Raw genomic sequence first — 50,307 nt, 5'->3', positions numbered from 1 at the left:
CTAAAAGTAATTTCATAAACTTTCGAACCGCCGTATACCGAACGGTACGTACGGTGGTGTGAGAGGTCGGCGCGGTAACGCGCCTCCTACTCGATTGATATCTGGCAATGTTTCATGAATCTATGTCAATGCCACTTGTTTGAGATGACGTTTAAGTGGTGCCTTTCCCTCAATACGTAAAACGCTGTGGGAGGGCACTTCCTTATATTATCAGAATCTAGTATAATTCAAAGACTCAGTAAGCGTTTCTGAATCCAGCTATAGCGCCTAGCCCCGACGCACAGGACGTGCTAGTGCAGTCAATGCGACAGGACGTCGCGCTTTTGACTGCCTCGAGGTCATAATGCGATTCTAAATTGAAGGCAAAGAACGCCTTCTATTTAGAATCGCATTATGCTATGCCTAAGGCTGAACAAGGCGCTTGCGCTTTTTTAACATGTTGTTCACAACCCTAAATAGTGTTAGAATTAGGGTTAGCTTGGTTTAATGAATACATAAAAATTATAAATTACACTCTAACACAGAGGAGCGTTCAATGTGCTTGGAATTTTGAACAAGGTGTTTGATTTTAATAAAAAGGCTTTAAATCGTTATGAGAAGATGGCGAATGCGATAGATGCTTTGAGCTCGGATATGGAGAAACTTTCAGATGAATCTCTTAAGGCAAAGACAGAAGAGTTCAAAGGTCGTTTTGAAAAGGGTGAATCTCTTGATAAGCTTCTAAATGAGGCGTTCGCAGTTGTTCGTGAAGCAGCAAAACGTGTGCTCGGTCTTTATCCATACAAAGTACAATTAATGGGTGGTATTGCTCTTCATGAAGGGAATATTTCCGAGATGAAGACAGGGGAAGGTAAAACCTTAACTTCCACGATGCCTGTTTATTTAAACGCACTTTCTGGTAAAGGTGTTCACATCGTCACTGTCAACGAATACTTAGCAAGCCGTGATGCACATGAAATGGGAAAACTATTTGATTTCCTTGGCTTAACAGTTGGACTTAATTTGAATTCTTTAGAAAAAGACGAAAAACGGGAAGCATATGCTGCAGACGTTACGTATACAACGAATAATGAACTTGGATTCGATTATCTACGTGACAACATGGTTCTTTACAAAGAGCAAATGGTGCAACGTCCGTTAAATTATGCAGTCATAGATGAAGTTGACTCCATTTTAGTCGATGAGGCTCGTACTCCATTGATTATTTCTGGACAAGCTGCGAAATCAACGAAGCTTTACATTATGGCAAACGGTTTCGTACGTGGTCTTAAATTAGAAGAAGATTACACAAATGATGTAAAAACAAAGGCAGTGCAATTAACAGAGGAAGGAATCACAAAGGCGGAGCGTGCATTTGGGATTGAAAACCTTTTTGATATTACACATGTCTCATTAAATCATCACATCAATCAAGCGTTAAAAGCGCAAGTCATCATGCAACGTGACTTTGATTATGTTGTCGAGGAAGAACAAGTTGTTATTGTTGATTCTTTTACAGGTCGTTTAATGAAAGGCCGTCGCTACAGTGATGGATTGCATCAAGCGATCGAAGCAAAAGAAGGCTTGGAAATTCAAAACGAAAGCATGACACTTGCGACAATAACGTTCCAAAACTACTTCCGTATGTATAAAAAATTATCTGGAATGACGGGTACTGCTAAAACTGAGGAAGAGGAATTCCGTAACATTTACAACATGAACGTTGTTGCGATTCCAACGAATCAACCAATTGCCCGTGAAGATCGTGCGGATCTCGTTTACCGCTCAGTTGAAGGGAAATTTAAAGCTGTAGCAGAAGATGTTGCACAGCGACATGCGCTCGGTCAACCAGTTTTAGTCGGGACAGTTGCGGTAGAAACATCTGAATTAATTTCTCAAATGTTAAAGAAAAAAGGTGTTCCCCACCACGTACTAAACGCGAAAAACCATGCGAGAGAAGCTGAAATTATTGAAGCAGCGGGTCAGCGCGGAGCTGTTACCATTGCAACAAATATGGCTGGTCGTGGTACGGATATAAAATTAGGTGAAGGTGTTATCGAACGAGGCGGTTTAGCAGTTGTTGGTACAGAGCGTCATGAATCACGTCGTATTGATAACCAGCTTCGTGGTCGTGCTGGACGTCAAGGAGATCCTGGTGCTACTCAATTCTATCTTTCAATGGAAGATGAGTTAATGCGTCGTTTCGGTTCTGATAATATGATGAACATGATGGACCGTTTGGGAATGGATGACACACAACCAATTCAAAGTAAAATTGTTTCAAGAGCAGTTGAATCTGCCCAAAAGCGTGTTGAAGGTAACAACTTTGACGCACGTAAACAATTACTACAATATGATGATGTATTGCGTCAACAACGTGAAGTGATCTATAAACAACGTTTTGAAGTCCTAGACTCTGAAAATCTACGTAAAATAGTTGAATCAATGCTTCGCAGCTCAATTGAACGTCTTGTTTCTGCACATACTCCAAAAGAAGAGCTACAAGAAGAGTGGAGCTTAGACGGGGTAGTTGACTATGTGAATGCTAACATTTTAAACGAAGGCGAATTAACATTAAACGATCTTCGTGGTAAAGAGTCAGACGAAATGGTTGAATTCATTTATGATCGCAGTATTGCAGATTACGACGCGAAGGAAGAAGACTTCGGAAATGAGCAAATGCGCGAATTTGAAAAAGTTATCTTACTTCGTGCGGTTGATTCAAAATGGATGGACCACATTGACGCAATGGATCAGCTTCGCCAAGGTATCCATTTACGTGCCTACGGACAAATTGATCCGTTACGCGAGTATCAAATGGAAGGCTTTGCAATGTTTGAAACAATGATCGAATCAATTGAAGAAGATGTTGCAAAATACATCATGAAAGCACAAATTCGCAACAATCTTGAACGCCAAGAAGTCGCACAAGGACAAACGGCTGTTCATCCAAAAGAAGGCGACGAAAAGCCAAAGAAAAAGCCTGTCCGTAAACAACTCGAAGTCGGACGCAACGATACATGTATTTGCGGCAGTGGGAAAAAATATAAAAACTGCTGCGGAGCTCAAGGTTAAATTACAAGCAATCGGCACTCGCCGGTTGCTATCTTTAATTAACACATCAACGGCACCACCAATACTCAACGAGGTGACTTTAAATGGAATTAGCAGAAATTAGACATGAACTTGAAAATACAGCGAAACGTTTAGCTGACTTTAGGGGGTCTCTTTGACCTCGATATAAAGGAAGCGAAAATTCAACAGCTTGATGGTCAAATGACACACCCTAACTTTTGGGATAGTCAACAATCAGCTCAAGCTGTTATTAATGAAGCAAACGCACTGAAAGAAATGGTTCACCAGTTTTATGAGTTGTTTGAATCCTATGAAAATCTTCAACTAACGTATGATTTAGTCAAAGAAGAAGCAGATGAAGATCTTCAAAAGGAACTTGAGAAAGAACTAACAGAGTTAACAGGAAAGTTGAATGAGTTTGAGCTTCAGCTTCTTTTAAGTGAGGAACATGATAAAAATAATGCCATTCTCGAGTTGCATCCTGGCGCTGGTGGAACTGAATCTCAGGACTGGGGTTCAATGCTTCTACGTATGTACACGCGCTGGGCGGAGCGAAAAGGATTTAAGGTTTCAACCCTTGATTATTTGCCAGGGGATGAAGCGGGAATTAAGAGCGTGACGCTTTTAATTAAAGGACATAATGCTTACGGCTATTTAAAAGCTGAAAAGGGTGTCCATCGTTTAGTACGAATTTCTCCTTTTGATTCATCAGGCCGTCGCCATACATCGTTTGTATCTTGTGAAATCATGCCTGAACTTAATGAAGAAATCGACATTGAAATTCGTACAGAAGATCTAAAAATTGATACCTACCGTGCAAGCGGAGCGGGCGGACAGCATATCAATACAACCGATTCAGCTGTAAGGATCACACATGTACCTACAAACACTGTTGTTACCTGTCAATCTGAACGTTCACAAATTAAAAACCGTGAAAGCGCAATGAAAATGCTTAAAGCAAAGCTCTATCAAAAACGGATTGAAGAACAAGAAGCAGCACTCGCGGAGATCCGTGGCGAGCAAAAAGATATCGGCTGGGGAAGCCAAATCCGTTCGTATGTTTTCCACCCATACTCAATGGTAAAAGATCACAGAACCAATACCGAGATCGGAAACGTACACGCTGTTATGGACGGAGAACTAGATCCATTTATAAACGCTTTCTTACGTTCAAAATTATCATAAAAAAGTCGAACGGTTGCCATGTGGCAATCGTTTTTTTTAATACTAACAGAATTTATATCATTTTAACCGAAAAATCTTACCAGAGAGAAGGCGCACAATTAGACTGATAAAAAGGCCCTGGACTGATAAATGATCCCTTTTGACTGATAAAGTTGGAAAGTAGACTGATAAAATGTATATTTTGACTGATAAATCACCAGACTTGACTGATAAAACAACACCTTAGACTTAGTATGTGTTTTGCAAGCCAGCGCCAATCCCAGAGGCACAATACGTCATAGTGCATCATGGTGATTGACCTCGCGTTCCCTGCCTGCCTCGAAGTCATAAGGCAGGAACGCCTTCTACCCTAGAATCGTTTTTATGCTATGCCTGAGTCTGAACAAGACGGCCCTCGCTTTTTTAAGCACTCTTCTAAAAGATTGTTGCTATGTTCAAGTTCTTACTAGATCGTTTAATTCTGCATTCGATGAGTTCAAGTCCTACACCTGACAGTTGACATAAAGCAGTACTTTTGCACCTTCATATGAAGAACACCTATCGGCACCAACGATGGTTTGTATCCCCTAAAATTGCAAATACTACCCCTATCTTCATTCCTTTACCACGTTATCCCACTATCATTTACACCAAAACAACCGAATGCTATACTCACAAAGGCAAAACTGAAAGCATGTGGAGGTCTTTAGTAAATGAACCAAAAAAGAAGCAACACTACATACAACCCAACGTTTGAAAAAGTAAAAGAAATTACTTACATCTTACTTGGCTCGGCAATTGTTGCGTTAGCATTTAATTTATTCTTACTACCGAATCGAGTCGCTTCAGGTGGAGTAAGTGGGATTAGTACAATTTTAGATGCTACAATAGGTTGGGAGCCAGCCTATGTGCAATGGGCGTTTAACATTCCCTGTTTATTTCAGGTGTGATTTTTCTAGGTCGTCAGTTCGGAGTTAAAACGCTTATCGGAACGATTTTTTTACCGTTTATTGTTTTTCTAAGTAAAGACATGAACCCTGTAACAACTGATCCTCTATTGGGAGCACTTTTCGGCGGTATTGGAGTTGGTCTGGGGTTAGGACTTGTTTTTAGAGGGAAAGCGTCAACTGGTGGAACGGATTTAGCTGCTCAAATTATTCATAAGTATACTGGTTTTTCTCTGGGGACTTGTGTTGCGATTATTGATGGCTTTATTGTCTTATCGGCAGCGATCATTTTTGATATTGAAAGAGGGTTATATGCGCTGATTGCCCTTTATGTCACTACGAAAACAATCGATATCGTTCAAATTGGCCTTGGTCGTTCAAAAATGGCGATGATTATTACCTGCAAAGAGGAAGAACTTCGCCATGCAATTCTCAATAAAATTGATCGAGGTGTAACAAAACTGTCAGCATTCGGCGGTTTCACAAACAATGAGAGACCTGTGCTAATGTGTGTTGTCGATCAAACGGAATTCACAAAATTGAAACAACTGGTAAGAAGCATTGATCCTTCTGCATTTGTAACAGTTATGGATGCTTCAGAGGTGCTCGGTGAAGGTTTCAAACGTTCTTAGATAGGTTATAATATCCTTGTACTTATATTCCTGAATTAAAGGGAGGTTTCTATGGTGAAATCTAAATTAGCAGCACTAGTTTTTGGAACATCACTTGTACTTGCAGCATGTGGTGGCGGCGGAGATGATGCGCAAGAAAATGCAGGCGAATCCACGGGTGGAACGGAATCAGCAGAAGCAGAGCAAATTGTACAGCAAAACTGTATAAGCTGTCATGGCCAAAACCTTGAAGGTGGTGCAGGTCCGGACTTAACTGCTGTTGGCGGAAAATACGATCAAGACAAAATCAAGAACATTATTATCAACGGTCAGGGGAGCATGCCTAAGGGCTTACTCGATGACGCTGACGCAGAAGTTGTCGCAGCATGGTTAGCTGAGAAAAAATAAGCGAAGATGAAAGGGCATTTTATATTGAATGTCCTTTTGTATTTTTAGAGTTAAGTGTAGGTTTTCGACACCCATCTTTTACGTACAGGACGTGCTAGTGCAGAGAACTGTCGAAAAAGATCGTACTTTGACGAAACGTCGATAAAATGAAAATATCGTATATAAAACTACCATTTTCGTAGATAAATCACCTCAGCAGTAAAAAACTACAACCCCACAAACCACTTCCAGAAAAATCTCAACTAAAAAACCTAGCACAAACCAAATCAATTCCTAAAAACTTTCCCTTGTAAACGCATTCATAACATTATAATATTAAAACATGGTATGACAAATGAACTAGAACTTTGTTGGATGCTGTAACTTTATACCAAATGACTACGAATATAACAGATAGTTTAAGGATTTTTCAACAATTTACGCCATTGAAATAAAAATGTAATATAATTAAGTCTCATTTTAGCGAAATTTGATGGTATAATAACCTGTGTAGTTTTGACAACAAGGCCGTGTCATGTATTCTTAATCGACAAAATTAGACAAATACTGATTTTTTTGATTAAAATAAACATCTTAGGTGGTTTTCTATGATTGAAATGTCTGAAGTGTACAAAACATACCCCAATGGTGTTTTAGCCATAAATGGGATTAATATAAAAATTAATCAAGGTGAATTTACTTATGTAGTTGGACCAAGTGGTGCAGGTAAATCAACATTTATTAAAATGATGTACCGTGAGGAAAAACCAACAAGCGGGGAAATTGTGATTAACGGGGTAGATTTATCTAAGCTAAAGGAGTCAAAAGTACCATTCTTAAGACGAAGCATCGGAGTTGTGTTCCAAGATTTTAAACTACTTCCTAAACTAACAGTCTTTGAAAATGTTGCCTTTGCTTTAGAAGTTATTGGAGAAAATCCTCGTTCAATAAAAAAGAGAGTACTAGATGTACTAGACCTCGTTCAACTTAAACATAAAGCAAGAGCCTTCCCAAATGAATTATCCGGCGGTGAACAACAGCGTGTCTCACTAGCTCGTTCAATTGTAAATAATCCGGGCGTCATGATTGCGGATGAACCAACAGGTAACCTTGACCCAGATACATCTTGGGAAATTATGCACCTGTTTGAAGAAATTAACAACCGTGGCACAACGATTGTGATGGCCACTCATAATAAAGAAATAGTCAATACGTTAAAGAAACGTGTCATTGCAATTGAGGATGGAAAGATCGTACGTGACGAACCAAGAGGGGAGTATGGGATTTATGTTTAATACTCTTGGTCGTCATATTAGAGAGAGCCTTAAAAGCTTAGCTAGAAATGCTTGGATGACATTTGCATCAGTTAGTGCCGTAACTGTGACGCTAATTCTCGTCGGAACGTTTTTAGTTATCATGATGAACTTAAATAACTTTGCTGCAAACTTAGAAGATGATGTCGAAATTCGTGTACATGTCGATGTAACTGCTGATCAAGCAGGACAGAATACACTTAGACAGGAAATAGAAAAGATTCCCGAGGTAGATAGTATTGCTTTCTCCCCAAAGGAAAAAGAGCTTGAAAGCTTAATAGGAAGTCTTGGCGAAGAAGAAGGACAAGCATTCCAACTTTTTGAACAAAATAATCCTTTAAATGATGTTTTCGTTGTTAAAACGGATGATCCACGTGATACATCCATGGTAGCGAAGCAAATTGAAAAGATAGATGATGCCGCAAAAGTACGATATGGACAAGAAGATGTTGAAAAATTATTTAATGTTGTTCAAATCTCACGAAATATTGGACTTGCGTTGATTATCGGGTTAATTTTTACTGCGATGTTCTTAATCTCTAATACAATTAAAATTACAATCTTTGCTCGTAGAAGAGAAATTGAGATTATGAAATTAGTAGGTGCAACAAACGGTTTTATTCGCTGGCCATTCTTTATTGAAGGGTTACTCTTAGGTGTTCTAGGAGCAATTATTCCGATTGGTATTGTGATCTTTACGTATCGCTATGTGTATGCATGGGCATTGCCACAAATACAAGGATCATTTGTTGAATTGCTACCACTAAATCCATTTGTCTTTCAAGTATCAACGATATTGTTATTAATTGGTGCGTTAATTGGTGTATGGGGAAGTTTGATGTCAGTTCGTAAATTCTTAAAGGTGTAAACTAGCAATCATTTTGATTGCTAGTTTACTAGCCTTAAAACCTAACAAAAGGGAGGAAACAAGGTGAACAAGAAAATTGTTATACTTGGCTTGGCTGCAATTCTTGGGACAAGCAGTTTATACATACCTTATAGTAGTGATAATCTTGCATTTGCAAATGAACTAGAGGAAAGAAAACAAGAAATTGAAAGTAAGCAGTCTGATGTGAATTCGAATATTGAAGGTAAACAAGGTGAGATCTCGGAGCTAGAGGCGGAGAAAAAGCAACTAGATGATGATATCCAACGCTTAGATATGCAAATTTCAGAAACGAATGGAAAAATTCGTGATGAAGAAGCAAATGTAGAAGCAACAAAAATAGAAATTGAAAAATTAAAGAAGCAAATTGAAGAAGTTGAAGCTAGAATTCAAGAGCGAAATGAGTTGTTAGAAGACCGAGCGCGTTCATTGCAAGAAAGCGGCGGAGTCGTTAGTTATTTAGATGTGCTACTAGGTGCTCAAAGTTTCAGTGATTTTGTTAGCCGTGTAAGTGCCGTAACAACAATTGTTGAGGCAGACCGTGAAATTATCAAAGCACATGAGAACGATATGAAGGCGTTAGAGCAAGCAGAGGCAGATCTAAATAGTGAGCTTCAAAAGTTAGAAACAGCATTAACGGAATTAGAAAACTTGAAAAGTCAATTAAACAAGCAAGCTACTGAAAAAGCAAAGCTTGTCAAACAAGTTCAGCAAAAGCAAGATGACGCTATGCATGAATTACATGAAATGGAAAATGAATCTGCATTCTTAGCTGAACAAGCTAGAGCAATTGAGCTAGAAGAAGAAAGAGCCCGTAAAGCTGCAGAAGAAGAGAAAAAGCGTCAAGCTGCAGAAGCGGCAGCCGCCGCAGCAACTGCTAAATCAAATAGTGCATCATCATCGGCTAGCCAAACCTCTTCATCAGGAGGCGGTTCATCTTCAAGTAGTAGCAGCAGTTCTGCACCAGCTCCTGCTGTAACAAGTGGTAACTTCATGTGGCCTGCAAAGGGAACATTTACATCTCCATATGGATCTCGTTGGGGAAAACTTCATGCTGGTATTGACGTTGCTAACCGTGCAGCCAATGTACCTGTCGTAGCTTCTGCTAGTGGAACAGTTATTCGTTCACACTACTCAAGTAGTTATGGAAACGTTGTGTATATCTCACATAGAATTGATGGAAAAGTGTTTACTACACTATATGCTCACTTGGATGCTCGTCACGTAAGTGCGGGACAATCAGTAAGCAAAGGTCAACAGATCGGGATCATGGGTAACACAGGTCGTTCAACAGGAAAACACTTGCATTTCGAAATCCATAACGGAGCTTGGAATGGACAAGCAAATGCTGTTAATCCACTTAATTATTTACCTTAAATATACCCAAATGAAAAACTTCTAAAACTTTTGTTTTAGAGGTTTTTCTTCGTTTTAAGTAGAATATTAAAATAATCTACCACTCATCAAGTCCTTACAATTATTTCACCATTTTTTCTTATCTACATGATTTGTACGAGCTTTACATATACTATACAAAGACTACCATTTAAGGAAGTATCAATATAATCAAACGTTTGTTTACATTTATTAAGGAGGTAGAACATGAACCAAAGAATGACTGCACTCATGATGGCACTCTCGATGACGCTTGGAGCACTTGGTATGTTTTTTGGCTTAGAGCTCACTGATGAAAAGGAGCCGCAGAAACAGCAAGCTGAAGCAGTACCTGCCATGGCTGAATTGTTTACCAAAGGAGAGTCAACAGAAGATGTACCAGGGTTTGATAAATTTAAGCAAGCGTATGAATTAATTTCCTCAAGATATGTCGAAGAAGTGGATCAAGAAGAACTACTTGAAGGAGCCATTCAAGGGATGCTCACGACATTAGATGATCCATACTCTGTTTACATGAACAAGGAAACGGCAAAGCAGTTTTCAGACGCTCTGGACTCTTCCTTTGAAGGGATAGGAGCGGAAGTAGGGATGACTGAAGGCAAGGTCACGATTATCTCTCCTTTTAAGAACTCACCAGCAGAAAAAGCAGGCTTGCGTCCTAATGATCAAATTGTTGCCATTGATGGAGAATCAATTGAAGGACTAGACTTGCATCAGGCTGTATTAAAAATTCGTGGTGAAAAGGGCTCCAAAGTGGTTATTGAGGTTGTTCGTGCGAATGCTAGAGAAAAAATTTCATTTGAAGTGATTCGGGATGAAATTCCAATTGAAACGGTATTTAGCTCGATAAAAGAACATAAAGGAAAAAAAGTTGGCTACATTGAAATTACGTCTTTTTCAGAAAAGACAGCAGAAGATTTTAGTAAGCAGTTAGCTGACTTAGAAGAGAAAAAGATTGAAGGCCTAGTGCTCGACGTACGTGGAAATCCTGGTGGGTATCTGCAAAGTGTCGAAGAAATATTAAAGCAATTTGTAACAAAGGACATTCCTTACATACAGATTGAAGAACGTGATGGTAAGAAGAAGCGTTATTTTTCAACATTAAAAGATACAAAGGAATATCCAGTTACAGTTCTAATAGATAAGGGAAGTGCTTCTGCTTCTGAAATCTTAGCTGGCGCTCTTAAAGAAGCGAATGACTATGATATTGTTGGCGAAACCTCATTTGGAAAAGGTACAGTTCAACAGGCCGTTCCAATGGGTGATGGAAGCAACATTAAACTAACACTCTACAAATGGTTAACCCCTGAAGGAAATTGGATTCATAAAAAAGGTGTAAAACCGACGATCGAAGCCAAGCAACCAGCTTTCCTTCAAGCAGGCCCATTACAACTAGAAAAAAGCCTAGTAGCCGATATGAACAATGAACAAGTCAAAACTGCTCAACTGATCCTAAAAGGATTAGGGCTCACACCAGGAAGAGAAGATGGGTACTACAATCAAACAACAGTAGAAGCTGTCAAAACGTTTCAACAGAAGAACTCCCTAAAGGCAACAGGAGAAATTGATCCAAAAACAGCTGATAAACTGAACGAAAAAGTCACCGAATTTAAAGATCAGTCAGAAAATGATTTACAGTTAAAGAAAGCAATGGAGGAATTGTTTTAAGCAAAAGAGGGTATCCAAACATGGACACCCTCTTTTCTTACGTATAAAAACTTTTCCAAAACCAAGTCGTAAAATTCAAACTATTAACGAACTCTATAAGAAAAGGGTTATTTGCAGAAATAGAGAAAATGTAACTATAGGTAGTTGATAAAATTCAACTAAACTTATACGATGGAAGAGTTCATTCGAAAATCGAACTATTAAAATTTTAATGATCGGCTATAAATGCCTTTCTTTTCACAAATGCCATTATAGAGAGAAGAGGGATTCAATGAAAAGGGCAAGTTTTATGAGAGAACAACTTTTTCAGAGTTTATCTGAGGAGTTACGGGGAAAATTACATGATTCTTCACAATCACATGTGAAAGCGAGCAAGTGGATTCAGCTTTTTTGTATGTACTTAGCAAATTATACCTCTGTGAAAAAAATTGAAGAAATTGACGAAGACTGCATACTGAACTATTTTGATTATTTGACTACAAATTTTAAAAGGTTGTCTCTCACCTTAACTGATATTAAGAGATCGATGCAGTTGCTAGAAGATGCCTTAGACATAAAGATTGACCAATCGTTGCTAGATTTTTCCGTTTCAAACACAACACTATGGAACAAGTTAAAATAGAGAACGCACGTATGAAGTTTTTCGTATTCATGTGTTGCTGAAAATGATAGAATAAGATCAACTACTAGATTCGTATAAAAAGGTGGTGGTCTTGTGCTGGAAAATTGGATGCTTGAGCTTTTAGGGGCAATCGGTCGTTTTTTTATTCATCCGCTTTTATTCTTTTTTATCCTAGTATCCCTTGCATTTGGTTACTTCCGTTTAAAAAGAGAGAGAAAAAGCTTTCATACACGTGTTCAGGATATCTTTGAAGAGCTTCGTTTTACATATACAAAAGGCATTCTTGCCGGACTCGCAATTTCCTTGGTAACAGTAGTTCTTGGTCTTAGTGTTCCCTTTGGAGTGCTCGTAATTCTAGCAATTGTGACTGCTTTATTAAGCCTCACCTTTCAACTCCGCTGGTTGTCGGCAGCCTTTACGCTTGGAGTTACACTTTTTGCATCTGTCATTTTATCAAAATTAGGAAACGAAAGTGTTGCGAATTTTTTCATCGATATCGAAAAAGTGAACTTTGCAGGAATTGCCATCTTGTTAGGTTTGCTCGTGATTGCTGAGGGGATTCTCACATTTAAATCGGCGCATATTCGTACCTCGCCTTTTCTTATTAAAAGTACGAGGGGATTGCCGATCGGAACGCATCTCGCCAATCGAACGTGGATGCTGCCACTCTTTTTATTTGTACCTGGTGGATCGCTCGTGTCAGACTGGACATGGTGGCCGGTGCTAACGGTAAATGATCAATCGTTCATGCTTATTTGTGTTCCTTTTTTCCTAGGCTTTCATCAAAGAGTTCAAGGTTCACTTCCGTTAGAAAGTATTAAGGTTACGGCAACCCGTGTGATTTGGTTAGGCGTAGTAACAACTATTGTTGCAGTTGCTAGCATTTGGTTCACACCACTCGTTTTTGTGGCTGTGTTATCAGCAATGTTAGGTCGAGAGTTTCTAACAATCAAACAACGTATGAACGATGATTCGGCAGCATTCTACTTTTCGAAACGAGATAAAGGACTAATGGTACTTGGAATCCTTCCGAACTCACCAGCAGAAAAACTTAATTTGCAGGTTGGTGAAATGATTATGAAAGTGAACGGGTTCACAGTTAAAACGGTCTCGGAATTTTATCAAGGACTTCAAAAAAATCGAGCCTTCTGTAAATTAGAAGTGATTGATCTCAACGGAGAAATACGATTTGAACAAAGAGCACTTTATGAAGGCGAGCATCATGAACTGGGTATTTTATTTGTTCAGGATGAGAAGAAGTGGGAAACGGAAGCTGTTTGATTGTAAATTTTCATAATTCTCCGGAATAAAAGTTCATTTGAAAATGGAAAAAAGTTCTTTACTGAAACAGGCTATTGTTCTTCAACAAACGGTCCAGACTGTTGAGAATCAGCAGGAACTTTGGAAGAGGAAGCCTAATTTGAAATACCATTTACTATAAGACCTCTATGTAACAACAAGAAAAGAGATACGAATTCGAATGTGAATTGTATCTCTTTTTTGCCTGTTCATTTAATTGAATTTTGATTGCATATAATACTATCTTTATAAATATAGTTTCCTTTTTACACAAAAAACCCGAATAAGGCACTTTTTTATAAGTGTCCATTATTCGGGTTAAAGTTCATCACTAAGTTAGTAGGATGAAGTGGTGAACTTTGTTTATATATTATACTTCTTCACCATTCGATTGAATGACATTTTTATACCATTCAAATGAATCTTTCTTAGATCTCTTCATTGATCCGTTTCCTTCATTATCACGGTCAACATAAATCATACCATAACGTTTTTTCATTTCACCTGTTGTAAATGACACGATATCTATGATTCCCCATGGCGTATAACCAATTAAATCAACACCATCGTAAGATACTGCTTTTTCTAATGCTTCAACATGTGATTTTAAATAGTCGATTCTTTGTGTGTCATGGATTGAGCCATCCTCTTCTATAGTATCCACAGCACCAAATCCATTTTCTACGATAAATAATGGGATTTGGTATCTATCATAAAATCGATTTAATGTATATCTCAATCCTGTTGGATCAATCGCCCAACCCCAGTCACTAGATTTGATGTATGGATTTTCTACACCATTAGGTAATCCACCATTAACGATATCTCCAATATTATCATTTACTACATCACTTTTAACGGTTGTAGACATATAATAACTAAAGCCTAAATAATCAACCGTACCATTTCTTAAGATTTCCTCATCACCGTCTTCGAATTTGATATGATATCCTTCTCTTTCAAACTCTTTTAAAGCATAGCTTGGATAATAGCCGCGAACCTGTACATCAGGGAAGAAGTATCGTTGCCTCATTGTTTCTTCAGCTAACATTACATCTTCTGGATTTGATGAATAAGGATAAATAGGTACATGTGAAACCATTGCCCCAATTTGGAACTCGGGGTTAATTTCTTTTCCTTTTGTTACAGCTAATGCACTTGCAAGTAATTCATGATGTCCCGCTTGATACATGACTTCTGTCGCGTTTTCGCCTTCTTCTACAACAACACCCGAGTTTGTCCATAAGAATAGGGGATTATTAACATCCATTTTGTTATTGATTTCGTTAAACGTCATCCAGTATTTCACTTTATCTTTATATCGATTGAAACAAACTTCAGCGAATACTGCGAAAAAGTCTACTACTTTTCTACTTCTAAATCCACCATATTCTTTTGCTAGATGTAACGGCATTTCAAAGTGAGATAATGTAATGACAGGTTCAATTCCATGCTTTAGTAATTCATCAAATACATTATCATAGAATTGTAATCCTTCTTCGTTAGGTTCAGCTTCATCACCTTTTGGAAAAATTCTGCTCCATCCAATAGATGTCCTTAAACATTTTAATCCCATTTCAGCAAATAAAGCGATATCTTCTTTATAGTTATTATAGAAATCAATTGCTTCATGGTTCGGATAAAACTTATCGTCTTCGATTGTTTCGGTTATTTCTCTTGGTACGCCATGTGCTCCTGCTGTCATGACATCAACAACACTTGGTCCTTTTCCACCTTGATTCCAACCACCTTCGAATTGGTGAGCAGCTAAAGCGCCACCCCATAGAAAATCTTTTGGTATTTTTTTCATTTTCATTTCCTCCTTATTTCACTACCGTAAATAATTTTTGGTCTACTATACTATCTTTACTATCTTCGATGATAATTTCTTTATAAGCATGTGAATTCGTTATGATAATAGGAGTAATTGTTTTTATTCCTTCATTTTCGATGAATTCTTTATCAAATGTGATTAGTAAATCACCTTTTTTGACTTTATCGCCATCTTCTACATGTAATGTGAAGGGTTTTCCATCTAATGTAACGGTATCTAACCCAATATGCACTAGTAATTCAACCCCAGATTCTGAACGTAAGCCGATTGCATGCTTTGTAGGCGCAATCATAACGACATTTCCATCAAACGGAGCATATAATTTGTTGTCTGATGGCTCTATCGCTAAACCTTGTCCCATAGCACCTGAGCTAAATACTTCATCTGGTACCTCTGAAAGTGGTATTACCTTACCGCTACATGGAGCATTTACTGTTTCTTCATTATTGTTTGGATCATTTGATTGTAAATTAACCCCGGTTTGTCCCTGGTCTTCTACTACGTTTTCACTACCTGCTTTTTTCGCTGTATCTTCACCATATCCGAAGATTTGAATTAAAACGACAGGCAGAATAACGGCTATCGCAACACCTAATAAAATTCCCCATATCGACATTGGATAGTCTGCACTTATCCCATTTACAATGGTTAGTGGCCCTGGCAGTCCTGCATAGGCAAAGTAATAAGGATTAAAGAAACTTGCTGCTATGGCACCAATAGCACCTGAAATACAACCAAATATAAATGGTTTCTTAAATCTCAATGTTACCCCGTAAATTGCTGGTTCTGTAATGCCGAATAGTCCAGTTACACCAGCCGAAACACTGACTTTTCGTGTTTCCTGACTTTTTGCTTTCAGAAAAACGCCAAGTACCGCGCCAACCTGTGCAATAACTGCAATCGTTTGATACGCCTGGAATGAATCTCGACCGTATAAGTCAAAATTCGCTAATATCATAGGGGTAATTCCCCAATGTACACCAAAAATAACGAGCACTTGCCAGAATCCTCCTATAATGGCTCCAGCCACAGCAGGTACGTTTTCTGCTAAGAAGTTATACCCATTCGCAATCCCATTTGCTCCTATTGTTGAAAGAGGACCAATTAATAAAATCGTTAACGGGACCATGAGTACCATACATAAAAATGGAACAAATAATGGTCTAATTACTTCGTTCATTCTCTTATTTAAAAATCTTTCAAGATAAGACAAAATCCACACTAAAAATAATGGTGGTAACACTGAGGATGTATACACAGTTTCAGTTAAGGGAAAACCTAAGAAAGTAATACTATTTCCTTCTGAAATTTGTACCGCCATTTCTGCCCATGTCGGACTAACTAATGCAGCACAACATGCGACTGCTATATACATGTTTGTTTTAAAGTGTTTTGATGCTGTAATTGCAATAAAAATTGGTAAGAACACAAATGGTGCCCATGAGATAAAACTTAAAACTTGGTAAGTTCCAGTTTCTACAAAGCGATCAGAGAATAAATTAATTATTATTAAAGCACCTTGCAAAATACCAGCTGCAGCTAAAACATATATAAACGGTGCAAAAACTGCTGACATAGTAGCAATTACACGGTTTAATATAGTTCCTTTGTTTTCACTTTTTTCCTCTGATGTATCAACGTTTACTAAACTTGAAAATTCATCATAAACTTCTCCAACATGTTGACCAATCACAACTTGGAATTGTCCGCTATTTTCTACTACGGTAATTACTCCAGGCATAGATGATACTTTTGCTTTGGCTTCTGGTTTAGATCGCTTAAGTACGATTCTAAGTCTAGTTGCACAACGTGTAACGCTAAGAACATTGTCTTCTCCATCAACAGCTTCTAAAATATCTTTCGCAAGTTTAGAATAATCTCTAATTTTTGCCGACAATTTTAATCCCCCCTTAATTCGTTTATACGCTTTCATTATAATTGTTCCGGTATAATTTATCAATAACCAAATAAAAATATAGTTAGTATACTATTCGATTAGATGAGCTTTTATTAGGTTTATGGTATAATTCTAATATTGTGTGAGATAAATAAAATAAAGAGGAATGTATATGATAAAGTATCAACAAATCGCAATCGAAATTGAAAAGTATATTGAAGATCATGCGCTTCAACAAGGAGATAAACTGCCAGTATTAGAAACATTAATGACTCAATTTCAAGTAAGTAAGAGTACGATTACTAAATCTTTAGACATGTTAGAGAAAAAAGGGGTAGTATTTCAAGTAAGAGGCAGCGGAATTTTTGTTAGAAGGCATAAGAGAAGAGGATATATTAGTCTACTTTCTAATCAAGGGTTTAAAAAGGATCTTGAGGATTTTAATATAACTTCAAAAGTAATTGAATTAGAAGTGAGAAAACCAACACAAGAAGCGGCTTATAATTTAAATATAGAACTCGATGCCGATGTCTATTATGTAAAAAGAGTTCGATATATTAATGGGCAAACATTATGCTTAGAAGAATCGTTTTATAATAAATCCATCATTACCTATTTGAATAACGAAATTGTCTCTGAATCAATATTTCATTACATTAGGGAAGGTTTAGGAATAAAGGTCGGTTTTTCGGATAAATACCTTCATGTAGATAAGCTAAAAGAGGAAGAAGCAAAGTATTTAGGTTTGAAAAAAGGGGAACCTGGACTTTACGACGAAACCATTTTTCATTTAACCAATGGTCAACCATTCGACTTTTCAAAAATCACTTATAACTATGAACAATCACAGTTCTTCATCCAAGCGAATAGTCATTTTTTATAAAAATATAAATATAAGCTTGGTTTCTTTTTCAGACCAAATGAAGCTGTTTTTAGTTGCCAGTGCCTGCCCCCGAAACGTTAGCGAATTAATGCAGCGGGAGCAGGCACTGGATTTTTTATTCACCTCTAAAAGTCCTGCCCCGACGAGGCCTGACTCGGTATCTAGACGAGCTTTTTCAATTAAAGCAGTTTCCTGTCGAAATTTGAGGTTAGGTAACCCTTGTAATGTAAGCGTTTTCAGTTATACTTGTAGTAGGTGGATAGCATGTGTGGCTGTCATAGTATCTAGCGCAGGTGGGGCTGATACCAGTACCAGAACATAAAGGTAAGGGTCTTTGTGTTTTTATTTCAGTAGTTTACATGTATAAAAGAATGATAGTTTGGGAACTATATAGATATGAAGTTGAATTAAGGGGGGAAAATAATGATGAGGGATAGTAAACTAACTATTGTAGATTTTATTAATAAAGATCGGTTTGAATTGAACTCTTACATTACACATTTATTCTCACAGATTAATAATCATTATTCGGAGAAGAAGGAAGATAGATTTTAAAACAACAGATTAAAAATGATAACGGGGTATTGAGTGATATAAAATAATGTAAATACCAATTAAAAGGATCTTCTAGGCGAAGATCCTTTTTCATACACCAGAATTTATATAATTCTAGGATTCAGTTTGCGTTTCGCAAGTCCAGCGCCTAGCCCCGACGCACAGGACGTGCTGCTCTTGCCCTTTTCTTCCCATATGCTTACCTTGTGTCTTAGCCCTAGAGACTAATTCCTGCTACATAGGGAGAGGAATTAGAATGAAGAAAAATATTGTAAATTTTAATGAAGCTGAAAGAAAAGAAAGGGAGTTGCTGAAATCCGTAAAGGAATGTCTAAAGACCCAGCACTCTCCATTAATATAGAAGAAAGGTTTGGAAAGAAATTATAGTAGGGGTAAGGGAATGTGAGGAAGTGATTCATACGGGAGAGATTAAAATGAAAGGAGATCCATCTTTACTAAACGAATTTATTGCTCTTTTTCAGTAAGAAGCTATTTATAAATAATAGATGATTACACTCCGTAATCATCTTTTCTTTTAGGATTAATATCTATGATTCTATTTATACAAACGCTGAAGCCTGAAGCGAAATTTCATATTCTCTATAGTTGAAAAGGCTTTCTCTAAGTTGTATGATTCCATAAAGAGAATTGAAGGAGAATCTCCAATGAAAATTGAACAATTGGAATATATCATTAAAGTCGCCGAGATGCGTTCGATTTCCAATGCATCCGAAATCCTCCATATCTCTCAGGCTGGAATTAGCATGTCCATCACGAATCTAGAGAAAGAATTAGGGATGAAAATCTTCAAGCGTTCACGAATGGGGACCATTCCGACCGAAGAGGGAAAGGAAATCATTCAAAAAGCCTATGAGATCGTGAGTAAGTTGGAAGAAATAAAAGACAGAGCTCAAATGCACACAGATACGATGGAAAAAGAATTACGACTATCGTCCACTCAAGGCTTATTTCTTACGTTTCTACCTAAGTCATTGGCTCTATTCAAGAAAAAGCATCCTAATGTAAACATTGTTATAGAAGAAAAAGGAGGACATGAGGTCATTAATGATGTCCTGAATAATAAAATAGATGTCGGATTATTAAATATCCCGAAGAAGAAACCTGATGAAGAAGAGTTGGAGTTTCACACTTTACTGGAAGGAAAACTAATTGTTTTTGTCAGCAAGAATTCCCCCTTGGCAAGCCGGAAAAGCATTACCCCACAAGAATTACTTGACCAAAATCTAGTTTTATATAACGGTCCACAGATAAGAACGTTCATGAAAGAATTTTTTAATCAATATGGTGAGATGAACATTTTATTTTCTACTAATAATACAGAAATCATGAAAAAATCCGTAGCGGAAGGGTTGGCTATATCTTTTTATTATGACATTGGAATTAATAGTGATCCGTATTATTTAAGCGGTGAACTGGTTCCTATTCCTTTGGTGAATATGAATAATAATTCGATGGAACTTGGTTGGCTATGCTCGAAGAAAAGGCATTTCTCAAAAGCGGCTAGAGAGTTTATTAAATGTCTTGAATTTTATACGAATCACTCTTAAATAATAGTTCCCGCACTAGGGAACTATTATTTTTTGTAAAAGGCAGTCGGCGAAAGTTGTAGCATCTCTTTAATGGTAAAACATCAAAATTACTTATGTGTATATAACATTTGGTTATTTTACTTCAATAAAATTTATACTTATAATTAACGTAAGATTAGGAATATTCACAAATTGGGTTGTTGTTATAAACTACTAACCTTCAACCTGTTCCAAGAATGGTATTTGTGATGAAAATAGTAAGAGGGAGGGAACTGCTCATAATGGAACAGATGACTTTTCAATCATTGCTACATAAAGGATTAAAAAGATTCGGCGAACTGCCGGCGATTACCTTGCTCCCAAATGAGAAAACATTGACGTACAAGGAGTTAATAGAAAAAGCAGAACGTATATCTTCCTATTTAATTCAATTAGGGATAGGAAGAGGTACCCATGTGGCTACGCTTATCCCAAACAGCCTAGAGAGTGTCATATTTAGTTTGGCCATTCAGCAATGCGGAGCGACGACCGTCCCAATGGGTGAAAAGCTCGGAACTCGAGAAGTTGATTTAATCTTGAAAGAATCTAAACCAAAAGTAGTCATAATGGCAACACAACCCCATGTGGCTACCATTCTTGACTATTTAGAAGACTCAAAAGATCCTCAAGTACAGATTATTGGTCTTCCTGGGTTTTGTGTCAATTACCCGGATACGTTTAAGCTATTCGAATGGCCAGAGGAAACAGTTGATGTAGATTTACCAATCGCTTCGACAGAAGATCTGGCCCTTTTAGCTTACACTGGTGGAACAACGGGTACGCCAAAAGGTGTGATGCATTCCCAGAAAGGATTAGCGGCCGGATTGATTTCTGCCGCCATTGAAGACCCGCTTGACGACCGAGATCGGTTATTACTGAGTACTCCACTCGTTCATTCGGCTGGTTCACTCCTTTGGAGATCCCTTGTTTCTGGGGTACATGTCTATATCATGCCTTCATTCCATCCTGTACATTTTATACAAGCAATAAAGGAATATAAGATTACGACCACATTCTTGGTACCAACGATGCTCTACAGGCTAATCGATCTGACCAAGAAGATGGATTATGATGTAAGTTCTATGCGAAACATTTACTACGGGGCTTCACCCATTTCTCAAGAACGCCTTAGGGAAGCTTTCGAAGTGTTCGGACCAATTATGAGACAGCAGTACGGCATGACAGAATGCAATATTGTCATTAATAGATTTTCAAAAAGTGCCCATCTGTGGGCGTACCATAACAACCCGGAAGCCTTGAAGAGCTGCGGAAAACCGTGTCTATTGACGGAGGTTCGTCTGATTGATGAAGAAGGGAATGAAGTCAAGCCGCTTGAGCTTGGGGAGATTATCGTGAAATCACCAGCAATGATGGAGGGATATTATCAAAGACCTGAGCTTACCCGAGAAACCATCCGTGACGGTTGGCTCTATACTGGAGATATCGGCATGAAAGATGAAAGCGGATACATCTATATTAAGGACCGGAAGAAAGATATGATTATTTCAGGTGGGATGAACGTCTATTCCTCAGAAGTAGAGCGTGTGGTAAATCGGCATCCAGCCGTTTCCTTAAGTGCATGCATTGGGGTGCCACATCCCGATTGGGGCGAAGCGGTTTGTGTAGTTGTAACTCTAAGAGAAGGGTTCAACTGTACAGATGAGGAGGTTATCCATTTTTGTAAGGAGCGAACGTCCAAATATATGGTTCCAAAATTCATTTATTTCCAGGACACCTTTCCTCTTACACCCCTTGGTAAGGTTGATAAGAAAGAATTAAAAAAGTTGTATGTACAAGGTATAACAACCATTAAGTAACTAGAAAGCTGGGAAATTGGTAGTATTCCCAGCTTTCATTCTATAAGATTACCAAACTTTAAAGGATCTTCAAGGAATATAGCAGCCAAGGATTTGCTGGAGCGGTTGTTTCTGCTTTAGGCATGATTCTCCCTTCCCTTATCATCATTTTAATTGTGGTTACTTTTTTCTATAAGGCTAGTAAAAATCGAGTGGTGCAGTCAGCTTTTTACGGCTTGCGGCCTATGAATGTCGGACTCATCTTTTATGCAGCCATCAAGTTTGCGATTTCGAACAGTCTCATAGGTCTCTAACTTTTAGTACTATAAGTTTACTAGGGATCTTTATTATGTCTCTATTCGCTTTAACTCGACTTAACATACACCCTGCTCTAGTCATTATTCTCTCTGGAATTGTTGGTATTACTCTCTATTCATAAATCTGTAGATAGATGTAATTTAAGTTTATATATAACTGAAACTTAACCATACTTAAAAAACCCTTACTTTACTTAACTTTATGTTTCTCTCTATAATCAGTTTATATCAGAAAATTCTTAATAATCTGAGTGAAACAAAAAACTAGATTGTTAATTTAATAATAAGTGAGAAAGGAGAATGGCTTTGGAAGAGTTAAAACACTTATTTTATCCAAAAAGTATAGCTATTATAGGAGCTTCCTCTTCAAAACAAACGTTAGGTACAAAAAAATTGAAAACGCTTCAAGAGTTTGGATTCGATGGGAGGATCTATGTTATCCATCCAACAGCTGAGGAAATAAATGGTATAAAAGCTTATCCTTCCATAAAGAAAGTACCGGAAACCATTGATTATGCGTATATAGCGGTTCCAAAAGAAAGGGTCGTAGATGTGATTCATATGTTCCATGGGAAAGTAAAATTTGCACATATCATCACTAGCGGATTTAGTGAGATCGGTAATTATGAAAAGGAACTGGAAGTTCTGGCAGCTGCTAGAAGAGCTAAAGTAAGATTAGTTGGTCCTAATTGTATCGGTTTGTATTGTCCTGAAGGAAAAATAACATTTTCTAAGCGGTTTTCACAGAATATTGGACAGGTATCTGTCTTTTCTCAAAGCGGTGGTCTGGCCAGTGATATTGGAATCCGTGGAAATAATCGAGGGTTAAAATATTCAAAAATCATCTCTGCTGGGAATTGTGTAGATCTGGGACCAGTTGACTTCCTAGAATATTTTATCAATGATCCAAAAACGAAAGTGATAGGCATGTATATTGAGTCGATTGATGATGGGAAACGTTTTATCGAAGTGCTAAAGAAAAATGCCGGTTCAAAGCCGATTGTTTTATTAAAAGGTGGACGTACGTACGAAGGAGCAAAAGCAGCTGCTTCCCATACAGGGGCCATGGCAAACAATTACGAAATAATTAAAGGGATTTGCACTCAATACGGTGTGATTTTAGTCAATGATTACGAGGATTTAATTGATACGCTCATCTTATTAGATTCCCTATCTACTCCCTTAGGTGAAAAAACCGTGTTACTAGGCATGGGAGGGGGAGCTACGGTTAGTGCGATAGATGCATGTGAGGAAAATGGGATATCTGTTCCTGAGTTCTCCACTGAAACACAACATGCATTATTAAACTTAAATCTACCAGACGGATACAGTTTAAAAAATCCGATTGATACACCAGCTTGGACACTAATGGCTGAGAACGGAAGAGTCATAAAAACGATATTGAATACGATTATGAAAAAGGAAAACTTTGATCATCTAATCGTGCATTTAAATATACAAGTGGTAGAAGGAACCTTTGGAAGGAAAGCATTAGACAACTTAGTGGAAGCGGTCTCTGAACTAAACCAATTGCCACTAAACGTAATGATTGTCTTACGAAATGAGCTAGCTGCTCTAGAAGAGCCGAGAGTTCAATTTGCCCGAAAATTAAGTCATACAGGAGTTCCTGTTCTCTTTAACTTAAACTCCGCGATTAAAGCTTTAAGTAAAGTCACTCAAAATAGCAAGATTCATAGTGAAAAGAAGAAGTATATCAATAATTAACTTAATTATTAGCAATTCGAGTTAGGGGGAATTTACATGTTTACCGTTCATGCGAACGTCGATACATCGATTTTGGAATTAAGAGATCGGTTGATCGATTTTATCTACAATGAACTATTACCTTATGAAAAAGAAAATCAAATAGATAGTGAAAAGCCGATAACAAAAGAAGCCATGATGTGGGTCAGAAAAAGAGCGATTGAATTAGGGTTCTATGGAATTAATTTACCTAAAGAGTTAGGTGGTCAGGATCTAAGTTTGAAAGGACTCTGTCTATTGAAAGAAGAGTTGGCTAAATCAGGTGCTGCTTTATGGGGAGTGGTATTAGGGGAATTAGGTGGACCTGCGAGAATCGGTCAAATGCTAGAATGGTTTACAGAGGAACAAATCCATAAATATGTGCGACCGCTTATGAGTGGGGATATTGGCTGTTGCTTTGCCTTATCAGAGCCAGGTGCTGGCTCTGACGCAAATGCAATACAAACAACCGCTGTTAAGGACGGCTCAGATTACATTCTAAATGGGAAAAAGCATTTTATCAGTTCAGCTCCATATTCAGATTTTGCTATTGTTATTGCAAAAGAAATACTAGAAGATAATTCAAAAGTGACAACAGCCTTTATTGTTGAAAAGCGAGAAGGGGATAAATCTGGCTTTGATTTAGGGGAAATACAGGTTCCGATCTCAGGAGAGTATGGAACAGCGGAGCTACTCTTTAATAATTGTAGGGTTCCAAGCTACAATATTATTGGAAAATCGGGGGAAGGTTTTCTACTTGGTATTAAGCGAATAAATCAAAACCGAGCTTTATGGGGCATCACATATATAGGTGTAGCTGAAAATATGTTTCAATTAACTCTGGATTATGCAAAACAAAGAAAGCAATTCGGACGATCTATTGGTGATTTCCAGGCCATTCAACACATGTTAGCCGATATGGCTACGGATATATACGCAGCAAAATGTATGGTGTATGATTGTATCGAAAAGATGGGAAATGGTCAAGAATCTAGGTCCGAGGCATCCATGGTGAAGCTTTACGCTTCTGAAGCAGCAAACCGTGTGGCAGACAAGGCGGTCCAAATCCATGGAGGACAGGGACTAATGAAAGGGCACCCGATCGAAAGAATGTATAGAAAAACAAGAATGTTCAGAATTTTAACAGGGACATCTGAAATACAACGAAACACGATTGCTAGAGAACTTTTAAAATAGAAAGCTCACTGGATAGGAGGGAAACGATGAGTAATGAATTATTAAGTAACTACAAAGGTTTAGGCCAACTAACTGAGGTAGAAAGTAAGGCATTATTCAAGGAAGCAGGTTTACCCGTTCCAACAAGTAAGTTTTGTTCCAGTGTAGAACAGGCAGTTCATTCTTCCATGCAAATGAATTTACCTGTTGTGGTGAAAATGGTATCAAAAGAGATCATACATAAAAGCGATATGGGAGGTGTGATCCTTAATAATCAATCCCCAGAAGACGTCCGGAAGGCATGTGAGCGAATTTTAGATTCCGTTGATCATAGCTTAATAGATGGTTTCTTAATTGAAGAAATGGTTGATTCGGGTCTAGAATTTATCATTGGTTTCTTTAAAGATGAGAATTTTGGGGATATGATAATGTTCGGCCTAGGGGGAATCTTTACCGAAATATTAAAGGATTTCTCATTAAGATCTCTCCCCATCAGCGAATACGATGCCATGGACATGATTAATAGCTTGAAAAATAACAAACTATTAAATGGATTTCGCCAATACCCGAAAGTGGATCAACAAGTGTTAGTACAAATATTACTGAAGCTAGGTGGAGAGCAAGGTGTGTTTACACAGAACTCTAGTAAACTTGAGGAAGTTGATATAAATCCTATTATCTATAATAAAGATGGTGTGTTTATTGTAGATGCGAGTATTGTTTTAAATAACGACTCAAGAAACTAATGAACAAAACTGTAAGCGTATTCAAAAATCTTAATAAACCGCACCAGCATCCGTCTATTAAACTATTGGAAGATAAAATCATTTTGTGAAAAATCTACGATTAAATTTTCATATAAAAGGGGAGGATTTACTCGATGAAAAAAAGTAAATTACTAATTATGATTTCCTTGCTTACAGCATTCATGTTTGGATGCAGTGCGAACACATCTAATGAGGCATCAGATAATAATACGGGAGAACAAGCAGAATTCACACCTGAGGGACCAATACGCTATATCGTTGGTTTTGCTCCAGGAGGGGGAACCGATTTAGCAGCACGTACTGTAGCGAGAACCTTGAACGAGAGCGGTATTGTGGAAGAATCATTTGCTGTTGAAAATTTAACAGGTGGGGGTGGAGTAAGAGCCCTGATGGAACTGAGCAACAAAGGGGATGGAAATACATTATTACAATCCGTTGATATTTATTCTCCTATGTATATGGAAGGATCTAAACTAAAACTAGACCAGTTTATTCCCGTAGCACAGGTGGCGAATAACTCACTATTATTAGTTGTGTCTAAAAATTCTGAATATAAATCAGTCGACGAACTATTTAATGCAATTAAAGAAGATCCAGGAAAAGTTTCAATAGGATTACCGGCAGCAACGGATACAGTTGAGGTTGTAAAATGGAACGAAATCGCTAAATCGTATGGAATAGCTAGCGAGTTGAAGTATATCCCACATAACGGAATTAGTGAGGTCATACCAGAATTGTTGTCAGGACGTATCGACGCAGCACTTCTTGTTCCTCCTGTGGCTAAAGGGTATTTAGATAGTAAAGAGCTAAATGCGTTAGCGGCGATGTCTGATGAAAGATTAGAAGTTTTACCAGATATCCCTACTCTTAAAGAACAAGGAATCGACGTTACATTTTATCGACCACAAGGAGTATTTTTGAAAGCGGGAGTAGGGGAAGAGGTAGTTGCTTACTGGGAAAATGCGCTTAAAGAAATGACTGAGAGCGAAGAATGGAAGACGTTTATTAATAACCAAATGTACATTAACGAGTTTAAAGGTAGTGAAGAGTACACAGAGTGGATGGAAACAGAAGGTAAAAATTACTCTGAGTTCTTAAAAGGTAAAAAGTAAAACCCGGTTCACTCTACATGTTAAGGAGAAAACGATATACACCTCTTCCTAATTTTGAAGAGGTGTGATCTTTTCTCTCTCATTTTTAACATATTAAAAGTTTCAATATAAAAAACAACTAAATTCTTACTTAATGAAAAGCAACAGATAGGAGGAGGCAGTTCAATGATCTTGCGTTTGCTATTTCCAATATTTTTAATGCTCACCGTCTTTCTTTTACTGATTCAAACACTAAATTTAACGAAATTTGAAGCAAATGGAACGATAGGATCAGGATTTTTACCTATGGCACTAGCATTCCTTTTAATCATTTTATTAGCGATGGAGTCATTTTCTGTTTTTTCGAATGAAAGTAAGAAAGAGACGAAAGAGACGAAGGGTACTGCCAATAATCTTTCCCAGCAATTATTATTTATGGGACTCATTATCCTGACTTTAATAATGGTTAATGTTTTAGGTATGCTAATCAGTTTGGGGCTATTTATTTTTGTTGTCCTATTTAAAATGGAAAAGCGCTCCCTCATTAATTCCGCATTCTTTTCTCTTATTTCGATTTTCATCCTTTATATAACTTTTGTTAAATTACTTAGTATATCTTTTCCGATGGGACTATTAGATTAGAGGGGGGTGTGGAGATGGAATTGTCATTATTAATGGATGGCTTGGTTTCAATCGTAACAAGTCCATCTACATTATTATGGTGTATGTTAGGTGTTACAATTGGAACATTAGTAGGGGCGCTCCCAGGCATAGGATCATTAACAGCGATGGCAATTTTAATGCCCATAACGTTTGGTGTAGCGCCGTTGGATGCACTTGTCTTACTGATTAGCATTTACATGGGTGGGATGTATGGAGGCAGGATTAGCTCGATTTTAATCAACGTCCCAGGAGATGCTGGTGCATTAGTTACTACATTCGATGGATATCCAATGGCACAGCAAGGGAAAGCTGGACATGCCCTAACCTTGAGTGCGATTGCTTCTTTTATTGGGGGTTTGGTTGGTTTTTTAGGTTTAGTATTTTTAATAGGGGTTGTTTCAAAATTCGCTCTTTCCTTTGGGCCAGCTGAGTACTTTGCATTAATTCTTTTTTCCTTAATTGCCTCGAGTGGGGTGACCGGAGGCAAGCCAAGTAAAGCATTTATATCAGTAACACTAGGACTACTTATCGCAATGATTGGACTCGATCCTCTTGCAGGTGATCAACGCATGACCTTTGGGAGCATTCACTTATGGGATGGCATTAGTTTTGTTGTAGTGGCTATAGGTATATTTGGTTTATCGGAGGTACTAGCCCGTTTAGAATCCAACAAAAGCAAGGAAAGCATGTTTACCAAATTTAAATTTTCATCACTATTTCCTAAGGTAAGTGAAATTTCCAAAACATTTTTTAGCATGACACGTGGCGGCATAATAGGATTTTTAGTAGGGGCTTTACCAGGAGCCGGAGCTTCCGTAGCGACATTCCTTTCCTATAGTTTAGAAAAAAAGATATCTAAACAGCCAGAAACATTCGGAAAAGGAAATCCCCATGGATTAAGTGGACCGGAAGCAGCTGATAATGCATCCGTAGGAGGGGCTTTAATTCCAACCTTTAGTTTAGGTATTCCAGGTACGGCAAGTGCAGCTATTCTTTTAGGAGGAATGATGATGGTTGGTTTACAGCCTGGACCAGCCTTGTTACAAGAATCAGCTGATATTGTTTGGGGCGCAATCGCCGCATTACTAGTAGCAAACATATTACTATTGGTATTAAACACTCTGTTTATTCCTTTTTTTGCGATACTTATAAAAAATGCAGAACCATACCTAACAGCCGTTATAGCAAGTCTTTGTTTTATAGGGGTTTATACCTATAGAAATAGCTTATTTGATGTGATACTGTTAATTGTTTTTAGTCTTGTCGGGTATTTTATGAGAAAAAATGGTTATCCGTTAGCTCCATTAATACTTGGAATGATATTAAGTCCACTGCTAGAGCAAAATTTTAGAAGAGCCTTGCTATTATCAGAAAATAATTTATTGATATTTGTTAGTAGTCCAATATCCATTACTTTTGTGTTATTGTCACTCTCCATACTAATACTTCCAAGAATTCGAAAATATAAAAATAGGGAAAAAAATAATCATACACTGATTAATTACTAATATTGGAATAATTGTGACGCGTTTTTTACTTACCAATGGTCATATCGGAAAGATGAATGATGTAATGGCTTCCAAATCATCATCAGTAAATAACAAAATGTTTATGGTCTACCTATCCTCACATGGTAGCCACTGAAGTTGAATTCTAATCGAAAATAATTAAAAAATATGTTAGTAATTAAAAATTATCAAGAGTGGTAGAGAGAACTGGCACAACAACACCACAGCAATCTGCTATATGTAAGGTGCTAACACCAGCAAAGCAACAGCTTTGGATGATAAGTCGGTGATGAACCCCTTTTGTATTCCAATGCAAAAGGGTTTTTTTACAATTGGATATACGTCTGGGTTGAACAAAAAGTTATAAGGAAGGGTGGATAAACGATGTTTAAAACAATTATAGAACCACGAGTTTCTGAAACGGATGGGGTAGGGCACATTAATAATACAACCATACCTGTTTGGCTAGAGGGTGGTAGAAATAAACTATTTTCATTATTTAACCCCGATCTTGATTTTAAAAATTGGAAAATGATCATTTTAAAAACAACAGTCGAGTATAAACAGCAAATATACTTCGGCAAAGATGTTGAGATAAAATGCTGGGTCAAGCGATTCGGCGATTCCAGCTTGGAACTATATGAAGAAATTTGGCAGCAAGGAACCCGATGTGCAATAGGAAACACGATCTATGTAAACTACAACGTTCAAGAAAGAAAGAGCGAGTCTATACCCGAAGAAATTAGAAAAGAATTGGAAAAACATTTATATGGGAGGGAATCTAATGAAATAAAGTGATATACAGTTTAGAGAATCATTTTGCCAGAATTAGATTAAAATCGACCTAATTCATCGATTATAATCAATCATAATATCTCAATCAATGTACAGATGCCTTTCTACATAGTGGAGACGCAAATGAGGAAAAAAAGTATTCCTTGCAATAACCTAATTGACCATTATTCTGTTGTCTCATTCAACACCTAACTTAATTGTTCCTATTGAACTAACTAGTGTAATTTAAAAACGGTAGAAGCGGCGAAAGGATTATTGTAAAGGTGATTTATCAGCATCCTAAAAGGGATTTCCGTTTCAATACACCTAAACCTAAATGGTTATTTAAACCAGATAAGGCTTAGGGTAGTTTGAATAATTAAATCGTAAATAGGTCCTTCGTTTGGAATGCGTTTTCTACATATTTAATAAATTTTTTGGACGAAGCAGAAAGAGGTCTTTTCTTAGAATGAACCAACCCAAATGCCATCTGTACTGGATCATAATTAACAATATGCAGCTTTTTTACTTTATTATTAGCCTGAAGCTCGTTATTTTTAGTAGACCAATCTGGTGAAAAAGTGATTGCTAAATTATTTATTATTGCTTTTCTTATCACATCAGTATTGTTTGATGAAAAAAGGATATTCAACGGACCGAATTGATTTAAGAAATCATTGACAAACCACTTGATATAGTCCCCGTTATACATAACAATTGTTTGATTAATTAGAGTTTGTGGTTTAACACTGTCATGTATCGCAAGCGGGGAGTTTTTGTTCACATAAACTTTCATTTCACCTTTGATCAAAGGTTTAAACTCTAAATCATCAGTTATATTCTTGAGTCCAACATGATAGGCAATCATGCCAATGTCAACTGTGCTCTGATTTATCGCCTCGATAATTTCTTGTGTTTCTTGTTCTTTTATTTCAATGTTCACGTTTGGAAAATCTGCTTTAAAAGCAGCCATCGGATTGAGGAAAAATGTCATAAACGTTGGAATCGAAGCTAATTTTAATTCTCCTTTTACTGCCATTATTTCGGTTTGCATTTCATCTTTTAATTCTTGAATTACTTTTATAATTTCATATGCCTTTTGGATGACCTTTTGTCCTTCTACTGTTGGAATTGTTCCTGTGCGTGAACGATGAAATAACGTTACTCCAAGTTCTTTTTCAAGTAGCGATAGGGATTGACTAATAGCCGATTGTGTAACATGAAGGTTTTCTGATGCTTTTGAAATCGTCCCTGCTTTTGCAACCTCGATAACATATTCTAATTGTTCTATTTGCATAGGATCCTGCTTTCTATAAGTTTTTCTTAAGTATCCATTAAAAGGTTTAATTTTATTAATGGTAATCTAAATTGTATAATAAATTCAGGTTATTCTCAAATTTTTATTTTTTTGTGAGGTGAAAAATGACGAAAGATTAGTGTTTCTACAAGTAGAATCTTACAAAAATATTAGGTACCGAATATTTATAATTGAAAGCGCTACCGCCAGGTTTTTAGAAAAGGAATCCAGCAGGTTTGGAAGAGAGATTGGTGCTATTACTTTATATGAATATTCTAATGTTAGCTCGCGGAACTAATTTTTAGAATGTAAATGTAAATGTAAATGGAAGGTAGGATGATTAATGTGCGTTGGCTTATATTAGGCTCAATCTTCATACTTGCTGTTATCAGTTTTGCAGATAAGACGATTATTGGATTAGCTGCAGGTCCAATAATGAACGATTTGAATCTTAATTATGAACAATGGGGGATAGTCGGCAGCAGCTTTTTTTGGTTGTTTTCAATTGCTGGAATTATTGGAGCTGCGTTGTCAGATCGGTTTGGAACAGGGAAAATGCTCTTGATTATGGCGGTAATCTGGACGATTGCCCAATCAATGACTTTTTTTGTGGCCAGTTTGCCCTTGCTAATATTGACTCGCGTAATGTTGGGTGCTGGGGAAGGTCCATTTTTTGCTACTGCCGTTAGTCATCTCAGTAAATGGTTTCCACCTGAATCGAGAGGATTTGCCTTCTCTATTTTAAATTTAGGTAATACAATCGGAAAAGCAGTTTCAGTGCCCGTCCTGGTCTTCCTTATTGCTAAATTTGGCTGGCGAGAAGCGTTTGTTATTCTTGGTGTTTTTAGCCTTATATTTGTCTTTTTCTGGTTGTGGGTAGGAAGGATGAAACCGCCTTTGTCAATCAATGAACCAGAAACGGCAAAATCAAAAATAGACTGGAGAGCAACCTTCAGGATTCTCCGCTCACCAACGTTTGTTTTTACGACCTTAATAGCATTTATGGGTTATGCCGTGATTACGTTCAGCCTCGTCATTAACCCAACCTATTTAATAGAAGTCAAACAAGTTTCAGCACAAACGATGGGATATATGAAAGCGATTTCAGGTGGAGCAGGGGCGTTGCTTTGTATTATTATTTCAATCTATTCTGACCGAATTTACAAGAAAACCCAGAACATATGGAAGGCTCGCGTTTTGTTAACGTCCATCTGTATCTTTCTCGCTGGAGTCTTGTATTTCTTGTTCACAATGACCACTTCAGTTCCATTAATGACCTCTGCTTTAATTTTGGAGAATGCCTTTATTTTACTGTTATTTACACTTTGTCCACAAGTCGTAAACAGTCTCCTTCCCGAAAGGAAAGGACTTATGTCAGGTATTATGATGGGGATTGCGACAACATCCGGGATTATTGGGCCGATCATTTTTGGAAAGGTCATTCAGGCAGCTGGTACTAACAGTGCAGCGGGATTTAACATCACCATCCAAGCGCTTTCAGTTCTTCTTATCTTAAGTGCCGCCATTTATGCTATTTTTGCAAGGCCTCCTCAACAAGGAAATACGAATAACGTTCAGTCTCCAAGGAAAATATCAGAAACGGTTAATTAATGCTTTAAATTTAGAATTAGAGAATAGGAGAGGGTTATTATTTTGCCACAAAACACAGTAAAAGATGAAAAAGAGAAGGCATTGGCTTATTTAAAAGAACATACGAAGAGGTTTAAAAAAGGGGTTGAAAAAGTTACGGAAAATATATACTGCGCTGTAGGATACGGTTTAGCAAATTCAACTCTAATTGTAACTAAAAAAGGAAATATCATTGTCGACACGACAGAAAGCATTGACTCAGCAGCTGAGATTAAAGCTGAGTTTGATAAAATTTCCCCCTTGCCAACAATCGCAATCATTTATACTCATGGACATGCAGACCATGTGAACGGGGCATCCGTATTTATGGATGAACAGACAGAAATTTATTCGAATTTCAAAACAGTTGAATTTTTTCATACACAGTTTAACCAGCTTAAAAGCATACTAGATATACGCGGGGCCAGACAATTTGGAGTGTTCCTGCCACCTGATCATACTCCTTGCAGCGGATTAGGTCCGTCTTTGCGGGTTAACCGGAATAACCCCAAATTGGTGTTCCCGACACAGGTTTTTGAAGATTCTTTGGTATTAACCATTGGGGAAGTAACGTTACAGCTAGTATCGGCACCTGGAGAGACGGATGATCAAATTTTTATTTGGATTCCGGGACAGAAAGTATTGCTGGGCGCAGATAATTATTATCCTGCCTTTCCGAATCTATATACCATAAGGGGAACAACGCCACGGCCTGTTCTGCAGTGGGTTCAGTCATTAGATAAAATGCGCGACCTTCAAGCAGAGTATTTAGTTCTTGGTCACACAGAACCGGTCTTTGGTTCTGAACAAATAAGTGAACTTTTGACAATGTACAGAGATGCTATTCAGTTTGTGCATGACAGTACAGTTCGTGGCATGAATAAAGGAAAATCTGTTGAACAGCTGGTGGAAGAAATATCTCTTCCAAATCATTTACGGTATTGTAGTGAGCTAAGGGAACTTTATGGAAGCGTATCACAATCTGTTCGAGCCATCTATCACGGATACTTGGGCTGGTTCGATGGGAACGCTACCAATTTAGAAAGGCTTTCTCCGAAAATTTTTGCCGGAAAAATCGAGCAACTTGCTGGAGGAACAGATGTTTTAATTGAAGAAGCAATAAGAGCTTTAGGAAATGAAGAATATCAATGGGCAGCAGAACTTTCGGATTTGTTATTAGCATTGTTGCCTGGCAGCTATTATGTAAAAAAAATAAAAATAGAAGCATTAACTGAATTAGGTTTAAGATCCTACAATTCGAATAATCGTTCGTACTATCTTTCACAGGCAAATGAGTTGAAAGAATACTTTCATTATCCGGACAAAAAACCGTTAAAGACAAGGATAGCCTATGCACATGCTATGCCGCTTGACAGTTTCTTTGCAAATATGACGATCTTACTCAACCCTGAGCATTGTAAAGATAAAACATATTCTGTAAACGTTTATATTAAGGATAAAGTTTTAGACTTTAGAATTGTCATTAGAAAGGGGATTGCAGAAATCCGTGAAGGAGCGGAACAAGACCCAGAACTGACAATCAGCACGGAAGAAAAGATTTGGAAAGATATCATTATAGGAGCAAGGGAATGCGAGGAAGTCATTAAAAGGGGAGAACTCCAAATTGAAGGAGATTCAACTCTATGTAAGGAGTTTATTGCCCTTTTTCAGTAAGGGTGTATACAACAATCCTGGTATTTGCAATTAAATAAAGTTACAAAAGTTTACAGGAAAGAAGGAAATCCTATGGTCATTAAGCTAGAAGAGGATCTCAAGAAACTTCGAGAAAAATTGCAAGATTTCATTCAAAATGAATTGCTTCCATATGAAGAGGAGCACGGATTGAATGCCGAAGAAGATATTCCGATGGAAGCGATTAGATGGGTAAGAAAACGGTCCAGGGAATTGGGTTTTTATGGAATTAACCTACCCATAAAATATGGAGGTCAGGATATCAGTTTAAAAGGATTATGCATATTTAAGGAAGATTTAGCTCGCTCAGGAGCTGTTTTATGGGGACAGGTAATCGGGGAAATCGGAGGACCGCTGAGAATTGGACAAATGCTGGAAAGTTTCACCCATGAGCAAATAAAAAAATATGTGATTTCGGTCATTTCTGGAGAGTCAAGCTGCTGTTTTGCGCTTACCGAACCGAATGCTGGCTCCGATGCTTTTGCAATCGAAACAACCGCTGTAAGAGATGGGGATGATTATATATTAAATGGGAAAAAGCATTTTATTAGTGCTGCCCCTTATGCGGATTTTGCTATTGTCATAGCCAAGGAAGTACTAGATGGAGAGAAAAAGAGAATCACCGCATTTCTAGTAGATAAAAAAACGCAGAAAAAGCCTGGTTTCGAACTAGGCAAAATTCAAGTCCCTATATCAGGAGAACGAATTCACGCTGAATTAATCTTTAATAAATGCCGAGTACCGGCAACAAATATTATCGGGGAACCTGGAAAAGGATTACTGCTGGGATTGAAAAGAATCAGCACGAATCGTGCGTCCCATGCTGCAGGATTTATAGGGATGGCTAAACGCCTCCTGGATTTATCTGTTGAGCAGGCTAAAACGAGGATTCAATTTGGCCGGCCTATTGGTGACTTTCAGGCAATCCAGCATATGCTGGCGGAAATGGCTACGGAAGTCTATGCGGCAAGGTGTATGGTCTATGATGTGATAAGTAAGATTGATCGTGGAGAGGAAGACCGGGCAGGGGCCTCGATGGCTAAGTTATTCGCCTCCGAAGTAACCAGCACCGTGGCCGATAAGGCAATACAAATCTTCGGTTCCAAGGGATTGGAAAAAGGGCATCCAGTAGAAAAAATGTATAGAAGTGCCCGAATGTACCGGATCCTTAGTGGTACCTCGGAAATTCAAAAAAATACTATTGCAAAGGAATTGTTGAAAGGAACAAGTCTCTAATAATGGTTTTAAAAAAGAAGGAAGTATTAAATCATGTTTTCAGCCCTATAGTTCATCGACGTATAATAGGAATGCTTTCATAAGGTTGATGATGCGTTGATTTTCCTGATTAAGAATTCTTTAGAAACACAGTGTAAAATCTGCAACCCCTTAATAACTAGTGTTCCGGATTTGCAAATTTAAGACAGGAAACGGCGAAAAAGATATGACGGGAGGAACAACCTATTATGCAAAGTACGACATTTCAGTCATTAATACTTAAAGGAATGAATAGATTCGGAGACTTGCCAGCCGTTACGTTGCTGCCAGATGAGAAAACAATGACATATAAGGAGTTATTGGTCAAAACAAGACTCATATCCTGTTATTTGCGCTGGTTGGGAGTAGGAAGAGGTAGCCACATTGCTACTCTTATACCAAACAGCCTTGAGGGTGTAATGTTTGGTTTAGCTATCCAGCAATGTGGAGCAACGTTAGTCCCATTAAGTGATAAGCTGGGAACACGAGAAGTTGATTTTATTTTAAAGGAGTCAAAACCAAAAGTCGTAATCATTGCAACACATACCCATATAGACACAGTCCTAGATTATCTGGAAGGATCAATAGATCATGATGTCAGGATCATCGGCCTTCCTGGATTTGGTGTCCACTTCCCAAATAGGTTTGAGCTTTTCCAATGGCCGGTAGAATCAATGGATTTGGTGTTTCCAACAGCTTCAGCGGATGATATCGCCCTTCTTTCCTACACTGGAGGAACAACGGGTACTCCTAAAGGCGTCATTCATTCTCAGGAAGGATTGGGCGCCGCTATGCTCTCTGCCGCCATTGAAGACCCGCTTGACGACCGGGACCGTGTATTGCTAAGTACTCCACTCGTGCATTCGGGAGGTTCCCTCCTTTGGAGAGCCCTTATTTCGGGGGTTCATATTTATATTATGCCTTCATTCCAAACCAAACATTTCATGCATGCAATAAAGGAACATAAGATCACAACCACTTTCATGGTACCAACCATGCTGTACAGACTACTCGATTTGGCAAAGACGGTAAATTATGATGTAAGCTCCATGCGTAATATATATTACGGAGCTTCACCTATTTCTCAAGAGCGCCTTAAAGAGGCTTTCGAATTGTTCGGACCAATAATGCGACAGCAGTACGGCATGACAGAATGCAATATAGTCATTTCCAGGCTATCCAAAAGCGCACATGTTTGGGCCTACCACAACAAGCCAGAAGTCTTGAAAAGCTGTGGGAAACCATGCCTTTTGACCGAAGTTCGACTTATTGGCGATAAAGGAAATGAAGTGGGCCCGTTGGAGCTTGGAGAGATTATCGTAAAATCACCAGCCATGATGGTGGGATATTATCAAAGACCTGAGCTTACTAAAGGAGCAATCCGTGATGGCTGGTTCTATACCGGGGATATCGGCATGCGGGATGAAAGTGGTTACCTGTATATCATGGACAGGAAGAAGGATATGATTATTTCGGGTGGGATGAACGTATATTCCTCAGAAGTAGAGCGTACGGTAAATCAACACCCGGCTGTTGCCTTAAGCGCGTGCATTGGAGTTCCTCATAAGGATTGGGGTGAAGCAGTCTGTGTAATTGTAACCACAAAAGAAGGTTTCAGCTGTACAGAAGAGGAGATCATCCAGTTTTGCAAGCAAAATACTTCAAAGTATATGGTGCCTAAAATCGTCTATATTCAAGATACACTCCCGCTTACACCAATCGGAAAGATTAATAAAACAGAATTAAAAAAGATGTATGCACTGGGGATGCTAACCATAAAGTAACAGGAAGGCGGGGAATCCATTTTACTCCCCGCTTTTTTTAATACAGAACCCTCTATAAAAATACCTTTTTATCTTTGCCAAAAGGCAATGGCGATATAATATTGTGGGTATAAACAGTTGTCTATTTGCCCCTTTCTTGAATTATTACCATTTAAAATATAGAAAGGATGGAGTTATGATTAGAGCGTTTGTAAGGAATTATCCAAGTTCGATGATAAAACGTGATGTAATTGCCGCACTTACAATAGCTGTGATGCTTATTCCTCAGGGGATGGCATATGCTATACTCGCAGGAGTTCCTCCCGTTATGGGATTATATGCATCCACGATTCCTCTATTTATCTATGCCTTTTTAGGTTCATCTAAACATTTGTCCATTGGACCAGTTGCGATTACTTCATTGCTTGTCTTCTCCGGTGTGTCTCCATATGCAGAGCCTGGATCTTCTTTGTATATATCAATGGTTATCGTTCTTGCGACAATGGTAGGTGTCATTCAGATGTTATTTGGATTACTTGGACTCGGTTTCATCGTAAAATTTATTCCTCATTCTGTAATGAGTGGTTATACTTCAGCAGCCGCAATTGTTATCGGGATTAGCCAGTTAAAGTACATGCTTGGAATAGAACTAGGAAACTACTTACAGGTTCAATTCCTTCTCCTTGAGTTATTTCACAAAGTGAACGACATCCAAGTTCTGGCACTTGTAATCGGAGGAGGGTGTATGGCCCTTCTCCTCCTCATGAAAAAGTGGACGCCTAAACTGCCTTCAGCCCTTGTAGCAGTTGTTGTTTCAATTCTCACGGTTGTTTTCTTCCATTTAGAGACTCATCATCTTCGAGTGGTAGGTCATATTCCAAGTGGTTTTCCAGATTTCTCAATTCCAGATTTTTCAATGGAAATGGTAAAAATGCTGGCACCAATGGCTTTAACAATTGCTCTATTAGGATTTATGGAATCTCTGTCGATAGGAAAGGCAGTAGCTAAGAAAGAAAAGTATTATATTCATCCAAATAAGGAGCTTAAGGCATTAGGATTAGCAAACATTATTGGATCCTGTTTTGCCTCTTTTCCTGTGAACGGTAGTTTTTCAAGAACAGCAGTCAATCATCAAGCTGGTGGAGCGACAAAAATGACCGCTATTATTACAGGAATGCTTGTCCTAATAACGGTTAGTTTCTTTACGTCTTTTTTTTACTATCTGCCATATGCAACACTGGCTGCCATTATCATGGTTGCTGTTTATAAATTAATTGACATTCCCGAAATGAAGTATTTGTTCAAGGTCAAAAGATTTGAAGGATGGATTTGGGTTGCTACATTTTTAACTACATTATTTATTGGGATTCAATGGGGAATTCTTTTAGGTATTATCTTTACACTTGTCCTTCTCATCAAAAAAAGTGCAGAACCGTATATTACACAGCTTGGCTATGTTGAAAAAGAAAACACGTTTCGGGACATTAGTCGTTACCCAGATGCAATAACATCTAATGAAGTTGTCATTTTAAGGGTAGATTCTAGTCTGCATTTTGCTAATATCTCTTATTTAGAGGATAAGATAAATAAACTAATTAAAAAAAGTTCAGCCAAGTGGTTCATTATTGAAATGAGTGGTGTCAATGACATTGATACTGTTTCCATTCAACGTTTAGAGGAACTCATTGATTTCTATCGAGGCAAAGGGGTAACCGTGTTATTTGCAAATATGAAAGGGTCAGTTCGTGAAACTCTCATTAAAGTTGAATGGCAGGAAAAATATAAAGAACAACGTAACCATTTTACCGTCGAACAACTTTTAAAGGAAAAGGGTATTCGTTCTTATTTTGATCCAACTATTCAATATATAAGTTCAACAAAGGAATGGAAAAATGATTTCACTATATGAATAAAGAAATCATCTTTGAAGCTTTTTTCCAGTAGATACATAACAGCGTCTAGGATGTATTTTAAAAGTAATTATCAGGCATCTCCTTATGATGCCTTTTCTATTAAAAAGAAATCATTCTTAAATCGTCATTCTCATTTATGGGGTGACGATTTTTTATTTGAGTTGAAAGTTTGGAACGCTGGCACTCCCCGATTCGTCTTGTTTCACAGCACTGTTCCACAGGAGTCGAGGAGTCCCAACGATCACTATAATTATGACAACAATGCAAATGACAAAATAGCCTTTTCTTTAAATTGAAACCGCTTTATTTACGTCGTATCATAAAAAGTGTAAAACAGACAATATTAAACTTACACTTTTTATTTGAAAGGAGCATATATAGATGTCAAATTCAACAGAGGGATCGAAACCAGATTTCCGCGTTAAGATCCAGCGTTTTGGTAGTTATTTAAGTGGCATGATTATGCCTAATATCGGAGCCTTTATTGCATGGGGGATTATTACTGCGTTATTCATTCCGACTGGTTGGTTTCCAAATGAAGACTTAGCTCAGCTTGTGGGACCAATGATTACGTATTTACTTCCACTATTAATTGGTTATACAGGTGGTAAGATGATTTACGATGGACGTGGTGGAGTTGTTGGTGCTACGGCAACAATGGGGGTTATCGTTGGTTCTGATATCCCGATGTTCCTAGGCGCAATGATTATGGGACCTCTTGGTGGTTGGTTAATTAAAAAGATTGACCAATTTATCCAACCGAAAGTGAAGCAAGGCTTTGAGATGTTAGTTAATAACTTCTCAGCAGGAATTTTAGCAGGTATATTAACAATTGTTGCATTCTGGGGAATTGGTCCAGTTGTAGAAGGTTTAAATAATGTGCTAGCGGCTGGAGTTGAGGCGATTGTTAATGCCGGGTTACTTCCTTTAACAAGTGTCTTTATTGAACCAGCAAAGGTCTTATTCTTAAACAATGCACTTAACCATGGTATTTTAAGTCCACTCGGGACAGAGCAAGCAGCTGAAACAGGTAAGTCTATTCTATTCTTACTTGAATCAAACCCAGGACCTGGTCTAGGTATTTTATTAGCGTTTATGGTTTTCGGAAAAGGTACAGCAAAGCAAACATCACCAGGAGCGGCAATCATTCACTTCTTTGGTGGAATTCATGAGATTTACTTCCCGTACATCTTGATGAAGCCATTACTTATTTTAGCGGCAATTGCAGGTGGAATTAGTGGTGTCTTCACTTTCACATTATTCAATGTAGGGTTAGTTGCCCCACCATCACCAGGTAGTATATTTGCTCTTATGGCAATGACACCTAAAGGCGGAAACCACTTAGGCGTATTACTAGGGGTTCTTGTAGCATCAGCAGTTTCTTTTGCAGTAGCTTCTCTTATTCTTAAAACAAACAAAAAAGAAGAAGAAGAGGATATTTCCGATGCAACTGCAAAAATGGAAGAAATGAAAGGTAAGAAAAGCTCAGTTACCGAATCATTTAATGCGACAAAAACAGTTGAAGAGAAAGTTTTTAATGCGAAGGACGTAAACAAAATTATTTTTGCTTGTGACGCAGGAATGGGTTCTAGTGCAATGGGATCGTCTATCATGAAGAATAAAGCGAAAAAAGCTGGTTTAGAAATTGATATTACCAATACATCAATCAATAATATTCCAAATGATGCTGATGTCGTTATTACCCACAAAGATTTAACATCACGTGCAAAAGAAAAGCTTCCGACTGCACATCATATTTCTGTTGAAAACTTCTTAAACAGTCCAAAATATGATGAGCTAATAGAAGACTTGAAATCATAATTTTGAAAAAGGGATTGTCCAAAAAGTCCTAAAATGAAAGCAGGAAGAAAAACCGTTCAATTTTTCCTTCCTGCTTTTTTTTTTGCAGGAGAGGAATTTTTTCTCCTTTTTTTATTTATTTCAGATATGCTCACTTCGTAAGGATTATTACTTTTTATATTAAATTTAAACCAAGAGTGGATTGTAGTGGATAAACTTGACTCCTGCGGGACGTAGAGGAAAGGTCGAGACCCCGGAGGCGTAGCCGAGGAGGCTCGACTTCCTCCCCGCGGAAAGCAAGTGCTTGGAGCGGAAAGGAACGGTCCAGGTTCAAAAAGAAAATCACCATTCTTTTTGAACCCAAAAATCGGCTGTCGTAAAGTCAGCTTTCACTGATTTTTTTGGACAATCCCTTGTTTTAGTCTATTAATTCAAAGCTAAATCAATTTAATTATGGCAACAATCCTCATGACGAAAATGTATCAATCAAATATTGAGATAGAGATTAAAACACTCTATCATAATAAAGGAAAGCAAGAATATTTCATATATGTGAGTAGCTTTGCTCATAATATGTCATGATGTTTGCCATAATCATGGAGTGAATCGTATGTATATTTCAGCAAGGGAAAGAAAGATACTCGAGCTCTTATTGAACAACAGGGAAGAAACGACGGTAAAAGATATAGCGATAGAATTAGATGTAAGTCCCCGGACGATTCATCGTGATTTAAAAGGGGTAGAAGAAATTGTAATCGAGCATGGCCTTGGACTCCAAAGGAAATCCGGAATTGGTATCCAAGTAATTGGTGATGATGAAGTAAAAGAAAGATTGAAGCTGTACTTATTTAATCTATCTCACAATGAATATACTCCTGAAGAGCGCCAAACGATTATTTTATCAGCGTTGCTTGTTACTGCCGAGCCTGTGAAATTAGTGTCGTTGGCCAATGATCTAAATGTGACAATTGCGACCGTTAGTCATGACTTGAATAAAGTCGAAGAACGGATCGAGCCATTTAGCCTAAACTTATTAAGAAAACGCGGCTACGGAGTTGAAATCAACGGTTCTGAATCTGCGAAAAGAAAAGCGATGAGCAAACTGATCGTAGATAATCTGGATGAATTCGAGTTTATCTCCAGTATTAAAGAAAACATTCAAAAAAGGTCTGTTCAAACTGTCGATACGATTACGGATCGACTACTGGGACTCGTTGATAAACAAAAGCTTCTTATTATTGAGAAGCAAATTGACGAGATTAAGAGGGATCTTCCCTATTCTATTGCGGATAGTGCATATATTGGGTTAGTCGTTCACTTAGCACTAGCTATTGAACGTATTCAGCAAGGGGAAGACATTAACTATGATGAGGACTATTTAATAAGCTTGAAACAAACGAAAGAGTTCAAAGTAGCCGAAAAGATTGTTTCAGGGCTAGAGGAAGTTTTTCGAATTGAGATATCTCAAGGTGAAATTGGCTATATCACGATGCACCTGATGGGTGCGAAACTTCGTAATGATCACTATGATTTATTGGAGGATGCGAATCTTCACGTAGGAATTTTAGCCAAAAACTTAATTCGCTATGTTAGCACTGAAATCAACTATGACTTGAAAGCAAATACATCATTATTTCAAGGCTTAGTCGCTCATTTAAGACCTGCATTGTACCGGATAAGGCAAAACATGGGCATATCAAATCCGCTACTTTATAAAATAGAGCATGATTATATGGATCTGTTTTTAATTTTAGAAAAAGCAGTCAAAGAGATCTTCCCTGATTTACATGTACCGAAAGAGGAGATAGGCTTCTTGGTGATGCACTTTGCTTCGGCTCTATTAAATAATGACGAGGTAAGGGAACAAAAAACATTAGTCGTTTGCTCAAGTGGAATTGGAACATCAAAAATGCTATCAACAAAGTTGCAGCAAGAAATTCCAGGGTTAAAAACAGTTAATGCTTCCCTATTTGACATTGCTGCGATAGATGTAGAAGAATTTGATGTTATCATTTCAACAATTCCATTAAAGAACTTCAAAGAAGATTATTTGGTCGTAAGTCCTCTATTGTCTGATGAGGAAGTTAATAAAATTAAACGGTTTCTTTTAGAAAAGAAACATTTTACCGGTAAAGAAAAGCAAAAGCTCGAATTCAAAAGGCGTCAGGTTAATAGTGGTGATTTCCTTCAAACTATCGAGAAGTCCAAAAACTACTCAACTGCAATCTATCAAATCCTAAATGGTTTTTCTTTTTCAAGCATAGAAGATTCTGTTCCATTAGTAACAGCATTGAAGAATGCGTGTGCAGTATTGCATAGGAAGAATGTAGTTGGTGATACACAAGGAGTTCTAACTGAGCTTTTAAAACGAGAAGAGTTAGGTGGACTTGGGATTCCAGGAACATCGCTCGCCTTATATCACACAAGAAGCACACAGATCCTTATGCCGTCTTTCACCATCTATCGTTTAAATCATCCATTAACAATAAAAGCCATGGATGATTCTTTTGTTGAAATGAATACGATTCTACTAATGCTTTCTCCGGAAAAAATTAATGAGGAAACATTAGAAGTCCTAAGTGGAATTAGTTCGCTAATTATTCGAGATAGCCAATCCATTGAACATTTTCAGTCAGGCCAGGAACAGGATTTAGTAAATATTTTAGCTACAGAGTTAGAAACAATCTATGAAACAAAGGTAATAAATAAGGAGTGAATGATTAACATGACAAAGAAGATTTTATCCGAAGAAAATATTGTACTTAATGCAAGTTTTAACGACAAAGAAGAAGCAATCAGAGGTACCGGCCAAATCCTAGTTGATAAAGGATATGTGGAACCAGCGTACATCGAGAAAATGCTTGAACGTGAAAAATTGACGTCAACATTCATGGGGAATTTTGTTGCGATCCCACATGGTACAGAGGATTCAAAGAAATCAGTCATTACGTCAGGTCTTTCAATCATCCAAGTCCCAAGAGGTGTTGATTTTGGTAATGGCAATATCGTAAAAGTATTAATTGGCATTGCTGGAAAAGATGGAGAACATTTAGAAATCCTTTCTCAAATCGCAATTGTTTGCTCTGAAGAAGAAAATATTCAAAAAATCGTTGAAGCAAGCTCAGCAGCGGAAATCATAAGCTTGTTTGATGAGGTGAATTAAGTGTTAGCTGTACATTTTGGAGCAGGGAATATTGGAAGAGGATTTATTGGTAGTCTCTTATCAGACGCTGGCTATCAAGTATGCTTTGTAGATGTGAATGCTGAAATCGTTGACCTATTAAATGAGAAGCAAGAATATCGCGTTGTTCTAGCTGCTGAAAATAGTGAAGAAACAACTGTGAGAAATGTAAAAGCGATTAATAGCTTGCAGAATCCAGAAGAAGTGTTAGAGGCGATTGCTGCGGCGGATCTTGTTACAACAGCAGTCGGTCCTAACATTCTTGGGATTATTTCAGAACTAATTGCAAACGGGTTAAAAAAGAGAACTGAGCGAAGAAATCAACCATTAAATATAATTGCTTGTGAAAATATGATTGGTGGTAGTTCTTTTCTAAAAGAAAAGGTTTATGAGAAGTTATCCGATGCTGAGAAAAAGCAATTTGATCAGTGTTTTGCTTTTCCAAATGCGGCTGTTGACCGTATCGTTCCGAACCAAACAAATGAAGATAAGCTGATGGTATCGGTGGAACCGTTTTATGAGTGGGTTGTGGATCGCTCAAAGATCATCGGAGAAGTTCCTACTATTGAAGGAGTAACCTTTGTAGAGGACTTAACACCATTTATCGAGCGTAAGCTATTTACAGTGAATACAGGTCATGCGATTGCAGCCTATGCAGGGTATCAGGCTGGATTGGAAACGATTAAAGATGCAATGGAAGATCCAGATGTATTAAGATTAGTTAGAGCTACCTTAACTGAAACTGGAGCTGTATTAGTGAAAAAATACAACTTCGATTCTACCGAGCATATGAACTATGTGAACAAGATTGTTAGTAGATTCACAAATCCACATATTAATGATGAAATACCAAGAGTGGCTAGAGGACCAATTCGTAAGCTAGGACCGAATGATCGTTTAATAAGTCCAGCCAAGCAATATTATCAGTACTTAGAAGGTCAGCCTGAGAATTTAGCTAAAGGAATAGCTGCGGCATTAAGATATGACTATCCAGAGGATCAAGAAGCTATTACCTTACAATCGAAGGTAAAAGAAATGGGCTATGAAGAAACGATTTGTAAAGTTTGTGGGCTCCAAGAGGGAGATCCACTTGTTGAGTTAATCATTCGCGAATTAAACTAAGTGAAAATAAGAAATTGGACAATTAATGAACTACTCGCTAACGAGAGAACCATTGATGAAGTGGTTAATGCTCTTGTAAATGAATAAATTTTAGTAACAGAGACCTTGCAATATGCGGGTCTCTTTTTCATTTTAAAACAACTCCAAGATATTCCTCCTGCTCCTTAAAAACCAACAAAATTCATTACAAACAATAATATAAAACGGCTTGTCACTCATTGTGGTCTTTTGTGTATAAATGTTTGTTTAGTTGTATTTAGTTGAAAATTAATGTTTTATTCATATTAAATTTACACAAAATCCACAATGACTCGTTAGAATGAAGGTAGTTAGTCGTTTTCTTGCACCACAATCGTTAAAACCATTTAAATTAGGAGGAGAAAATATGCCTTTCGGAAACATCGGTATTCCTGGATTAATTTTAATCATCATTCTAGCTTTAATCATTTTTGGACCATCTAAGCTTCCTGAGCTTGGGAGAGCTGCTGGAAGTACTTTAAAGGAATTTAAAAATGCAACAAAGGATCTTATGGCATCAGACAAAGAAACAGATAAGGACACTAAATAAAGTATATTTACACTGAAATTGTTGGCTTGTAAATGAATACAAGCCTTGGAATCTATGAAGTTACAGTTAGAGGTGAAGTAGCTTGAAAGATAATGAACTGGAATTAATTGCACATTTAAGTGAGCTAAGAAGACGACTAATGATTGTTCTTGGTGTTTTCTTACTATTCTTCGCAATTGCACTTGCGTATGTCGAATCGATCTATCAATGGCTTGTAAGTGATTTGGATGTAAAGCTTGCATTATTAGGACCTGGTGATGTTTTTTGGATTTACTTTCAAATTTCGGCTGTTTTTTCTCTAGCATTTACCATACCGATTGCAGCCTATCAAGCTTGGAAATTTGTACTGCCAGCTCTAAAGGAAAATGAAAGAAAAGCAACCTTTATGCTGATTCCGTCACTTTTTCTGTTATTTATTTTAGGTATCTCCTTTGGTTACTTCTTGGTGTTTCCAATTGTCCTTTCTTTCATGGAAGGACTAGCAAGTGATGGGTTTCAGCAATTTTATACATCAGAAAAATACTTTAGTTTTTTAATTAGCTTAACCGTTCCGTTCGGCCTACTTTTCGAGCTGCCTGTTGTGATTTTATTTTTAACAGCCATTGGATTATTAAATCCTCGAACATTGAGGAAAAGCAGGAAGCTGGCCTATTTCTGCATAACTGTAACGTCTGTTCTCATTACACCACCTGATCTCGTGTCTGACATTCTAGTTCTAGTTCCTCTCATTTTTATCTATGAGGTGAGTATTAGTTTATCAGCCTATGTTTATCGTAAAAGACTTGAACAGTCCAAGTTAGACCAAGATATGTCTCTTCAAAAATAGGCATGGTAAGAATCAATCGACATTGATTTAGGGAGGTGATGTCCCTAAAAAAGTAATCTTAGATTGATCATATATGACCAATTAAAATCACTAGTAATGTAGATTCTCATATTCAAGAGCTTTAGCTTATCAATTCTATTCATAGATAGGAGATAAAAAAATGAAGAATGAATTTGAAATTCAAGATAAACAAGTTGAGTCAAAAGAAAAGAAGAAATATACGAGGAGGAAGTTTTTAGAGGGAACGACAAAGGTTGCAGGGCTTTCTCTAGGAATGGCCTTAGTAAATCCAATGGACAGCTTAACGGTTTTTGCTGACGATGATAATAAATCTGGTAATCATCGTAAACCAGATCTTGTGTTTCCTGTCATTAGTGATGTACATATTAAAAAGACTGGAACGAAGGATATACAAAAGTTTAGTAATACACTTCATCAGTTGAATGAAGTTGTCCCTAAGCAGGATGCTTTCGTTATTGTCGGAGATTTAACTGATTATGGATTTACAGAAGAATACGATCGATTTATGTCTGTCTATAATGCAGGAAAACAATCTCGTGCAGTTTCTATGATGGCCATTGGAAATCACGATTACTGGAATGGCCTATCTGTAGCAGATGCTCAAAAACGTTTTCTAGAGAAAACAGGCATGAGTTCCATTTACTACCACAAGGTGATAAAAGGCTATCATTTTATTGTTCTGGGTACTGAAGACGGTAGAACAGAGGGAACTTTTTCAACAAAACAAATTAAATGGCTAGGTGAAAAATTAAAGCAAGCAAGCGCTGATGATCGAAAAAAACCAATTTTTGTCTTCCATCATCAGCCGATTAAAGATACCGTTTATGGAAGTGAGTGGGGCTTCTCTGAGAATCGAGATCTTTTTTACAATACATTGAAGGAATTTCCACAAGCTATCACGTTCTCTGGTCATACCCATTATCCGCTAGATGATCCTAAAATCATCCATCAAAAGGATTTTACAACGATTGGAACTGCTTCAGTATCCTATCTATGGCTTGATGCTGGAAGAATTCAAGGGGAAGTACCTGATGGCGCGGATATTCTTAATCAAGCCCTAGTTGTAGAGGTATATAACAACAAAGTCATGATTAAACGTCGTGATGTTCACAACAATGAATGGACGGGTGACCCGTTTGTAATCAGCTCTCCTGCTAACAAGGATACGTTTATTTATACCGAAAAAAGAAGCGACAAAAAGGCTCCTTTCTTCACAAAGGATGCAAAGCTTACGATCGTTGGGGCAACGATCACTGGTTTCGCTATCTCATTAACACAGGCTAAAGATGATCTTCTTTTACACGATTATAAAATCTTAGCAAGAAACCTAGGAACAGGGAAGGTAGAGAAGGAATTCCTTGCTTTCTCAGAATTCTATCGAGATCCTGTTCCAAATCCGTTAGTTTTAAATCTTGATGGATTAAACCCAAATACAAACTATGAGATTGAAGTACAAGCCCTTGATGCATATGAAAATGAAAGTAAGAATGCATTAAAAGCAACAGGCAAAACTCTCCAAGGTGTTGTGAAGGATGTATCCATCATTTTATCGAAAGATACATTAAATGGAGTAGAGGATACTGTAGAAGTGATCGTAGAAAATGCTAGAGTTCCTCAAAGTGACTGGATCGGATTATATGAAGTAAATGAAGAGCCAGGAGGTCCAGGTGCTATTTGGTGGATGTACACAGAAGTAGATAATGGTACGTTTAAGGTTACTTTTAATCCTAAGGATAATAAATATCCCGATCGATACAAAGAAGGTTCAACCTATAAATTTGTTTACTTCTATGGCAGTGGATATGATGCTGTCGCTTCATCAACAATTACAGTTGGAAGTAAGGCTGAATAATCACTATAAAATGCTAAAAGGAGTGTAATGAAATGCCATTTACTAACATTGGAATACCTGGATTAATCCTACTTCTCATCATCGCGTTAATTATTTTCGGACCATCAAAGCTTCCGGAAATCGGAAAAGCCTTCGGTAATACGTTAAAAGAGTTTAAATTTGCTACGAAGGATTTACTGTCGTCTGATCATGAGGACAAAAAAAGTAGCGAAAATGATAACGTAAAACTTGCGAAAAAAGAAGAATCGAAAGTTGGATAAGCTATGGGGAAAAGAGATAGGATGGTTTCTATCTCTTTTTTTCTTTTTAATGGTTTTGTCTAGCTCTTACAATACAAAAACATAGGTTGCCCTAGAACTATGCTACTTCTAAAATAATTGTACGATTTAAAATAGCCATGAATACAGATATGTTGACCTCCAATTGAATAAGAAACACCACCCGAATATTGGATGGTGTTACGATGCATCTGAACAAGTTGCTTGATCAATTGGGCTTTCAGTCTCCCATAACAATAACCCATTAGGCTTGATGATATCTTGAATCGTGGGAATAATGAAATGTGCATAAGGTTCTAAATCCTTTTTTTGACTGGTTCCACTCAATACGCCAATCCCATATCGTGCATGAGCATTTAGCGCGAATACCAAGTCTGTAATGTTATCCCCTACCACCACAACTTCCTCTGGTGTTAGTTGTGTTTTGTTACAGAACTGCTGAAAAATGTGAGGATCCGGTTTCTTTTTATAGATGTCAGATGTGCCGACAAAATCAAAAAAATGATGTGCATTTAGCTGTTTTAAACAAAGGGACGTTGACAATTGGTCGTCAGCGGTAGCTATTCCCAATTTTATTCCTTTGTTTTTTAAACTTGTAAAAAGACTTACTACATCTGTAGTAGGTTCAATTTTAGATACATGCTTGTGCATTAATAGGTAAAGCTGTTCCTCGATCCAAATTACATGTTCATCAATGCGTTTATTTTCTTGATTAAAAATCGCCTGAAACGCTAATGTCATGTCTTTTGTTGTACCTGCTGCCAAAATACTATCTGGCATAATCCTATGATCAATAATTCCAATTTCAGCTAATAACCGCCTTTTTAGATAAGGTGTCTCCATTTTCTCGCATAAGTCTGTTACCAAATCGATTGCGATGTTGATCCATAACGAGTGGAAGGACATAATTGTGCCATCTTTGTCAAAAAGAATACCCTTAATAGTAGTCACGATAATCATATACCTCCTTAGTGAAACTTCCATCAGTGGTTTTCTGATGGTTAGTTGAACTTATCAGGTTCTTAGAGCCAGTTCGAACGAAGAGAGCTACTGGCACTTAGGAACGTGGCTTGTGAAACTTCCATCAGTGGTTTTCTGATGGTTAGTTGAACTTATCAGGTTCTTAGAGCCAGTTCGAACGAAGAGAGCTACTGGCACTTAGGAACGTGGTT

37 protein-coding genes, 1 pseudogene and 1 riboswitch are annotated in these 50,307 nt (G+C 37.6%); of the genes and pseudogenes, 34 read left to right on the top strand and 4 right to left on the bottom strand.

Translation table 11 applies throughout. The annotated features are described in order from the left end of the window. Positions 1 to 537 precede the first annotated feature (537 nt). The 10 genes and pseudogenes from secA to ACFFIX_RS18420 all read left to right on the top strand — a co-directional run bounded on the left by secA (position 538) and on the right by ACFFIX_RS18420 (position 13,328). Positions 538 to 3,054, top strand: coding sequence for a preprotein translocase subunit SecA (gene secA, locus ACFFIX_RS18465; protein ID WP_378936601.1), 2,517 nt, complete (start codon positions 538 to 540; stop codon positions 3,052 to 3,054). Between the two features lie 83 nt (positions 3,055 to 3,137). After that, positions 3,138 to 4,239, top strand: a protein-coding gene (gene prfB / locus ACFFIX_RS18460) for a peptide chain release factor 2 (RefSeq protein ID WP_378936599.1) whose coding sequence is annotated in 2 segments (ribosomal slippage) — positions 3,138 to 3,209 and positions 3,211 to 4,239 — 1,101 coding nt in all. Because the reading frame shifts where the segments join, the coding sequence is not laid out codon by codon here. Positions 4,240 to 4,931: 692 nt separating this feature from the next. Continuing rightward, positions 4,932 to 5,797, top strand: a pseudogene (locus ACFFIX_RS18455) (YitT family protein). Positions 5,798 to 5,851: 54 nt separating this feature from the next. Further along, on the top strand, positions 5,852 to 6,184 hold the full coding sequence (gene cccB / locus ACFFIX_RS18450) for a cytochrome c551 (RefSeq protein ID WP_378936597.1): 333 nt from the start codon (positions 5,852 to 5,854) through the stop codon (positions 6,182 to 6,184). Between the two features lie 587 nt (positions 6,185 to 6,771). Then, positions 6,772 to 7,458, top strand: coding sequence for a cell division ATP-binding protein FtsE (ftsE, locus tag ACFFIX_RS18445; RefSeq protein ID WP_378936595.1), 687 nt, complete (start codon positions 6,772 to 6,774; stop codon positions 7,456 to 7,458). Next, positions 7,451 to 8,344, top strand: a complete 894-nt coding sequence (gene ftsX / locus ACFFIX_RS18440; protein WP_378936609.1) for a permease-like cell division protein FtsX — start codon at positions 7,451 to 7,453, stop codon at positions 8,342 to 8,344. The genes ftsE and ftsX overlap by 8 nt, the downstream gene beginning before the upstream one ends. A gap of 63 nt (positions 8,345 to 8,407) precedes the next feature. Next, positions 8,408 to 9,739 (top strand): murein hydrolase activator EnvC family protein, encoded by a 1,332-nt coding sequence (locus tag ACFFIX_RS18435; RefSeq protein ID WP_378936593.1) that lies wholly within the window; start codon positions 8,408 to 8,410, stop codon positions 9,737 to 9,739. Between the two features lie 225 nt (positions 9,740 to 9,964). Continuing rightward, positions 9,965 to 11,425 carry a S41 family peptidase gene (locus tag ACFFIX_RS18430; protein WP_378936591.1) on the top strand — a complete coding sequence of 487 codons (1,461 nt, stop codon included), beginning with the start codon at positions 9,965 to 9,967 and terminating at the stop codon, positions 11,423 to 11,425. Positions 11,426 to 11,696: 271 nt separating this feature from the next. Then, on the top strand, positions 11,697 to 12,047 hold the full coding sequence (locus tag ACFFIX_RS18425) for a swarming motility protein SwrAA (RefSeq protein ID WP_378936589.1): 351 nt from the start codon (positions 11,697 to 11,699) through the stop codon (positions 12,045 to 12,047). Positions 12,048 to 12,140: 93 nt separating this feature from the next. Continuing rightward, positions 12,141 to 13,328: a PDZ domain-containing protein gene (locus ACFFIX_RS18420; protein WP_378936587.1), complete on the top strand. Its 1,188-nt coding sequence runs from the start codon at positions 12,141 to 12,143 to the stop codon at positions 13,326 to 13,328. A gap of 388 nt (positions 13,329 to 13,716) precedes the next feature. Here the strand turns inward: ACFFIX_RS18420 and bglA are convergent, their stop codons facing one another. Together bglA and ACFFIX_RS18410 are read right to left on the bottom strand one after the other, a co-directional pair. After that, the gene (bglA, locus tag ACFFIX_RS18415; RefSeq protein WP_378936585.1) at positions 13,717 to 15,156 is read right to left on the bottom strand and encodes a 6-phospho-beta-glucosidase BglA; all 1,440 of its coding nucleotides are present in this window, start codon (positions 15,154 to 15,156) and stop codon (positions 13,717 to 13,719) included. A gap of 13 nt (positions 15,157 to 15,169) precedes the next feature. After that, positions 15,170 to 17,077, bottom strand: a complete 1,908-nt coding sequence (locus ACFFIX_RS18410) for a beta-glucoside-specific PTS transporter subunit IIABC (RefSeq protein ID WP_378936583.1) — start codon at positions 17,075 to 17,077, stop codon at positions 15,170 to 15,172. A 172-nt stretch (positions 17,078 to 17,249) separates the two neighbouring features. On the opposite strand from ACFFIX_RS18410, the gene ACFFIX_RS18405 reads away from it, so the two are divergent. From ACFFIX_RS18405 to ACFFIX_RS18355, 11 genes are all read left to right on the top strand, one after another. Then, complete coding sequence (locus ACFFIX_RS18405) at positions 17,250 to 17,960, top strand: GntR family transcriptional regulator (RefSeq protein WP_378936582.1); 711 nt, start codon at positions 17,250 to 17,252, stop codon at positions 17,958 to 17,960. A 1,220-nt stretch (positions 17,961 to 19,180) separates the two neighbouring features. Continuing rightward, positions 19,181 to 20,083: a LysR family transcriptional regulator gene (locus tag ACFFIX_RS18400; protein WP_378936581.1), complete on the top strand. Its 903-nt coding sequence runs from the start codon at positions 19,181 to 19,183 to the stop codon at positions 20,081 to 20,083. Between the two features lie 272 nt (positions 20,084 to 20,355). Beyond that, positions 20,356 to 21,921, top strand: a complete 1,566-nt coding sequence (locus ACFFIX_RS18395) for a class I adenylate-forming enzyme family protein (protein ID WP_378936579.1) — start codon at positions 20,356 to 20,358, stop codon at positions 21,919 to 21,921. Between the two features lie 65 nt (positions 21,922 to 21,986). Continuing rightward, the gene (locus tag ACFFIX_RS18390) at positions 21,987 to 22,214 is read left to right on the top strand and encodes a chromate transporter (RefSeq protein ID WP_378936607.1); all 228 of its coding nucleotides are present in this window, start codon (positions 21,987 to 21,989) and stop codon (positions 22,212 to 22,214) included. 309 nt (positions 22,215 to 22,523) lie between these two features. Then, positions 22,524 to 23,942, top strand: coding sequence for a CoA-binding protein (locus ACFFIX_RS18385; protein WP_378936577.1), 1,419 nt, complete (start codon positions 22,524 to 22,526; stop codon positions 23,940 to 23,942). A 36-nt stretch (positions 23,943 to 23,978) separates the two neighbouring features. Next, positions 23,979 to 25,157, top strand: coding sequence for an acyl-CoA dehydrogenase family protein (locus ACFFIX_RS18380; RefSeq protein WP_378936575.1), 1,179 nt, complete (start codon positions 23,979 to 23,981; stop codon positions 25,155 to 25,157). Positions 25,158 to 25,183: 26 nt separating this feature from the next. Beyond that, positions 25,184 to 25,882, top strand: coding sequence for an acetate--CoA ligase family protein (locus ACFFIX_RS18375; RefSeq protein WP_378936573.1), 699 nt, complete (start codon positions 25,184 to 25,186; stop codon positions 25,880 to 25,882). A 134-nt stretch (positions 25,883 to 26,016) separates the two neighbouring features. Beyond that, positions 26,017 to 27,015 carry a tripartite tricarboxylate transporter substrate binding protein gene (locus tag ACFFIX_RS18370; RefSeq protein ID WP_378936571.1) on the top strand — a complete coding sequence of 333 codons (999 nt, stop codon included), beginning with the start codon at positions 26,017 to 26,019 and terminating at the stop codon, positions 27,013 to 27,015. Positions 27,016 to 27,180: 165 nt separating this feature from the next. Beyond that, positions 27,181 to 27,636: a tripartite tricarboxylate transporter TctB family protein gene (locus tag ACFFIX_RS18365; RefSeq protein ID WP_378936570.1), complete on the top strand. Its 456-nt coding sequence runs from the start codon at positions 27,181 to 27,183 to the stop codon at positions 27,634 to 27,636. A 14-nt stretch (positions 27,637 to 27,650) separates the two neighbouring features. Beyond that, positions 27,651 to 29,165, top strand: coding sequence for a tripartite tricarboxylate transporter permease (locus ACFFIX_RS18360; RefSeq protein ID WP_378936568.1), 1,515 nt, complete (start codon positions 27,651 to 27,653; stop codon positions 29,163 to 29,165). A gap of 182 nt (positions 29,166 to 29,347) precedes the next feature. Beyond that, positions 29,348 to 29,450: riboswitch (SAM riboswitch) on the top strand. 99 nt (positions 29,451 to 29,549) lie between these two features. Further along, positions 29,550 to 29,963 (top strand): acyl-CoA thioesterase, encoded by a 414-nt coding sequence (locus tag ACFFIX_RS18355; RefSeq protein ID WP_378936566.1) that lies wholly within the window; start codon positions 29,550 to 29,552, stop codon positions 29,961 to 29,963. 355 nt (positions 29,964 to 30,318) lie between these two features. Here ACFFIX_RS18355 and ACFFIX_RS18350 read toward each other — a convergent pair whose 3' ends face one another. Further along, positions 30,319 to 31,236 carry a LysR family transcriptional regulator gene (locus ACFFIX_RS18350; RefSeq protein ID WP_378936564.1) on the bottom strand — a complete coding sequence of 306 codons (918 nt, stop codon included), beginning with the start codon at positions 31,234 to 31,236 and terminating at the stop codon, positions 30,319 to 30,321. A gap of 345 nt (positions 31,237 to 31,581) precedes the next feature. Here ACFFIX_RS18350 and ACFFIX_RS18345 point away from each other — a divergent pair, with 345 nt between their 5' ends. The 13 genes from ACFFIX_RS18345 to tatA (ACFFIX_RS18285) all read left to right on the top strand — a co-directional run bounded on the left by ACFFIX_RS18345 (position 31,582) and on the right by tatA (ACFFIX_RS18285) (position 49,117). Continuing rightward, positions 31,582 to 32,847, top strand: a complete 1,266-nt coding sequence (locus ACFFIX_RS18345) for an MFS transporter (RefSeq protein WP_378936562.1) — start codon at positions 31,582 to 31,584, stop codon at positions 32,845 to 32,847. Positions 32,848 to 32,889: 42 nt separating this feature from the next. Continuing rightward, entirely contained in the window at positions 32,890 to 34,539 is a 1,650-nt protein-coding gene (locus ACFFIX_RS18340; RefSeq protein ID WP_378936560.1) for an alkyl sulfatase dimerization domain-containing protein, read from the top strand. Positions 34,540 to 34,611: 72 nt separating this feature from the next. Then, positions 34,612 to 35,793: an acyl-CoA dehydrogenase family protein gene (locus tag ACFFIX_RS18335; RefSeq protein WP_378936558.1), complete on the top strand. Its 1,182-nt coding sequence runs from the start codon at positions 34,612 to 34,614 to the stop codon at positions 35,791 to 35,793. Positions 35,794 to 36,020: 227 nt separating this feature from the next. Beyond that, positions 36,021 to 37,595, top strand: coding sequence for a class I adenylate-forming enzyme family protein (locus ACFFIX_RS18330; RefSeq protein ID WP_378936556.1), 1,575 nt, complete (start codon positions 36,021 to 36,023; stop codon positions 37,593 to 37,595). Between the two features lie 175 nt (positions 37,596 to 37,770). Beyond that, positions 37,771 to 39,483 carry a SulP family inorganic anion transporter gene (locus tag ACFFIX_RS18325; protein ID WP_378936554.1) on the top strand — a complete coding sequence of 571 codons (1,713 nt, stop codon included), beginning with the start codon at positions 37,771 to 37,773 and terminating at the stop codon, positions 39,481 to 39,483. Between the two features lie 385 nt (positions 39,484 to 39,868). Beyond that, a complete protein-coding gene (locus ACFFIX_RS18320) occupies positions 39,869 to 41,308 on the top strand; it encodes a PTS mannitol transporter subunit IIBC (RefSeq protein WP_378936552.1) in 1,440 nt (479 codons plus the stop codon). Between the two features lie 589 nt (positions 41,309 to 41,897). Beyond that, complete coding sequence (locus ACFFIX_RS18315) at positions 41,898 to 44,003, top strand: BglG family transcription antiterminator (protein WP_378936550.1); 2,106 nt, start codon at positions 41,898 to 41,900, stop codon at positions 44,001 to 44,003. 9 nt (positions 44,004 to 44,012) lie between these two features. Next, entirely contained in the window at positions 44,013 to 44,450 is a 438-nt protein-coding gene (locus ACFFIX_RS18310; RefSeq protein WP_378936548.1) for a PTS mannitol transporter subunit IIA, read from the top strand. Then, positions 44,451 to 45,590: a mannitol-1-phosphate 5-dehydrogenase gene (locus tag ACFFIX_RS18305; protein ID WP_378936546.1), complete on the top strand. Its 1,140-nt coding sequence runs from the start codon at positions 44,451 to 44,453 to the stop codon at positions 45,588 to 45,590. It begins immediately after the preceding gene. A gap of 385 nt (positions 45,591 to 45,975) precedes the next feature. Next, on the top strand, positions 45,976 to 46,158 hold the full coding sequence (gene tatA, locus ACFFIX_RS18300) for a twin-arginine translocase TatA/TatE family subunit (protein WP_378936544.1): 183 nt from the start codon (positions 45,976 to 45,978) through the stop codon (positions 46,156 to 46,158). Between the two features lie 82 nt (positions 46,159 to 46,240). After that, entirely contained in the window at positions 46,241 to 46,984 is a 744-nt protein-coding gene (gene tatC, locus ACFFIX_RS18295) for a twin-arginine translocase subunit TatC (RefSeq protein ID WP_378936542.1), read from the top strand. 160 nt (positions 46,985 to 47,144) lie between these two features. Then, positions 47,145 to 48,857 carry a metallophosphoesterase family protein gene (locus ACFFIX_RS18290; protein ID WP_378936540.1) on the top strand — a complete coding sequence of 571 codons (1,713 nt, stop codon included), beginning with the start codon at positions 47,145 to 47,147 and terminating at the stop codon, positions 48,855 to 48,857. Between the two features lie 32 nt (positions 48,858 to 48,889). Next, entirely contained in the window at positions 48,890 to 49,117 is a 228-nt protein-coding gene (gene tatA / locus ACFFIX_RS18285) for a twin-arginine translocase TatA/TatE family subunit (protein ID WP_378936538.1), read from the top strand. A 198-nt stretch (positions 49,118 to 49,315) separates the two neighbouring features. On the opposite strand, the gene ACFFIX_RS18280 is transcribed toward tatA (ACFFIX_RS18285), so the two are convergent. Continuing rightward, complete coding sequence (locus tag ACFFIX_RS18280) at positions 49,316 to 50,086, bottom strand: HAD family hydrolase (protein WP_378936536.1); 771 nt, start codon at positions 50,084 to 50,086, stop codon at positions 49,316 to 49,318. Positions 50,087 to 50,307 lie beyond the last annotated feature (221 nt).

Source organism: Metabacillus herbersteinensis (assembly GCF_042433335.1).
Classification (GTDB): Bacteria; Bacillota; Bacilli; order Bacillales; family Bacillaceae; genus Metabacillus; species Metabacillus herbersteinensis.
The sequence above is the reverse complement of the archived record's forward strand: the minus strand, read 5'-3'. Positions and strand labels throughout refer to the sequence as shown.

Bases quoted from the DNA above. Each gene is read 5' to 3' on its own strand.
- ACFFIX_RS18430 (WP_378936591.1), top strand. From the start codon at position 9,965: ATGAACCAAAGAATGACTGCACTCATGATGGCACTCTCGATGACGCTT.
- ACFFIX_RS18310 (WP_378936548.1), top strand. From the start codon at position 44,013: ATGACAAAGAAGATTTTATCCGAAGAAAATATTGTACTTAATGCAAGT.
- ACFFIX_RS18350 (WP_378936564.1), bottom strand. From the start codon at position 31,236: ATGCAAATAGAACAATTAGAATATGTTATCGAGGTTGCAAAAGCAGGG.
- ACFFIX_RS18405 (WP_378936582.1), top strand. From the start codon at position 17,250: ATGATAAAGTATCAACAAATCGCAATCGAAATTGAAAAGTATATTGAA.
- ACFFIX_RS18290 (WP_378936540.1), top strand. From the start codon at position 47,145: ATGAAGAATGAATTTGAAATTCAAGATAAACAAGTTGAGTCAAAAGAA.
- tatA (WP_378936538.1), top strand. From the start codon at position 48,890: ATGCCATTTACTAACATTGGAATACCTGGATTAATCCTACTTCTCATC.
- tatA (WP_378936544.1), top strand. From the start codon at position 45,976: ATGCCTTTCGGAAACATCGGTATTCCTGGATTAATTTTAATCATCATT.
- ACFFIX_RS18330 (WP_378936556.1), top strand. From the start codon at position 36,021: ATGCAAAGTACGACATTTCAGTCATTAATACTTAAAGGAATGAATAGA.
- ACFFIX_RS18365 (WP_378936570.1), top strand. From the start codon at position 27,181: ATGATCTTGCGTTTGCTATTTCCAATATTTTTAATGCTCACCGTCTTT.
- ACFFIX_RS18395 (WP_378936579.1), top strand. From the start codon at position 20,356: ATGACTTTTCAATCATTGCTACATAAAGGATTAAAAAGATTCGGCGAA.
- ACFFIX_RS18400 (WP_378936581.1), top strand. From the start codon at position 19,181: ATGAAAATTGAACAATTGGAATATATCATTAAAGTCGCCGAGATGCGT.
- bglA (WP_378936585.1), bottom strand. From the start codon at position 15,156: ATGAAAAAAATACCAAAAGATTTTCTATGGGGTGGCGCTTTAGCTGCT.
- ACFFIX_RS18360 (WP_378936568.1), top strand. From the start codon at position 27,651: ATGGAATTGTCATTATTAATGGATGGCTTGGTTTCAATCGTAACAAGT.
- ACFFIX_RS18320 (WP_378936552.1), top strand. From the start codon at position 39,869: ATGTCAAATTCAACAGAGGGATCGAAACCAGATTTCCGCGTTAAGATC.
- ACFFIX_RS18380 (WP_378936575.1), top strand. From the start codon at position 23,979: ATGTTTACCGTTCATGCGAACGTCGATACATCGATTTTGGAATTAAGA.
- ftsX (WP_378936609.1), top strand. From the start codon at position 7,451: ATGTTTAATACTCTTGGTCGTCATATTAGAGAGAGCCTTAAAAGCTTA.
- ACFFIX_RS18325 (WP_378936554.1), top strand. From the start codon at position 37,771: ATGATTAGAGCGTTTGTAAGGAATTATCCAAGTTCGATGATAAAACGT.
- ACFFIX_RS18425 (WP_378936589.1), top strand. From the start codon at position 11,697: ATGAAAAGGGCAAGTTTTATGAGAGAACAACTTTTTCAGAGTTTATCT.
- ACFFIX_RS18355 (WP_378936566.1), top strand. From the start codon at position 29,550: ATGTTTAAAACAATTATAGAACCACGAGTTTCTGAAACGGATGGGGTA.
- ftsE (WP_378936595.1), top strand. From the start codon at position 6,772: ATGATTGAAATGTCTGAAGTGTACAAAACATACCCCAATGGTGTTTTA.
- ACFFIX_RS18315 (WP_378936550.1), top strand. From the start codon at position 41,898: ATGTATATTTCAGCAAGGGAAAGAAAGATACTCGAGCTCTTATTGAAC.
- ACFFIX_RS18370 (WP_378936571.1), top strand. From the start codon at position 26,017: ATGAAAAAAAGTAAATTACTAATTATGATTTCCTTGCTTACAGCATTC.
- ACFFIX_RS18335 (WP_378936558.1), top strand. From the start codon at position 34,612: ATGGTCATTAAGCTAGAAGAGGATCTCAAGAAACTTCGAGAAAAATTG.
- ACFFIX_RS18375 (WP_378936573.1), top strand. From the start codon at position 25,184: ATGAGTAATGAATTATTAAGTAACTACAAAGGTTTAGGCCAACTAACT.